Source organism: Afipia sp. DC4300-2b1, assembly GCF_049895725.1.
Lineage (GTDB): Bacteria > Pseudomonadota > Alphaproteobacteria > Rhizobiales > Xanthobacteraceae > Afipia > Afipia broomeae.
Genome location: NZ_JAFCSX010000001.1, coordinates 1,121,974 through 1,177,177 on the forward strand (window position 1 = coordinate 1,121,974; position 55,204 = coordinate 1,177,177).

Genomic DNA, 55,204 nt, shown 5'->3' on the forward strand with positions numbered 1-55,204 from the left:
GCGCACGGCCATCTGTGTATCCCTTGCGTTGGGTGGATGCTGGGAGGGATATAGTCACAATGTGGCAAGACTTCTAGCGCGATGCAGCATCGCCGGATGTAATCGGTTTATTTAGGTATTATAATAGGTTATCAGCGATGCGCCTCCCAGCGCCCGCTGCACCTGGCACCATTCAGAGTGCCGCTCCAGCGGCCCGACCCGGAATAGCCTGCCAGCCGCCCGCTGGCCCGGCCGGAGGAGGCGCCACTGGAAATCGCCACATTGACCCCGCCACCACCGCTGATGCGCCCGTTGATGGTGGCGCCGCCGGTCGAAACGATCCGGCCGCCGCTGATTTGGAGCGGAAAGCTGTAGGCGGCATCGCAGTTGCCGGCCTGGGTGACAATGATGACCGTCCAGGGACCGTCGAATGAGGCGGCTTGGGCGGCCGATCCGGCCAGAAAGGCCGCGGCAGCGAGGGCGAAAGGAACCGACCGCTTCAAAACGCTGAAAGTCATGGACTGGCCTTCCAGGTGAGGGGCGCTGAGGTGTTAGGAAATAGTCGCTGAAAGGGCTCCCTTCGTTCAAGAGGCGCCGTTAATCGTTGCCAATCCGGCAATCCTCTGCCATAAGCCCAACCTTCGTCGCCCGGCTGATCAAGGGCTGCCGTGGCGACGCCAGTGCCGACTTTGTCCACACGGGACTAAGTTGAGCATTTTCAACGCTCTAACGAGCATTTCAGCCGCCAAATCGCCTTTCGGGGCGGTTTTTTGTTGCGGCAACAGGAGAGCAAAATGCCCAAGCTGAAGACCAAGTCGGGCGCCAAAAAGCGCTTCAAAGTAACCGGGACCGGAAAAGTGGTGTCCGCCCATGCAGGCAAGCGCCACGGCATGATCAAGCGGACCAAGAAGCAGATTCGCCAGCTCCGTGGCACGCGGATTCTGTTCAAGACCGACGGCGACAACGTCAAGAAGTACTTCTTGCCGAACGCCTAAAGCGGTTCACCGGGCCGCCTTCGCGCGGCCGCCTGTTTTCACTTTTCCAGATGAAGGACATGCATCATGTCTCGCGTTAAACGCGGCGTCACAGCTCACGCCAAGCACAAGAAAGTCTACAAGGCCGCCAAGGGTTTTTCCGGCCGCCGCAAGAACACCATCCGCGCCGCCAAGGCCGCCGTCGACAAGGCGGGCCAGTATGCCTTCCGCGCCCGCAAGCTGAAGAAGCGCACGTTCCGCGCGCTCTGGATCCAGCGCCTCAACGCGGCCGTGCGCCCGTTCGGCATGACCTACAGCGTGTTTATCAACGGCCTCGCCAAGTCGGGCGTCGTTGTGGACCGCAAGGTGCTGTCGGATCTCGCGATCCACGAGCCGGCGGCGTTCCAGGCGATTGCTGAAAAGGCCAAAGCCGCTCTCGCGGCGTAAGCTTTGCCCCTCTTGCACGAGGCCGACACGACCGGAGCGTAACAACGCTCCGCTGCGTTCGGCTGGGTGACATAATCCCCCGCCGGACGGCTCAACCGAAACCGTTCCGCTGGGGCTTGCAATGTCCGACCTCGCCAAACTCGAAACCGAAATTCTCGGCGCCATCGCCGCCGCTTCCGATGAAGCTGCGCTGGAGGCCGTGCGCGTCGGCGCTCTCGGCAAGAAGGGTTCGATCTCCGCCCTGCTTGCGACCCTCGGCAAGATGTCGCCGGACGAGCGCAAGACCGAAGGCGCGAAAATCAATCTCGCCAAGGACAAGGTGACCGAAGCGCTGAGCGCGCGCCGCGACATTCTCAAGAATGCCGCGCTCGATGCGCGGCTTGCTTCGGAGACCATCGACGTCACGCTGCCAACGCGAGAGACGCCCGCCGAGCAGGGCCGCATCCATCCGCTTTCCCAAGTGATGGACGAGCTCACCGCGATCTTCGCCGACATGGGTTTCTCGATTGCCGAAGGTCCGGACATCGAGACCGACGACTACAACTTCACCAAACTGAATTTCCCCGAGGGCCATCCTGCGCGGGAAATGCACGACACGTTCTTCTTCAATCGCAAGGAAGACGGTTCGCGGCCGCTCCTGCGCACCCATACGTCGCCTGTGCAGGTCCGCACCATGCTGACCCAGAAGCCGCCGATCCGCGTTATCTGCCCGGGCCGCACCTATCGCATCGACAGTGACGCGACCCACACGCCGCAATTCCATCAGGTCGAAGGCCTTGTCATCGACAAAGGCTCGCATCTCGGCCACCTGAAATGGATTCTCGCGGAATTCTGCAAGGCGTTCTTCGAGGTCGATAACGTCAACATGAAATTCCGTCCGTCGTTCTTTCCATTCACCGAACCGTCGCTGGAGGTCGATATCCAGTGCCGCCGCGACAAGGGCGAGATCCGGTTCGGCGAAGGCGAGGACTGGCTGGAGATTCTCGGCTGCGGCATGGTGCATCCGAATGTGCTGCGTGCCTGCGGCATCGATCCCGACGTCTATCAGGGCTTTGCCTGGGGCATGGGCATCGACCGCATCGCGATGCTGAAATACGGCATCAACGACCTGCGCCAGATGTTCGAAAGCGACACCCGCTGGATCAATCACTACGGCTTCAAGCCGCTTGATGTGCCGACGCTGGCGGGAGGGTTGTCGTCATGAAATTCACCCTCTCCTGGCTGAAAGAACATCTCGACACCGACGAGCCGCTCGAGAAGATCGCCGACAAGCTCACCATGATCGGCCTTGAAGTCGAGCACATTGAGGACAAGGCGAAGGCGCTGGCGCCGTTCGTCATCGCCAAGGTGATCTCCGCCGAGCAGCATCCGAACGCCGATCGCCTGCGCGTCTGCATGGTGGACTATGGCCAGATCGCGAAAGGCGAAAAGCCGCTGCAGGTGGTCTGCGGCGCGCCGAATGCGCGCGCGGGCTTGATCAGCGTGTTCTCGCCGCCCGGCACCTACATCCCCGGCAAGAACATCACGCTCTCTGTCGGCAACATTCGCGGCGTCGAAAGCCACGGCATGCTGTGCTCGGCCGCCGAACTTGAACTCTCCGAGGATCACGACGGCATCATCGAACTTCCGGCGGACGCGCCGGTCGGCAAGCCTTACGCCGAATGGGCCGGCCTCGGCGATCCGGTGATCGAAATCAACCTGACGCCCAACCGTCAGGACTGCACCGGCGTGCACGGCATCGCGCGCGATCTCGCCGCCGCCGACATGGGCAAGTTCAAGGACAACGCCCCGAAGCAGATCAAGGGTGAATTCCCCTGCCCCGTACAGGTGAAAATCGAGGACGAGAAGCTGTGTCCGGGTTTCGCGTTGCGTCTGGTGCGCGGCGTCAAGAACGGCCCGTCGCCAGAATGGCTGCAAAAGCGCCTGACCTCCATCGGCCTGCGTCCGATCAATGCGCTGGTCGATATCACCAATTTCATGACCTTCGATCGCGCGCGGCCACTGCATGTGTTCGACGCCAGGAAGGTGACGGGCAACCTCACCGTGCGCCACGCCAAAAACGGCGAAACCATTCTGGCGCTCGACGGCAAGACCTACACCCTCGACGACACGATGTGCGTGATCGCCGATGAGCACGGTGTCGAGTCGCTGGCCGGCATCATGGGCGGTGAAGCCTCCGGCTGCGACGAGACCACCACCGACGTGCTGATCGAATCGGCGCTGTGGAACGAAATCAACATCGCGCAGACCGGCCGCAAGCTCGGCATCAACTCGGACGCGCGTTATCGCTTCGAGCGCGGCGTCGATCCGGCCTTCATGGTGCCGGGCCTCGAGATGGCGACCAAGCTGGTGATGGACCTGTGCGGCGGGTCACCGTCCGAGATCGTTGTCGCCGGACAATCTCATGGCGATGACCGGATTATCGAATTTCCGCTCAGCGAGGTGAAGCGTCTGGCCGGCATCGAGGTGCCGTTCCCGGAAATGAAACTGATTCTGGGCCATCTCGGATTCATGGTCGCTGGCACCGGTCCCGTGGTGAAGGTCGCGGTGCCGTCGTGGCGCAGCGACGTGCACGGCAAGGCCGACATCGTGGAAGAGATCGTGCGCATCGTCGGCGTGGACAGCGTGCCGCTGACGCCGTTCGAGCGCGGTGACGCGCCGCGCAAGCCGGTGCTGACCCAGCTTCAGCTCCGCACCCGCCGCGCCAAACGCGCGCTGGCCGCGCGCGGTATGCTTGAGGCCGTGACATGGTCGTTCGTCTCCAGGACGCAGGCCGAATTGTTCGGCGGCGGTCAGCCCGAACTCACGCTGGCCAACCCGATTGCATCGGATCTCTCCGACATGCGCCCTTCGCTGATCGCAGGACTTGTCGCAGCCGCGCAGGCGAACGCCGACCGCGGCTTTCCCGATGTGGCGCTGTTCGAGGTCGGCCAGATCTTCAAGGGCGACAAGCCCGAAGATCAGTTCATGGCGGCAAGCGGTGTGCGCCGCGCGCTGGCCTCGTCAAAGGGCATCGGCCGTCATTGGTCGGGCAGCTTCACCGTCGATGCGCTGGATGCCAAGGCCGATGCGCTCGCGGTCCTCGCGGCCGCAGGCGCACCGATGCAGGGACTTCAGATCGTCTCCGCAAAGGAATCGAAGAATTTTCCGGCATGGCTGCATCCCGGCCGCTCAGGCGCGATCCAGATCGGGCCGCAGAATGTGCTCGGCTACTTCGGCGAGTTGCATCCGCGCGCGCTGGAAGCCCTGAAGGCCGACGGCCCGCTGGTAGCATTCGAAGTTATCCTCGAGCGCATTCCCGATGCGAAGGCGAAGCCGACCCGCGCCAAGCCGCTGCTGGAACTGTCGCCGTTCCAGCCGGTGTCACGCGACTTCGCGTTCATCGTCGACCGCAGCGTCAAGGCTGGCGATATCGTGCGCACCGCGCAGGCTGTCGACAAAAAGCTGATCACAGGCGTCACCGTGTTCGACGTCTATGAAGGCAAGGGCATCGATGACGACAAGAAGTCCATCGCCATCGCAGTCACACTGCAGCCGCGCGAAAAGACCCTGACCGATCAGGAGATCGACGCGGTGGCGTCGAAGATCGTCGCGGACGTGACCAAGAAGACCGGCGGCATGCTGCGGGGGTAAATCTCCTCACCTCTCCCGTGGGGAGACGTCGGCTTCGCGGTAGCGAAGTCGGGTGAGGGCGTAGAATCTCTCGATAGATTTGAGCCCCCTCACCCCGGCCCTCTCCCCCACGGGGAGAGGGAGCCGGCTCTCGCTTGATGCGACATCGAAGCGACGATTCCGATCAAACGAATACAGCGGTCAATTGCGCGGCCAGTTCAGGCTGCGCCCGCCTGGCGCGGGTGGCTCCGCCGTTGCGCGCGATTGCGCGCGTTTCGGTTTTTTGCCGGATTTCTCCGCGACCGGCGCATCTTTCAGCACACCGATCTTGCGCAGGGCCGCGTCCGCGGCGCGCTCGCCGGAGTCCCATGCGCCGCCAACCGTGCCCCACTGGGTTTCGTGCGCGGCGTCGCCGGCGAAAAACAGACTGCCCAGCGGCTCCATCAAAACCTTCCGTGCCGGCTGGCCGCCGGGCGAGGCCGCCGACATCGCTCCATAAATGTACGGCATGTCGTTCCAGCGTGTCGCCGTGGTGCGCTTCGCAATGTTCTTGACGTCCGCGCCAAATAATTTTGTCAGCCATTCCTGCGCGAATGCCACCATCGCCGCCTCGCCGCGCGCCGACAGTTCAGCGCCGAATGAGCCGGCGACATCGACCTGACACAGCGACGAGCCGCCAAGGTTGGCGAGCAGGAATCCGGTCGAGCGGTCGGTGCTTTGCTCGATCACGATATCGTCGCGCGACAGCCCAAGCGGATTGCCCGGCAACTCCAGCGCAATGTGATCGTAGCTGCCGAGCGTGAGCTTCGACGCCGCATCCTGCTGGCGCTTCGGCAGGTCGGGCGCGAACTTGATCTTTCCCGACAGCAGCGCGTTGGTCGACGCCGTCATGATGACGGCTTTGGCGGTGATGGTGCCCGCAGATGTCTCGACCTGCGCATCACGCCCGCTCCACGCAATACGCGTCACCGGCGTCGAGAGCACAACGGGAAGGCCTTCGCCGAGTTTGGCGATCAGCGCGCCCAGTCCCTGACGGCAGGCCGACGGTCCGTCGCGCTGCGCCATGGCGACAAGATCAAGCGCCGACAGATCTTTCAGATCCTTACCGGTGGCGGCGGCGCCGAGCAGGAAATCCGTGGTGCCCGCCCATACACCGAGATCCCTCGGCAGCCCCGCGGCGGCGGGCATATCGGCCTTGCCGCGCACGGCATCGCCCATGGCGCGATTGGCACGGACCAGCGTGGCGAGAAAATCTTCGCTCTCACCGGCGCGCGCGTTGCGCCGGCCGATCCGGATGCGCTGGCCGCGCGGCGCGGGAAGCATATCCATGCCGACACCACGCGCCAGTTTTGCGGCCGGACTGGTCTCGGCGTTGTAGAGCCAGCGCGCGCCCCGGTCGAACGGCACATCGAAGGCCGTTGCATCGGTGACGCAGCGCCCGCCGATGTTGGGCGCGGCTTCGATCACGACCACCTTGCGGCCTGTTGCGGAAATCCGGCGCGCGGCGGCAATGCCTGCGGCACCGGCACCGATCACGACAATGTCAGCATCGCGCGGCAGGGGAGCTGCGATCGCGCTGGCTCCGAAGGGTGAGAGCGCTGCGAACGCCGCAGAACCGGCCAGAATATCGCGCCGGGTAATTGTCATGTCATGGTTTCCGGAATTCGACCAAAAGCGAGAACATCCCAGCGTGGTGGTTCACAAGCCCGCATTACGTTTGCTGCAGCTTCTTATGCGGACTTGCGAGCCGAAACCACACTGGAATCATATATTTGCTGGTGTCCTTCGAATCTGAGGCTCGCTCCGGCCGTGCCGCGCAATTCAGCGAACGTCGGATTCGAGACACCAGAACTTGCCGCATTGGAGGCCTTGCGGCAACGGTCATGGTGAATGTTTGATGAGTGGCAGGCTTGACGCATGAACTAAATTGAAATTGCTTTCGACAACAATAAGCCAACAAGAAAGCGGCCTGAATGCGCCGCTCGGGGGGAAGAACACCATGGGCTTCGTACTCGATACCGTCGGCAAGATCATTGCCGGTTACCTCCAGAAAGAGGTTCCGGGTTATGAGCCTTTCACGCCCAGCGATCCGGAACGGCTCCGCGGGCTGATCGAGGCTGGCGACGTGCTGCTGGTCGAGGGAAACAATCGCGTCTCCGGCATCATCAAGTATCTCACCCAGTCGACATGGTCCCACGCCGCGCTGTATGTCGGTCCGATCGATGGCGCGAACGAGCCCGATGGCGAACCGCATGTGCTGATCGAGGCAAATATCGGCGAAGGCGTCACTACCGCGCCCCTCTCGAAATACTATCCCTATCATACCCGCCTCTGCCGCCCCGTCGGTCTGTCCTATGAGGATCGCACCACGGTCTGCCGCTACGCGATCAATCGCGTCGGCTTCGGCTACGACACCAAGAATATTCTGGATCTGATGCGCTACCTGATCCCGCTGCCGATCCCGCAGCGCTGGCGGCGGCGCATGATCTCGCTGGGTTCGGGCGATCCGACCAAGATCATCTGCTCGGCGCTGATCGCGCAGGCCTTCGGCGCGGTGCGCTATCCGATCCTGCCGAAGATCACGCAGGCCGCGAGCCGCCGGGCGCGCAAAGAAATTCTGCACATTCGCGATTCCTCGCTCTACATGCCACGCGACTTCGACATCTCGCCCTATTTCGAGATCGTCAAGCCGACCATTGTCCGCGGATTCGACTACACGGCGCTGCACTGGGCCGACACGACCAAGCCGTCCCCGGAGGTGGCGGACGAAAACGATCCCTTTCCAGAGGGAGTCTTCGAGACGTCGGAAGCACCGCTCGCGCCTGTTGCGCCGTTTGAGCAGGATTCGCCGAAAGGCAAACCGGCGCGCGAACTCGCAGCCTGAGCCGGAATCCGATCTCGAGCGCTCTGGCTAGTCGTCATTCCGGGGCGCGAGCATTCGCGAGCGAGCCCGGAATCCCGAAATTATTTCCGATGAACTCTTCTGGATTCCGGATCAGCCGCGATGCGGCTGTCCGGAATGACAGCGTAACTAAAAAATTTCCGCGTCAGAACGCCGCCTGCCGATCCCGCCACTTGCCGAACCCATTTGCCGTATCTAACTGGGTCTGGTTTTCTTGGGGTTCTTTCGGAGGGTTGCCCATGCTCGACGCCGCGCTCAAGGCGCTGTCCCAGATCCTTTCGCCGCCGATGCGTTCCATCCTGTGGAAGTCGGTCGGTCTGGCGCTGGTGCTGATTGTCGCCGCCGCGGCGGCGCTGCAACGGCTGCTGAGCTGGCTCGCAGGATCGGGCGGACTATGGGCCGAGACCATGGTCGGCTCCGACTATCATACCCTCATCAGTATTCTCACATGGATTGTCTCGATCGCCGCCGGCCTCGGCGTCGTCGTCGGCGCTGTGTTCCTGATGCCCGCGATCACCTCGCTGGTCGCCAGCGTGTTCGTCGACGACGTCGCCGACATTGTCGAGCGCGAACACTATCCGGCGGAAAAGCCGGGCAAGGCGCTGCCGATCGGCCTCGCCATCACGGAAGGCTCGAAGACCGCGCTGCTGACCGTGCTGGTTTATATCGTTGCGCTGCCGTTCGTGCTGCTCGCGGGTGCCGGCTTCATCGTGTTCTTCATCGCCACAGCGTGGCTGCTCGGCCGCGAGTATTTCGAACTCGCCGCGATGCGCTTCCGCACACCGGAGGAAGCCAAGCTGCTGCGCAAGCAGAACGGCGCGACCGTCTTCACGGCCGGACTGTTCATTGCCGCCTTCGTCTCGATCCCGATCGTGAATCTGGCGACGCCGCTGTTCGGCATGGCCTTCATGGTCCACATGCACAAGCGGCTGTCCGGCCCGCGGCCCGAGCTGCTCGAACCGGTGCGGCCAACGCGCGTGCCGACGGCCTGAGCTAGACCGGCACCGTCTTCTCCGGCCACCGGCACAGATCGTTGATGATGCACGCCTCGCAGCGCGGCTTGCGTGCGACGCAGGTGTAGCGGCCGTGCAGGATCAGCCAGTGATGGGCGTGGCGCGCGAACAGCGGCGGCACGATCTCGAGCAATCCCAACTCAACTTCGAGCGGCGTCTTGCCGGGCGCTAGTCCCGTGCGGTTGCCGACGCGAAACAGATGGGTGTCGACGGCGATGGTCGGTTCGCCGAACGCGATGTTGAGCACGACGTTGGCGGTCTTGCGTCCGACCCCCGGCAGCGCTTCCAGCGCGGCGCGATCGCGCGGCACCTGACTGCCGTGCAGCGCGATCAACTGTTCCGAGAGGGCAATGACGTTCTTCGCCTTGGTGCGATAGAGGCCGATGGTCTTGATGTAGTCGCGCAGCCTCTCCTCGCCGAGCGCCACCATTTTCTCCGGTGTGTCGGCCACCGGGAACAGATGCCGCGTCGCCTTGTTGACGCCAACGTCGGTCGCCTGCGCCGACAGCGCCACCGCCACCAGCAGCGTGTAGGGATTGAGGTGTTCGAGCTCACCCTTCGGTTCGGGGTTGGCGTTGCGGAAGCGGGTAAAGGCCTCGACCACCTCGGCCTCGGTCCAGGGCTTAAACTTTGTTGACTTAAACTTTGTCGGCTTAAGCTCGCCTGGCTTGAGCTTCGGCTTGGTGGCCTTTGACACCCGCTTTGCCGGTCCGGCCGGACTTGCCTTGGATTTTGAACGGGACGTGATCGCCTTTTTTGCCATGTTCCCGGTATAGTGAGGCGCCATGGATGAGCGCAACGATTTTGATCCTGAGCAGATCGCGGACGCACCGCTGTTCAGCGCGCGGCTGACACCCCATCGTTCGCTGAGCCGCCACGGCTTTCTGGTGCTGATGGGATTTGTCATCGCCGTCAGTTTCGCGGCCGGCATCATGTTCCTGATGATGGGTGCGTGGCCGGTGTTCGCCTTCTTCGGGCTCGACGCGCTGATCATCTATTGGGCGTTCAAGCTGAACTTCCGCCGCGCCGACGCCATCGAAGACATTGTCGTCACGCCCTATGAAATCCGCGTCCGGCGTATCAGCCATCGCGGGCATGTTGTCGAATGGACGCTCAATCCGCTGTGGGTCCAGCTCGAGCAGAAATCGCACGCCGAATTCGGCATCGAGAAGCTCTACCTGGTCTCGCGCGGACGGCGACTCTCGATCGGAAGCTTTCTCGGCCCGGATGAAAAAGCCAGCTTCGCCAAAGCTTTAACAACAGCGCTCCAGGCCGCCAAGCGCGGGCCCACGCTCAATCCGGTCACCTGATCGCTCGCCCGAACCGCAGGCAGGAATCGGGTGGTTTGCACCACCACGAACAGCATAGATCCGCATCATGATGGACACCCCATAACGGATGCCGCCATGATGAACACCGCGATGAAATCCATGCTCACCGATCTGAAACTCGCAAAGCCCTCCAAGCAGGGCGCGGCACTGCGCGACTACGATTCGGTGCGCCGCGCCATCGGATTCATCTCCGAGCAGTGGCGCACCCAGCCGACCATCGAGGCGATGGCCGACGCCGCGCATCTGACACCCGATGAACTGCATCATCTGTTCCGGCGTTGGGCAGGACTGACGCCGAAGGACTTCATGCAGGCGCTGACGCTCGACCACGCCAAGCGGCTGCTGCGCGATTCCGCCAGCGTGCTCGATGCCGCTTATGACTCCGGCCTGTCCGGTCCGGGACGGCTGCATGATCTGTTCGTGACCCATGAAGCGATGTCGCCGGGCGAGTGGAAAAAGGGCGGCGAAGGCATGACGCTGCGCTACGGCTTCCATCCCTCGCCGTTCGGCATGGCGGTAATTATCGCCAGCGAGCGCGGGCTTGCAGGTCTGGCGTTCGCCGACGAAGGCGAGGAAATGCCGGCGCTGGCCGATATGCAGCGGCGCTGGCCGCTGGCGACCTACATCGAATCGTTCGCCGAGACAGCGCCTTTGGCGAAACGGATTTTCGATTCCTCGCAATGGCGCGAAGACCAGCCGCTGCGCGTGGTGCTGATCGGTACCGACTTCGAGGTCCGGGTCTGGGAAACGCTGCTGAAGATTCCGATGGGCCGCGCCACCACCTATTCGGATGTCGCGTGCAAGATTTCCTCACCGAAGGCGTCGCGCGCGGTCGGCGCAGCCGTCGGCCGGAATCCGATTTCGTTCGTGGTGCCGTGCCACCGGGTGATCGGCAAGAGCGGCGCGCTCACCGGTTATCACTGGGGCATCACGCGCAAGCGCGCGATGCTCGGCTGGGAAAGCGGACAGGCGGCGGGGCACTAAATTCCATATTCAGTTAGGCGCTTTTTTGCGGCAGCCACTACATACGGCTCAAATTCAGCTTCGTACTTTAAGACCAGCGCCTCGGCCGAGAGCTCCCGCGCCATGTCGAATTCAACGAGCTTAAGAAATCCAGTAGATGGCGTTGGTTTCATAGCGAGGTCGGCTAAAGTTTGCCGTACCCCCACCCTGCCCAGCTTCTGACGCGTCCGACTAAGTCGCTTCGTCTTTCCACTTTCCTCGGACAGCGCCTCCTCGAGGGCACGCATCACAATCGCAAACTCCGCTTCTAGCGGATCATCAATGTTGCGCCCTTCAATCCTACAAAGCTGAATATAAGCAGCCTTGCGTACATCCTCTCGACCCAGCCGCTTCGCGTTAGCAATCCAGTTCCTCAACTTATCTCGATCCCACTCATTGGAAAGATCAGGAACCGAATTCATATTCTTACCCCGCTAAATCCACCACGGACGCCACAGTGGCGTCGGCGTTAAGCCGATAGACGACCGGCGCGCCGGTGCCGAGCTCGCGCTTGAGAATCTGATCCGGCGTCAGCTTTTCCAGCACCATGATCAGCGCGCGCAGCGAGTTGCCGTGCGCTGCGACCAGCGTGCGCTGGCCGCGCAGCACACAGGGCAGAATTTCCTGCACATAGTAAGGCAGCGTACGCGCCAGCGTATCCTTCAGGCTTTCGCCGCCGGGAGGCGGCACATCGTAGGACCGCCGCCAGATCAGCACCTGCTCCTCGCCCCACTTGGCGCGGGCGTCGTCCTTGTTGAGACCCGACAGGTCGCCGTAGTCGCGCTCGTTCAGCGCAAGATTGCGCGTGATCGGAATCCCGGTCTGGCCCATTTCCTTCAGCGCAAGATCGAGCGTGGTCTGCGCGCGCGTCAGCACCGAGGTGAAGGCGACATCGAAGGTCAGTCCCTGCTCTTTCAGCTTGCGGCCGGCACCGATGGCTTCCTTGACGCCAAGTTCGGTGAGACCTGGATCTTTCCAGCCGGTGAAAAGATTCTTCAGGTTCCATTCGCTCTGGCCATGACGCACAAGCACGAGAAGACGTTCGCTCATTCTTTCGATTCCGATTTCGCTGATGAATTCAAGATGTGCCGATGCCGAGCACATCGGCCATGGTGTAGAAGCCCGGCTTCTTGCCCATCGCCCACATCGCCGCCTTCAGCGCGCCGCGCGCGAAGATCATGCGATCCTCCGACTTGTGCGCCAGTTCGATGCGTTCATAAGGCCCGGCGAAAATCACCGTGTGATCACCCGTGGCGGTACCGCCGCGCAGGGTCGCAAATCCGATGTCGCCCGGAATGCGCGCGCCGGTATGACCGTCGCGCGCGCGCACCGACCGCTGATCGAGATTGACGCCGCGGCCATCGGCGGCCGCCTGACCCAGCAGATAGGCGGTGCCCGACGGGGCATCGATCTTCTGCCTGTGGTGCATTTCAAGAATCTCGATGTCGAAATCCTCGTCGAGCGACTTCGCCACCTGCTTGACCAGCGCCGCCAGCAGGTTAACCCCGAGGCTCATATTGCCGGACTGAACGACGATGGCCTGCGAGGTAACGCTCTTGATGACTGCGTTGTCCGACGCCGACAGGCCGGTGGTGCCGATGACATGAACAATGCCGCGCTGGGCCGCGATGGCGACATTGGCGATGGTCGCAGCCGGCACGGTGAAATCGAGGATTCCGTCGGCGTTCTTCGACAGGGTCCAGAGGTCGCCGGACAATTCGATCCCGTTGGGGGCAAGCCCCGCCAGTACGCCGGAATCCTGACCCAGCAGCTCGGAGCCCGGCGCCTCCAGCGCCCCGGCCAGCGTAGCTCCCGGGGTTTCGGCAATGGCGCGGATAAGGGCCCGCCCCATCCGGCCACCGGCTCCAGCAACGATCAGGCGCATATCGGCCATTTCCAGCCCTCAAAACCCGTTTCAAAACTTGCTTTCGGCGGTATAGCGGCGCCAAGCCACGGCGGCAACCGCACTCCGGCCCGCGCGACAAGGTGGTTTGTAGCCAGCACCGCGCGACGGCCTGCAGAAGTCATGCAAAGGTCACGCGCGCGGCCTAATTCAGAGACCACCCGAAGGACGATCACCATGCGCTTCCTGCCCGCCCTCTCCGCGCTGACGCTCATGATCGGCGCCTCGTTGATGCCCGCGGCCGCCGCCGAGCGGATCGGCGGCGACAACGCGTTCTCGTTCGTGGCGCTCGGCGATATGCCCTACAACCTGCCGGAGGACTATACGAAGTTTGACCGGCTGATCGCCGCCGTCAACGCGCTCAAGCCGGCCTTCACCCTGCATGTGGGTGACATCAAATCCGGCGGGATTCCATGCAGCGACGAGGTCCTGAAGAAATCCTACGACCAGATCCAGACCTTCGAGGGCGCGTTGGTTTACACCATCGGCGACAACGAATGGCTCGACTGCCATCGCAAGGCTGCTGGCGGCTACAATCCGCGCGAGCGTCTCATGAGGCTGCGCGAGATGTTTTTCGCAACGCCCGGAAAATCGCTCGGCAAGACGCCGCTCGATGTGGAAAGCCAGGCGTTGCTGATGCCGGAATTCTCAACCTATGTGGAGAACACCCGGTTCGCCAAAAACGGCGTGATGTTTCTCACCGCGCATGTGCCCGGCTCGAACAACGGCTTCGAGGCGCAGGACCCCGGCGCGGCGCCGGAGTTCTTCGCCCGCGACAAGGCCAATGTCGCCTGGATCAATGCGAGCTTCGCCAAGGCAAGCGCCGATAACGCCAAGGCCGTTGTGATCTTCGTGCAGGCGGAGTTCGACGAGTCGCGCTTTCCCAATGGCGCGATGCCGCGCCAGTCCGGCTTTATCAACACGCTCGACGCCATCGAGGCCGGTGCGAAAAGCTTCGGCAAGCCGGTGCTGCTGATTCACGGCGACGAACATTATTTTTCAATCGCGCCGCTGCGCAACAGCAAGGGCAAGCCAATCCCCGGCGTCAACAAGCTGATGGTTTACGGTGACACCCTGGTCCACGCCGTGCGCGTGGTGGTCGATCCCGACAGCAGCAACGTGTTCGGATTCATTCCGCTGATCGTCCCTGAAAACGGGATGGGGAAGTAGCAGCAGTCAACGGTCATCTCGACTCTCGCCGTCCTCCTGAGGTGCCGTAGCGAAGCGGAGGCCTCGAAGGGAGACGGCGCATTACCTTGTCATCCTTCGAGGCTCGCAAGTGCTCGCACCTCAGGATGACGGTTCGGTTTTTATCTCGTGGAGCTTACGGCTGATCGCCGTCATAGCCTTCGATAATGATGATCTCGCCCTTGGAATGCGGCGCGCGCGCCTTGATCAGCGCCTGATATTCCGGCGAATGGTAGCAAGCCTGCGCGGTCGCGTAGTCCTTGAATTCGAGCACGACATTACGCGACCGCGCCGGGCCTTCGTGGGCCTCGTGGGTGCCGCCGCGCACCAGAAACTTCGCGCCATATTTCTTGAACACCGCGCCATTGTGCGCGACATAATCGCGCCGATAGGCATCGAGGTCATGTACATCGATCCGCGCAATCCAGTAACCCTTGGCCATTGCTGTCTCCTTTTTATTAGCCGCCCGCCTGCGCGATTTCGGAAACGATCGCTTCCGCCGCCGCCTTCGGATCGGCGGCTTCCACCACCGGCCGGCCCACCACAAGATAATCCGCACCGGCAGCGATCGCGCGGCCAGGGGTCATGATACGTTTCTGATCGCCCGCCGCGCTGCCTGCGGGGCGAATGCCCGGCGTCACCAGCGCCATCTGCGGACCGACAATGCCGCGCACGGTGGCAGCCTCTTCGCCTGAACACACAAGGCCATCGACGCCGAGAGTCTGTGCCTGCAGCGCGCGCGCTTCCACCAGATCCGATACACCGAGCCGATAGCCTGCCGCGTGCAGATCGTCCTCGTCGTAGGAGGTCAGCACCGTGACCGCGAGAATCTTAAGCGACGATCCGCGCGCCTCGACCGCCGCCTGCATGGTCTGCGGATAGGCATGCACCGTGGCGAAGGTCGCCCCTAACTTGGCAATGCTCTCGATGCCCCTGGCTACCGTGTTGCCGATGTCGTGCAGTTTCAGATCGACGAAAACCTTCTTGCCACGCTCCGCGAGTTTCGGCACCAGCGCCAGCCCGCCGGCGTAACCAAGCTGGTAGCCGACCTTGTAGAAGGTCACGCTATCACCAAGTCGCGCGATCAGCGCTTCCGCCGCCTCGACGCTGGAGAGATCGAGCGCAACAATCAGCCGGTCGCGGGTGTCAACATGTGCTGGCTTCATGCGGTCTCACATCATCTGCTGGGCGGTATCGATCAACTGGCGCAGGGTTCCGCGCAGCAATTCGGCGTCGGCCGGATCCTTCAGGCGGTCCATGTCGTCGAAGGCCTGATCGGCAAACGACAGTCCCATCTGCTTCGGGACCACCGTCGCGCCGCAGCCCAGCGCCAGAATCTGGCGCAGCGCCATCAGCACACGAAGCCCGCCGAATTTTCCGTCGGACGCCGCGCCGATCGCAAAGGCGCGCTCGCGAAACACCTGACCGAACGTCTCGCCCCGGTCGCGCACCCGCGTCACCCAGTCGATGGCATTCTTCAAAAGCGGCGGCACCGACGAATTATATTCCGGGCTGACGATAAGGACGCCGTGATGTGCGCCAATCATGCGTTTGAGATCGACGGCGTTGGCCGGTACGCCGGATTTCGCTTCAAGGTCGCCGTCATAGATCGGCAGCGGATAATCGGCGAGCGAGATCAGCGTGACATCGACATCGAGCAGCGCCAGTTCCTTGACGGCGACGGCGGCAAGCCGTGCGTTGAACGAGCCGGTGCGCAGCGAGCCTGGAATGACGAGGATTTTCAGTGCGGCCATGATGTCCCTGTCGCCTTCGGACAGGGCGAAGGCGCGACAGGTTTATAGCTTGGCGAATTTCGGGACGCAAAACGCGGCGGTCGGGCAGTATCAGCCCTTGCGGTAGACCCAGACCCGCGCGGGAGGCAGGTTCATCCAGACCCGCTCCGAAGCCTGGGTGTGAATTCCCGGCAGCGATTTCGGGATCGGCGGCGCCACCGAGTAGGTGAACTGAATGAAGGGCGCGCCCGGCTCCATCTTCTGGAAGGCATCGCGCATCAGCTTGAGGCGGACCAGCATCGGCTTGGTGACCAGCGGCAGGCCCGAAGCCATCGCGGCCGCAGGCTCTTTCCAGTCCGCCAGCGTCTGGTCGAGGTTGTAGGCATCGCCCTGGATGACCGTCGCCTGCGGATAGCGTTCACGCAGCAGCGCGCAGAAACCCGGATCGAACTCCACCAGCACGAGGCGTTTCTCGGCCACGCCATGCGCGATCAGCGCGTCGGTGATCGCGCCGGTGCCGGGGCCGAGCTCAATGACGGGACCGGTGGAATGCGGATCGACGTAACGCGCCATCGTGCGCGCCAGCGCCTTGCTGGAAGGCATCACCGCACCCATGTGCAGCGGCTTTTCAATCCATGAGCGGAGAAAACGGACTTCGTCATCGAGACGAAGCGGCTTTTTCAACGCGCGCGCAGTGGATTGGGGAGCCATGATACTTCCAACGGAGCCCCAGGGCGGGGCGAGGCGTCAAATTTCCTTCACAATGGGGTATCGACGCAAGCAAAAAGAAGCGGGCGCGTCGCGCGGGGCCCTATGGCGAATTGGCGCGGGTTCCGAAGAAGTCCTTGACCATCTTGAAGAAACCAGCCGCTTCCGGCTGCGTGTCGCCTGACGACAGCTTTTCGAACTCCGCCAGCAGTTCTTTCTGCTTTTTGGTCAGATTTTGCGGCGTTTCGACCACGACCTGAACATACAGGTCGCCCATCTGCCGGGAACGCAGCACAGGCATGCCTTTGCCGGCGACGCGGAAGCGGCGGCCGGACTGGGTGCCTGACGGCACCTTCACCTTGGTCTTGCCCTTGTCGATGGTCGGCACGTCGAACTCGCCGCCCATCGCGGCGGTCACCATCGACACCGGAACGCGGCAATGCAGATCGGCGCCGTCGCGCTGGAAGAACTTGTGCGCCGCCAGCGACAGGAAGATGTAGAGATCGCCCGCAGGACCGCCCTGCACGCCCGCCTCGCCTTCGCCAGCGAGACGGATACGGGTGCCGTCCTCAACTCCCTGCGGAATGTTGACCGACAGCGTGCGCTCCTTCTGAACGCGGCCCTGTCCCGAACAGGACGCGCACGGCGTCTCGATCATCTGACCGCGGCCCTGACAGCCCGGACAGGTGCGCTCCAGCGTGAAGAAGCCTTGCGCCTGGCGAACGCGGCCGGCGCCGCCGCACATCGAACAGGTCTTCGGCTTGGTGCCGGCCTTGGCGCCGGTGCCGGAGCATGTCTCGCAGGTCACCGCAACGGGAATGTTGATCTGCGCGGTCTTGCCGGAGAATGCCTCCTCCAGCGTGATTTCCATGTTGTAGCGCAGGTCCGCCCCGCGCTCGCGGCCGCCACGGCCGCCGCGCTGTCCGGCCATGCCGAACAGGTCTTCGAAAATATCTGAGAAAGAAGACGCAAAGCCCGCGCCGAAGCCGTGCGCATGGCCGTTGCCATTGCCCTGCTCGAACGCGGCATGGCCATAGCGATCGTAGGCGGCACGCTTGTTGCCGTCCTTGAGGATCTCGTAGGCCTCGGAGATTTCCTTGAACTTGTGCTCGCAGGACGGGTCGCCCGGATTCTTGTCCGGGTGCCATTTCATCGCGAGCTTGCGGAAGGCCGACTTCAGGCCGGCTTCGTCGACAGAACGTTCGACTTCCAGTGTCTCATAATAGCAGGCCTTAGACATGGCTGATCTGTGTCATGCGAGTCTGGATGTGTGAGTGGTTCGGTTCACCACGAAAGGCCTCCCCTTGAAGGGGAGGCCGGTCGTGTACAGTTACGCGGACTTCTTGTTGGTCTTATCGTCATCGACTTCGGTAAACTCGGCGTCAACGACATCGTCCTTCGCAGCATCCTTGGCGGCGTCCGCCTCGGCCTGCTGCGTGTACATTGCCTCGCCGAGCTTCATCGAAGCCTGAGCGAGGGTATTGGTCTTCGTCTTGATGGCTTCTGCATCGTCGCCCTTCAGGGCTTCCTTCAGATCCGCCAGCGCGTCTTCGATGGCCTTGCGCTCGGGCTCGCCGACCTTCGCACCATGCTCGGCCAGCGCCTTCTCGGTGGAATGCACCAGTGCGTCGGCATGGTTCTTGGCGTCGACAGCCTCGCGGCGCTTCTTGTCCTCGGCCGCATTGGCCTCGGCGTCCTTGACCATCTTTTCGATGTCGCTTTCCGACAGTCCACCGGACGCCTGAATGCGAATCTGCTGTTCCTTGTTGGTTGCCTTGTCCTTCGCCGACACATTGACGATGCCGTTGGCGTCGATGTCGAACGTGACCTCGATCTGCGGCATGCCGCGCGGCGCCGGAGGAATGCCCATCAGGTCGAACTGACCGAGCATCTTGTTGTCGGCCGCCATCTCGCGTTCACCCTGGAACACGCGAATGGTGACCGCGCCCTGGTTGTCCTCGGCGGTCGAGAACACCTGGCTCTTCTTGGTCGGGATCGTAGTGTTGCGCTCGATGATGCGGGTGAACACACCACCCAGCGTTTCGATGCCGAGCGAGAGCGGCGTGACGTCGAGCAGCAGCACGTCCTTGACGTCGCCCTGAAGCACGCCCGCCTGAATCGCGGCGCCGATGGCAACGACTTCATCAGGGTTGACGCCCTTGTGCGGCTCCTTGCCGAACAACTGCTTCACGACTTCCTGCACCTTCGGCATGCGGGTCATGCCGCCGACCAGAACGACTTCGTTGATCTCGGCTGCCGAAAGACCGGCATCCTTCAGCGCCTTGCGGCACGGCTCGATGGTCTTCTGGATCAGATCGTCCACCAGCGCTTCGAACTTCGCGCGGGTGAGCTTCATGGTCAGATGCTTCGGACCGGAAGCGTCCGCCGTGATGAACGGCAGATTGATTTCGGTCTGTGTCGTCGACGACAGCTCGATCTTGGCCTTTTCAGCGGCTTCCTTCAGGCGCTGCAACGCGAGCTTGTCGTTGCGCAGGTTGATGCCCTGCTCCTTCTGGAATTCGTCCGCCAGATAGCCGACGAGGCGCATGTCGAAGTCTTCACCGCCGAGGAACGTGTCGCCGTTGGTGGACTTCACTTCGAACACGCCATCGCCGATCTCGAGGATCGACACGTCGAAGGTGCCGCCGCCGAGGTCGTACACCGCAATGGTGCCGTTCTTCGTCTTGTCGAGACCGTAGGCGAGCGCTGCCGCCGTCGGCTCGTTGATGATGCGCAGCACTTCAAGGCCGGCGATCTTGCCGGCGTCCTTGGTGGCCTGACGCTGGGCGTCGTTGAAATAGGCCGGAACGGTGATGACCGCCTGATCGACCTTCTGGCCGAGATGAGCTTCCGCGGTCTCTTTCATCTTCTGAAGAATGAAAGCGGAGACCTGCGAGGGCGAGTAGGTCTGGCCGTCGGCCTCGACCCAGGCATCGCCGTTGGAAGCCTTAACGATCTTGTAGGGGACAAGCTTCTTGTCCTTTTCGACCGTCGGATCGTCGTAGCGGCGGCCGATGAGGCGCTTGACTGCGAAGATGGTGTTTTCCGGATTGGTAACAGCCTGGCGCTTGGCGGGCTGGCCGACGAGGCGTTCGCCGTCGTCAGTGAAGGCAACGATGGACGGTGTCGTCCGCATGCCCTCGGCATTCTCGATAACTTTCGGCGATTTGCCGTCCATCACGGCAACGCACGAATTCGTGGTGCCGAGATCGATCCCAATGACCTTTCCCATGGTCCTCTAGTCCTTCTTTTTGCGGCAGGTTGGCTGGGCCCTGACGGCGCACCAATCCAAACCCCCAATATCAAATGTTCGCGACGTCGCGACGCTCCGCCTCATATAGGAGGGGGGCATGGGGCCGCAAGGACCGGCCCTTGTAAACAGCCGGGAAAATGAATTTTTACGCCCGCCACAGACCCGCCCTCCGGGCACGGGAAGCAACGGCGAATGCGTCAATTTGCAACGATTCGGGCCTTGATCTGTTGGCCCGGCGCGGAAACAGTCAGGGCCTCGAAAACGAGACCATCCCGCCGTGCCCAACCATCGAACGGCCTCAATACGACATCAGTCAGGCTTCATGAAAACAATCGTCCGCCTTCTCGCCGTTGTCTTTATCGCTGTCGCATCTCCGGCCCTGGCCGCCGATCCGGTGTTCCCATCGGGGGCACGCGTCGGGCTGGTGCCCGCCGAAGGGCTCACCGTGGCCAAGGATTTTCTGGGGTTCGAATCCGCGGATCAGAAGGTCAAGGTCGGCGTCGCCGAGATACCTCCGGCAGCGTTCGCCGCAGTCGAAGCCGCTGTGAAGGAGGGCAAGCCCACAACCACAGGATCGAAGCCGGAGGCTTTCGAAACCGCGGCCGGCAAGGCGTTCATCACGTCCGATACCGGCAAGGATGGCGCGACCACGATCAAGATGTACTCGGTCATCATCTCCGGCGAGAAATTCACCGGCTACATCATCGCGCAGGCCCGCGAGGACGCCGCCAAGCCTCTCTCAGATGACGCCATGCGCAAGATGTTCGCCTCTGCGACGCTGCGCAACGAAGTGCCGACCGAGGAACAGCTCAGCCTGATGCCGTTCAAGATCGGCGAGCTCAGCGATTTTAAAACCGTTCGAACCCTGGCGCCGCGCTCGTCGATCCTGCTGACCGACGGCACCGAGGACACCACGCTCGATGGTGCGCCCTACATGGTGATCGGTCTGACAGCGTCCGGTCCGTCCTCGCCGGAAGATCGCGGGCGCTTTGCACAACAGACCGCAGCCGCGATTCCCGGCATTCGCAATGCGCGAATCATCTCGAACGAGCCGATGCGGATCGAAGGCACACCCGGATTCGAAACACGGATCGAAGCCGTGGCCGGCAAGAACGACACGCCGGTGACCGTGGTGCAGTGGCTGAGATTCGGCGGCGGATCATCGCTGCGGATTATCGCAAGCGCGACCCGCGAGGAATGGCCGAAAGCGTTCCCGCGATTCCGCGCAGTCCGGGACGGCATCGACCCGCGTTAGCAGACGCTAGTTCTTCGCGCCGCCCTTGGAGACAGCGACCAGCGCCGGACGCAGCACGCGTTCGCCGATGGTGTACCCGCCCTGCACGACCTGCACGACGGTGCCCGCCGGCACCGAGGAATCCGGTACCTCATACATCGCCTGATGGAAGTTCGGATTGAACTTCTCACCGAGCGGTTCAAGCTTCTGCACGCCGTTTTTCTCGAGCGCCTTGTGCAGCGACTTCTCGGTCAGCTCAACGCCCTCGATCAGCGCCTTGAGGCCGGGATCGGCGGCTTCGCGGGCTTCCATCGGCACGGCATCCAGCGCGCGCTGCAGATTGTCGGCGATGTCGAGCACGTCGCGCGCGAAAGCCGTGATGCCATAGGTCCGCGCGTCGGCGACTTCACGCTGGGTCCGCTTGCGCAGATTTTCCATCTCCGCGAGCGTGCGCAGCATCCGGTCCTTGGCCTCGGCCACCTCCTTGGTGAGCGCTTCGACCGAACCCTCCTCGGGATCGTCGGGCATCACGTACGGCTTTGAGACCACGGGCTCCTTGTCGTTCGCCGGTTCCGGCGCCGACGCGTCCTGCGGTTCCTTTTGCCCATTGGAATTGGCCATTGCTTACCCTTTTCAGCAAATCGTCGTCGTCATGTGGGATTGTTAGCCCGCATATCGTGCTTTAGAGGCGGAAAATCAAGCGCAAACGCACTATTTGCCGATCAGCTGGCTGACGATCCGGGCGGCGTAATCGACTGTCGGGATGACCCGCGCATAGTTCAGCCGGGTCGGGCCGATGACGCCGAGCACGCCGACGATATGACCCGCGCCATCGCGATAGGGCGCGATGATGGTCGAGGAACCGGACAGTGAGAACAGCTTGTTCTCGGAGCCGATGAAAATGCGCACACCGTCGGCGCGTTCCGCGCGGCCAAGCAGATCGATCACGCCTTTCTTGGCTTCAAGATCGTCGAACAGCAGCCGCACCCGCTCGAGATCCTCCATCGCGTGAAGATCTTCCAGCAGATTGGCGTGACCGCGAACGATCAGTTGCCGCTCATCGCTGGCGCCGCCGGACCAGCTCGCAATACCCGCCGCGATCACCTTCTGCGTGAGTTGATCGAGCTCGCTGCGTCCCGCCGTCAGCGCGGCTTCGAGTTCGCTGCGCGCCTCCGCCAGTGTGCGCCCGCGAATCCTGGCGTTGAGAAAATTCGAGGCTTCGGTCAGCGCCGACGACGGCACGCCCGGCTGCAGCGTCAGCACGCGATTTTCGACCTGGCCGTCTTCGGCCACCAGCACGACCAGCGCCTGCGTCGGTTCCAGCCGCACGAATTCGATATGCTTGAGCCGCACATTCGACTTCTGCGTAAGGACCACGGCGGCTGCGCGGGTCAGACCCGACAGCCGTGTCAGCGCTTCGCTCAGCGCGGCTTCGACTGACGTTGCTCCGCCGACGGATTTAAGCTGGCTTTCGATCGACTGCCGCTCCGGCTCGGTCAGATCGCCGACCTGCATCAGCGCATCGACGAAAAAGCGCAGGCCGAGTTCGGTCGGCAGCCGGCCCGCGGAGGTGTGCGGCGCGTAGATCAGCCCCAACTGCTCGAGATCCGACATCACGTTGCGCACCGAGGCCGGGGAAAGCGGCATCGTGATAAGGCGCGAGATGTTGCGTGAACCCACCGGCTCGCCAGTGGCCAGATAGCTCTCGACGATCTGGCGGAAGATATCCCGCGACCGCTCGTTGAGCTGCGCCAGTCCGGCGTTCGGCGTGATCAGATGGCCTATCGGGTCATGGTGGGCCAAAATCGGGCTCCAAACGGGTTGTTCCTGCTACAATTGTCCATGCCGCAGGACGATGACAAGCCGCATTCTGCGAACATCCTTATCTTCCCTTGCCGCTGCGGTCCCAACCCCCTAAAAGCAGCGCCAAATCAGGATTTTCCGGAATATCAGGAGGTTTTTCATGCGGCCGAGCCGTCGCGCGCCCGACGAACTGCGCCCCGTCACGCTGGAACGCGGCGTGGTCAAATACGCCGAAGGTTCCTGCATGGTAAAATTCGGCGACACCCATGTGCTGGTCACCGCCACGCTGGAAGATCGCCTGCCGCCCTGGCTCAAGGGACAGGGCCGCGGATGGGTCACCGCCGAATACGGCATGCTGCCGCGTGCCACCCATGAGCGCATGCGCCGTGAATCGGCTGCCGGAAAGCAAAGCGGCCGCACCGTCGAGATCCAGCGCCTGATCGGCCGATCGCTGCGCACCACCGTCGACCTTGTTGCGCTGGGCGAACGCCAGATCACCGTGGACTGCGATGTCATTCAGGCTGACGGCGGCACACGCACTGCTTCGATCACCGGCGCATGGGTCGCGCTGGCGGATTGCCTGCAATGGATGAAGGCGCGCAACATGCTCAAGAACGACAACGTGCTGCGCGACAACGTCGCCGCGATTTCCTGCGGCATCTACAACGGCACGCCGGTGCTCGACCTTGATTACGCCGAAGACTCCGAGGCCGACACTGACGCGAACTTCGTGATGACCGGCGACGGCCGCATTATCGAAGTCCAGGGCACCGCCGAAAAGACGCCGTTCTCGCAGGAGGAGTTCCTCAACCTGATGGCGCTGGCCAAGAAGGGCATCGCCCGGCTGGTCGACCTGCAAAAAATGGCAGTGGCGTAATTTTCCCGCTTCCGCTCGCACCCGTCACGGATAACCATTGCGCATGAGTGATCATCGCCGAATCACCGGCCGCCTTGTGATCGCGACCCACAATCCCGGCAAGCTTGCCGAGATGCGCGAACTGCTTGCGCCCTACGGCGTGGAGGCGGTGTCGGCGGCAGAACTCGGTCTCGCCGAGCCGGATGAGACCGGCACGACGTTTCAGGCCAATGCCCGCATCAAGGCCATGGCCGCGGCGCAGGCGACGAAACTTCCCGCCTTCGCCGACGATTCGGGTCTCGCAGTCGATGCACTCGATGGCCAGCCCGGAATCTATTCGGCGCGCTGGGCCGGAGAGGACAAGAATTTTCTCGCCGCGATGTCGCAGATCGAACGCCTGTTGCAGGAGCGCGGCGCGAAGGAGCCCGCACAGCGCAAGGCGCATTTCGTCTCCGCGCTGTGTGTCGCCTGGCCGGACGGACACCTCGAAGAGGTGGAAGCGCGCGTCGACGGCACGCTGGTCTGGCCGCCGCGCGGCACCGCCGGCTTCGGTTACGATCCGGCGTTTCTGCCGGACGGCCACACCCGCACCTTCGGCGAGATGACCAGCATCGAGAAGCACGGTCTGCCGCCGCACGGAATGGGACTTTCCCACCGCGCAAAGGCCTTTGTGAAACTCGCGGAGATGTGCCTCAAATGAGCGCTGACGCGAAAGAGGCCTTCGGTGTCTACGTCCACTGGCCGTTCTGCCTGTCGAAGTGTCCCTACTGCGACTTCAACAGCCATGTGCGCCACGCGCCGATCGACGAGTTTCGTTTCGCCCGCGCGTTCGAGCGCGAGATCGAGACCACCGCCGCGCGCACGCCAGGCCGTGAGGTTACCTCGATCTTTCTCGGCGGCGGCACGCCGTCGCTGATGCAGCCGCAGACGGTCGGCGCGATCCTCAACGCCATCGCGCGGCACTGGCGCCTCGCCGGCGATGTCGAGGTGACGCTGGAGGCCAATCCGACCAGCGTCGAGGCCACGCGCTTTCGCGGCTACCGCGACGCCGGCGTCAATCGCGTCTCGCTCGGCGTTCAGGCGCTGGAAGATGCCTCACTCAAAGCGCTGGGACGCCTGCACACCGCACGCGAGGCGCTCGACGCGGTGGCCATCGCGCGCTCGGTATTCGACCGCTACTCGTTCGATCTGATTTACGCGCGGCCCGATCAAACTCCGCAGATGTGGGAAGACGAACTGAAGCTCGCGGTGGCGGAAGCCGCCGAGCATCTGTCGCTGTATCAGCTCACCATCGAGCCGGAGACGCCGTTCTTCGGTCTGCATGCAGCCGGCAAGCTCAAGATTCCCGACGAGGCCGTGGCGCGCGCGCTCTATGACGTGACGCAGGATGTTTGCGCCAAACTTGGTCTGCCGTCCTACGAGATTTCAAATCACGCGCGGCCGGGCGCAGAGTGCAAGCACAACCTCGTCTACTGGCGCGGCCAGGAATATGCCGGCATCGGCCCGGGCGCGCATGGCCGCCTCGATATCGACGGCATCCGTCACGCCATCGCGACAGAGAAGCGTCCGGAAACGTGGCTGATGCGTGTCGAAGCGCAGGGCCACGGCGTGACCAGCGACGAACTTCTCAACAGCGAGGAGCGCGCCGACGAATATCTCCTGATGGGACTGCGCCTCGCGGAAGGCATCGATCCGGTGCGCTATCGCGCGCTATCAGGCCGCGCGCTCGATCCGAGGCGAATCGAAATCCTGCGCGACGAAGGCGCGATCACCGTCGATCCCGACGGACGCGTGCGGGTGACGATGCAGGGATTTCCGGTGCTGGACGCCGTGGTCGCGGATCTCGCCGCGTAATCGCTTGGAAAAAACACCCCACCCGACTGACCTTCGGTCAGCCACCCTCCCCATCGAGGGGAGGGATGAACCTCGCCGCATGTGAAGAAACTTTCTTCTCCCTCCCCCTTGTGGGGAGGGTCGGCGCGAAGCGCCGGGGTGGGGGAAAAATTTACGCCCCAAAACTCTTCGGCGATCCGGCAACGATCTGTCCACCACTCGGGCCGACACGCATCACGGCAAGGCCTCGCTCATTGGTGCCGTCGCTGCGGAACCGAAACAACCCGTCGATGCCCGCAAAGCCCGAAGGATTGGTCAGGACCTCCGGCGAAAACCGCTGGCCGCCCTGTGTGCGGGCGAGCGCAGCAACCAGCGCTACGCCGTCATAGGCGAGGGTTGCGGTGCGGACCGGATCGCCGCTGTATTTCGCACGGTAGCGCTGGGAAAAGCTGCGGAAGCCGGCCGGGTCGGGCGCCGCATAAAGCCCGCCGCGCAGATTGGCATTTGCGAACACCCGGGGATTGTCCCACAGACCGGTGCCGAGCAATTGCAGGCGCTGGAGATTCACACCGGCCGCGACAAGTGCATCGGCGGCCATGGGCAAGGCGTCACCGTCGTCGGCAAGCAGCAAGGTGTCCGCATTCTTGAGCGCCTCGGAAATCGTTGTCGCGGTCGCGCCGATTTGCGAGCGGTCCGCGCCGTACTTTTCAAACGCGGCAATGCGGCCACTGCGGCGCGGGACTGCCTGCTTGAAGGCGGCTTCGACCACATTGCCGTAAGCATTCTCCGGCAGGAACGCTGCGAACGATCGCTTGCCGGTCCCGGCCGCATACTCAACGATGCGATTGACATCCGACTCAGGCAGAAAGCTCAGAAGATAGACGCCGCGTCCGGCAACACTCGAGTCGGTCGAGAACGCGATCATCGAGATGCCGCGATTGCGCGCCGCCTGTGCAGCGGCCGGAACCGACTGGGCGAACAAAGGCCCCAGAATAATTTCGGCGCCCTCGTCGACGGCCTGCTGGGCACCTTGCTGTGCGCCCTGCGGAGTGCCGTTGTCGTCCTTGATCAGAAGCTGGATGTTCGGGTTCTGAAATTCTGCGAGCGCCAGCTCCGCGGCATTGCGCATCGACTGCGCGGCGACGGCGGCATTGCCGGACGCCGACAACGGAAGCAACAGCCCGACCTTGACCTGGCCGCTGCCCACCGCCGCCGGCTGCTGGGGTGGACCGGCCGGCTGCTCGCCGCCGGAGAACGGAGATTGCATGCCGCTTCCGGCGCATCCGGCGATGAGCGGCGCCCCCAGAATCAGACCGACGGCACTGCGGCGGGTCGCGCCGGTGCGGGGAGGCTTTGGAGTGAACGGCGCAACCATCATTAACTTCCGGGTATCGATCCTCAGACACGTCTGGAAGAGGATTCAGGCATATTGTCGGCTATAGGCCAGCCGGATCAAAGGCTTTTTGCATACTCCCGCACAACCGGACATGAACAGCTATTGCAGGTGCGAACAAGACGAGACGGCGCTTCGGCGCTAGATTGTCCCAATGCGCACCAAACCATCCCCCGCTTCATCCCCTGATTCCGACAGCTCCGCCCGCAGTTTCGCGGTGGCAGGGCAACTTGTGCATGCGCCCAAGGCCGCACCCGGCCTGTATCTGGTAGCGACGCCCATCGGCAATCTCGGCGACATCACCCTGCGCGCGCTGGAGACACTCGCCGGCGTGGACATCATCGCGTGCGAGGACACACGAATCACGCGGCGGCTGATGGAGCGTTTCTCCATTAATGCGACACTCAAGCAGTATCACGAGCACAATGCCGAGCAGGCAAGGCCGAAGATCCTGGACGCGCTGGCGCGCGGATCGTCCATCGCACTGGTGTCCGATGCCGGAACGCCGTTGATTTCCGATCCGGGATTCAAGCTTGTGCGCGAGGTCAGCGCAGCGGGCTTTCCGGTGATCGCGCTGCCCGGCCCGTCGTCGGTGCTGACGGCGCTGTCGGTCGCCGCGCTGCCGACCGATCGATTTTTCTTCGAGGGCTTCCTGCCGTCGAAACAGAATGCACGCCGCACCCGCCTCGCCGAGCTTGCGCGCATCGACGCAACATTGGTGATGTTCGAGAGCGGCGCACGGGTGCAGGATTCTCTGCAAGATCTTGCTGGCGTCATGGGCGAGCGCGAAGCCGCGATCTGCCGCGAAATGACCAAGCTGCATGAGGAGGTGCGCCGCGCGCGCCTTTCCGAACTCGCGGCGATTGCCGACACGCTCGAGACGCGGGGAGAATTCGTGCTGGTGGTGGGTCCGCCCGCCGCCGATGCAGGAGCGATGAGCGACGACGCGCTCGACGACCTGCTGCGGACATCGCTGGCGCGCGGCAGCGTCAAAGACGCCGTGGCTCATGCGGTTGAAGTGTCCGGGCGGCCGCGCCGGGAAATCTATGCCCGTGCCCTCGAACTCTCGAGGGATGGCGATGACGCGGGATAGCGATCCGCCGCCGCGAACGCTCAAGACGCGTGGCACCATCGCGCCAACGAATTCAGCGCCCGAGGACCGCACAGCAAAGCCTCCCTCGCCCGCGCGGGTCGCGGCGTTTCAGACCGGAATTTCCGCCGAAAGCAAAGCCTGCGTTTACCTGATCGCCAAGGGCTATCGCATTCTGGCGCGGCGCTTCCGAACGCCGTATGGCGAGATCGATATCGTGGCACGACGACGCAGCCTGCTGGCCTTTGTCGAGGTCAAGGCCCGCGCTTCGCTGGACGATGCGGCCTATTCCGTCACTCCGCAGCAGCAGCAGCGCATTGTCGCAGCCGCGCAAGCCTGGCTGATGGCGCATCCCGAGCACGCCAATTTCGATATGCGTTTCGATGTCGTCCTGATCGCGCCCAAACACCTGCCAAAGCACCTGATGGCGGCGTTCGACGCCAGCGGGTGAGGGTTGCGCGGAATTGCTCTGGAAAGAGCGCGCCAAATCGCACAGATTGCCGCCGCAACGAACAATGGCCGGGTTTAAATCATGAAGCTGAAAGTCGCCGTCCAGATGGACCCCATCGCGCGGATCAACATTCGCGGCGACTCCACATTCGCGCTGCTGCTCGAAGCACAGAAGCGCGGCCATTCGCTGTCCTACTACACGCCGGAAAAACTATCCCTGAAGGGTGAGCAACTGGTCGCCAGCGTTCAGCCCCTGACCGTGCGCGATCAGGAGGGTGACCACTTCACGCTGGGCGATGCGAAGCGCGTCGATCTCGAATCCTTTGACGTGATCCTGCTGCGGCAGGACCCGCCGTTCGATCTCGCCTACATCACCACCACGCATTTCCTCGAGCGCATTCATCCGAAAACGCTGGTGGTGAACAATCCGGCCAGCGTGCGCAACGCGCCGGAAAAAATCTTCGTGATGGAATTCGCGGACCTGATGCCGCCGACGCTGATTTCGCGCGACAAGGACGAGATCAACGCTTTCCGCGCCGAGCAGGGCGACGTGGTGATGAAGCCGCTGTATGGCCATGGCGGCGCTGCGGTGTTTCGCATCACGCCGAACGACATGAACTTCGGTTCGCTCTACGACATGTTCTCGGTGACGTTCCGCGAGCCGTGGGTGATCCAGCGCTTCCTTCCCGAAGTGAAGCATGGCGACAAGCGCATCATCCTTGTCGACGGCGAATTCGCCGGCGCCGTGAACCGCGTGCCGGCCGCAGACGATCTGCGCTCCAACATGGTGCGCGGAGGCGCAGCGGCCGCGACCGATCTGTCGCCGCGCGAGCGCGAAATCTGCGAACGGCTGAAGCCCGCGCTGCGCGAGCGCGGCCTGCTGTTCGTCGGCATCGATGTGATCGACGGCCACCTGACGGAAATCAACGTCACCTCGCCAACCGGCATCCGGGCCATCGCCCGGCTCGGCGGCCCAGATGTCGCGGCCAGGATCTGGGACGTCATCGCCGCCAAACGCGCGTAACAACCCGATGACAGCTTAATCAATTGCTGACCACCTTCTGCCAATCTGGCGGCGGGGGGAGTGTGCCAATGCCGGATACGCGGTATGCGTGCACCGAAACGGGCTGACCAATGGCAATTGAAGTCTTCAACGGCACCTCGATTCCGCGTGAGCTGACCACCGCCGCGATGGAATTCCTGTGGGTCAAGTGGAAAACTCTCAACGATACCAATGACTTAAGCTTGCAGCGACTGACCGAGGAATGTTCCTATCAGTTGCGCTCCAATTCCATTCACCTGCTCACGATCAACGACGACTTTGTCTACATGTACGTGGGCGAGTCGGTTCAGGCCAACGCCAGCGAAAGCCTGGCAGGCAGCCTGCTGTCGCAGCAGATCAACCCCCTCAAGCGGGAATTCGCCGACGTCTATCGTCAGGTGGCCAAGCGCCTCACACCGGCCTTCGTTCGCTTTACCGCGACCTGGTCGCAAACCGGCCAGCTCTGGCAGCGCCTGATCCTGCCGATCAAGGTCGCCGACGGAGCGGTGATTCTTGTGGTCTATTCCGAGCTGATTAACCATCAGACCGAGATCTACGATCACCTGTTCCGCACCGCGCCGGACGCCATGATCATCGCCTGCCCCATCACCAATGACGCCGGTCACGCCATCGACGGCTGGGTCCTGATGATGAACGACCGCGCGCGCCATCTCTTGAGATTCGACGGCACCATCGGCAACCTGCGCCTCACCCAGTTGCCGCAATTCGCCGGTGTCGACATCTGGGGCCGGCTTTACGCTCCGAAATCCGCGGCCGCCGCAACACCGGTGACCACTGCGGACTTCAATGTCGACATCATGCGTTTTCCGCATGTGTTCGGTCTTCGGATTACGCCGAAGATCGACGACAGGGACGCTACGCTGGTTCCGAACAGCAGCGCCCACGGCGCCAGTCAGCTCGCCTGATTTTCAACATCCCGATTTGAAGCCGGCATGACTTCCGCGTGACGCCGCGCGTGCGTGCTTGTGCATGGCCGTCCTTGCCAGCGCCCGAAAACGGGGCTCATAATCGCAGTTGCGACGACACGTGGCCAACAACAAAATTCAACGGAGGAATGCATGACGCTCGATGTTTCGCGACGATCTCTCCTCGCTCTCGGCGCCGGAGTCGGCGCTAGTCTTGGCGCAAGTCTTGGCGCGACAATGATGAGCGGCGCTGCCATGGCGCGCGCGCCAAAGCTCGGCACGCAGGCTCCCTACTTTCATCGCTTCAAACTCGACGAGGCCGAAGTTACGGTGGTGTCCGACGGGCCGCTGCCGCTCGGCGATCCATCCGGCACATTCCTCGGCGTCCCGAAGGAAGACGTGCAGAAGATGCTGAGCGATAATTTCCTCAGCCCCAGCAACGTCATTCTCGAACAGAACGCGCCGATCGTGAATTTCGGCGAACGCATTGTCCTGTTCGACACCGGCATGGGCACGTCGAAACTTTTTGGACCGACCACCGGGCGCTTGCAGAAGAGCATCACCGAAGCCGGCCTCAAGCCGGAAGATATCGATGCGATCGTTTGCTCCCATGCGCATGTCGACCATATCGGCGGCATCGTCGATGAAGGCGGCAAGCCGCTGTTTCCGAACGCGCAGGTCTACATCAGCCAAGCCGATCTCGAGTTCTGGACCGACGAGAAAAAACTGGACGGACCGCTCAAGGACTTCATCGCTCACGCGCGCAAGAACCTGATGCCGGTGCGCGACCGCATCGTGTTCTTCAAGGACGAGCAGGAATTCCTGCCCGGCGTCACGGCAATCGCCGCGCCCGGCCACACCTTCGGCCACCATATGTTCATGATCCAGTCGGGTGGAAAGTCGTTCGCATTCCTCGGTGATCTCACCCACCATCAGGTGCTGCTGCTGGAGCGGCCGAAGATGGAATTCGCCTATGACTCCGATCCGAAGATGGCGGCGGCAACGCGGGTGAGGCTGCTGGACACAATCGCGGCCAACAAGACGGCCGTGATGTCCTATCACTTCCCCTGGCCGGGCTACGGCCATGTGGTGAAAGCAGGCGATGGCTTCCGCTACATCCCCGAACCGATGATCATGAATCTCTGAGGGTTTTGGCTGCAGCGGGTCTCCGGCTCGCTGCCGCCGGCCATTCCGGCCACGACCGGCAGCATGTTCCCTAAATGTTCTTGCGCTCCAGAAAGTTCCTGCTAGGGTTGTGGCGGGGGCGAGGGAGCAATGGTTCAGCGCGTTTCCACGGTGGCGTTTGAAGGCATCGAAGCCCGCGCGGTGGACGTGCAGGTCCAGGTCGCGCCCGGACTGCCCGCCTTCACCATCGTCGGCCTGCCGGACAAGGCGGTGTCGGAAGCCCGCGAACGGGTGCGCTCCGCCCTGATCGCCTCGGGCCTCGCCCTCCCCGCCCGGCGAATCACCGTCAATCTCGCGCCCGCCGACCTGCCCAAAGAAGGCAGTCATTACGACCTTCCCATTGCACTCGGGCTGATGGCCGCCATCGGCGCGATCCCGCCCGATGCGCTGAATGGATTTACGGTGCTCGGCGAACTCGGGCTCGACGGCTCGATCGCGCCTGTCGCGGGCGTGCTTCCCGCAGCGATCGGAGCCAACGCGCGCGACGAGGGACTGATCTGCCCCGCGGCCTGCGGCGCGGAAGCAGCGTGGGCCAGTCCCGAGATTCAGATCGTCGCGGCGGCATCGCTGATTCAGATCGCCAATCACTTCAAGGGCACACAGGTTCTGTCGCGGCCGCAGCCGAAGATCACCGAGCGCCAGACCACGCTGCTCGACCTGCGCGACATCAAGGGCCAGGAAAGCGCCAAGCGTGCGCTGGAGATCGCCGCCGCCGGTGGACATCACCTCCTGATGATCGGCTCGCCTGGTGCAGGCAAGTCCATGCTGGCGGCGCGGCTGCCCTCGATCCTGCCGCCGCTGTCGCCGTCCGAACTGCTCGAGATTTCGATGATCGCATCTGTCGCGGGCGAAATCGAAGGCGGCGCATTGACGGCGCGGCGGCCGTTCCGCGCGCCGCATCACTCCGCAAGCATGGCTGCGCTGACCGGTGGAGGCATGCGCGCCCGGCCGGGCGAAATTTCGCTGGCGCATCACGGCGTGCTGTTCCTCGACGAGCTCCCCGAGTTCGATGCACGCGTGCTGGACTCGCTGCGCCAGCCGCTGGAGAACGGCGAGGTCGCGGTGTCCCGGGCAAATCATCGCGTGACCTATCCGGCGCGGTTCATGCTGGTGGCGGCGATGAATCCGTGCCGCTGCGGATACGCCTATGAACCCGGCTATTCCTGCAAGCGCGGCCGCATCGACCGCTGCACGGCAGATTATCAGGGCCGCATTTCCGGTCCGCTGATGGACCGCATCGATCTGCGGATCGAAGTGCCGGCCGTGACCGCATCCGACCTGATCCTGCCCGCACCGGCGGAAGGCTCCGCGGAGGTTGCCGCGCGCGTCGCGGCGGCCCGCGCCGTTCAGATCGCCCGCTATGGGGCCCTGGGCCTGCCGCACATCCGTACCAACGCGGAAGCGCCGGCTGCCGTGCTGGAAGAGATCGCGCAGCCCGACGCGCAGGGGCAAAAGCTGCTGCGCGACGCCGCCGAAACCATGCGCCTGTCGGCGCGCGGCTATCACCGCGTGCTGCGGGTGGCGCGTACGCTGGCCGACCTCGACGGCGCGGACACCATCGGGCGGCTTCATCTCGCCGAGGCCCTGTCCTACCGCGCGCTGGCTGAAGATTTACGCCGCGCGGCGTAGCTCATATCGGCGCCCGCAAACCCTTCAGTAACGATCTCTCTTTACACTTCAAAAACCATAAGCCGCCCTGTCGTGGCGGCTTTGGCGGTAAACAGTGTTGTGAGTGGCGTCCCATGTTGCGTGTCAAGATCCTGGCCTCGACCATTCCGCTCTTGCTGGCCGGCGTGGTCGCCGGCGGCGAACTGATCCCGAGCGCAAGTCCCTGCATCGCGCTTGGCCGCGCCTCGATGCAGATCGCAACCGCGCCATGGCAAAATCCGCTTCACGTCAGCTTCACCGATGATCCGGAAGTCGCCACCGTGCGGGTTCAGATCGTCGACAACCCGGATCTCGCCGATTTCACCGTGATCGACGGGGCGCGGACCGCCGAAGCCGACAGTTGCATGGTGACGCGCGAGACGACATTCGTCAGCATCGCCGACCACGCCACCCATGCGGACCCGGTGATCTATCTGTCGCGGGAGCCCGGCGCGGATTATCGCGTCTTCGTACAGTCGCGTGCCTTCAGCACGCGGGAGGCCGCGGCACTTGTTGTCGGCGCCGGAGGGCGCGTGCGCATGGCCGAGCGGTCGATGTGAGGCGTTAACGTCTCGTTAGCCACGTTTGGATCGCCGCCGGCGATCCGCGCGCGCTTCAAACTCTTCGAAACATCCCCAACACATTCTTGCGCGGACTTTCCTCACGTACGATCTCAACCGCGGAGCGGACACCAATGCTGCGAGCCTTGCGCATCCGATCCCGGCTTCGCCGTTTTAGCCGACGGCATCCCTGGATCACCCTCACGATCCGCTCCGTGATGATTTTCTCCGCGGCCTTCGGCGGAGCTTACGGGTTCATCACGGGAAGCCGCAGCGAGACCTACGATCCGCACAGCTTCGCCCTTGGCGCGAGCTTCCTGTTCGCGCTGGCCTGTCTGGCGCTTGCGACAGTCAGCATGCGGATGCGCTGGCTGCGCAAGAAGATGCGCAAGATCGAGCTGCATAACGAAGCACTGGCTGACCGCAACTGGGAATTGAAGGGCGCCGAGGAACATGCCCGCAGCCTGTTCGAATCCCAGAGCGACCTGATCGTTCTGCGCGACAGCGACGGCCTGATCACGTCGGTCAATGACGCCTACTGCGCACTCGCGCGCAAATCGCGCGAAGCCCTGATCGGGACTCGCTTTGCATTGCCCGTGCTGGAACAGGGCGCTATCGCAATCGAGCCGAGTGGCACACGCGTTCACGACCAGAAGATCGACAGCGCGATGGGTCCGCGCTGGATCGCATGGCGCGAGGGCCTTGTGCGCAGCGATGCCTATCAGGCCGCCGACCTGCAGTGCGTCGGCCGCGACGTGACGGACCGCGCCGAGACCGAACGCGCCATGGCCGAAGCGCGTGATCTCGCCAACTCCGCCAACCGGGCGAAATCGAAATTCCTCGCCATGGCGTCGCACGAGATCCGCACGCCGCTGAACGGCATCATCGGCATGAGCAACCTGCTGCTCGACACAGCATTGACCCCGGAACAGGCGACCTACGCAAAGGCCGTGAAAACATCCGGCGATGCGTTGATGGCGCTGATCGACGAACTGCTCGACTTCTCCAAGATCGAAGCGGGCAAGATCGACCTCGAATATCGGCCGTTTACGCTGGCAGCGATGATCGAGGAAATCACCGAGCTGCTCGCGCCACGCGCGCAGGCCCGCAAGCTCGAGATCGCATCCTATGTCGATGAACGGCTGCCGGCGGAAGTCATTGGCGACGCCGCGCGATTGCGGCAGGTGCTGCTCAATCTCGCCGGCAACGCCATCAAGTTCACTTCGGTTGGCGGTGTCGCCCTGATCGCCGAGCCCGGCATCTGGCCGGGTGAAGTCTCCTTTCTCGTGCGCGACACCGGCATCGGCATCGCGCCGGAAGCGCAGCAAAGAATCTTCCGCGAGTTCGAGCAGGCCTCCGAAGGCACGGCGCGCAATTATGGCGGCACAGGTCTGGGACTCAGCATCAGCGAGCGCATCGTCCGGCGCATGGGCGGGCGGATTACGCTGGAAAGCGCCGAAGGCGCCGGTGCAGCATTCGCGTTCTCGATCCCGCTTGCTGTGGCGGAACCCGGCGACAGCGCCGCTTCGCCCTTCCTTGCGCCCGATCTGACCGGCAAGTCCGTCATGCTGGTCGCGCCGCAGACCATCGAAGCCTCTCTGATCGCGCGGCGGCTGGGACGCTGGGGCGCGCAGACCTGCACGGTCGCGGACGCCGACATCGCGCGTGCATTGCTGCCCGAGCGGTCGTGGTACGCGGTCCTGGCCGATTGCACCGGCAGCGACACCCGGTTGCAGGATTTCGCAGCAGCAGCCTCACGTCACGCAACACATCGGATCGCGATGTTTACGCCCTCGGCACGGCGGGACATACCGACCGGCATCATGGCGTTGTTCACCGGCTATCTGGTGAAACCGCTGCGCGCGACGTCATTGGCCGCGCGGCTCTCGGCATCCGGTGCAGCGCTGGTGCCGGAACTGCCCGGTGACAACGAGCCTGCGATTGAGCCATCGAGCATCGTCTCTCCGCAGACAGTCGCGCCGCGTGCACTCTCGATCCTCGTCGCGGAAGACAACGAGATCAACGCACTCCTGATCCGGTCCTTGCTGACGCGCATGGGCCACCGCGCGGTCATCACCACCGATGGCGAGCAGGCTCTCGAATCGTGGATCGCCGCCGACGGCGCGGGCACGCCCTATGACGTGGTGCTGATGGATATCCAGATGCCGAAACTGGACGGCATTGCTGCGACAAAACGGATTCGGGCGCTTGAGGCGGAACGCAGCCCGCGGCGCACGAAGATTCTCGCACTGACGGCGAACACCCTGGTTGATGATCGCTATGCCTGCTTCGAGGCGGGCATGGACGGTTTTCTGGTCAAGCCGCTCGATCGCGAGAAGCTGATGGATGCGTTAGCGGCCATTCCTGCATCGCGCACGATTGTTGCCTGATTTGCATCGCGCCGCGCGCGGCGCGATGTCATAAATCCGTATCACGACCATGATTATTGGTGCCTCAGGGCTGCGCTTGGCGAATCAATGCGCGCAGCCGCGAGGAAGCCATGAGCGGCAATAAACCGGCGCTGACGGAGCCGGATGCAAATTCCAGAACATTTGAGCGGCAGGCCGTTCGAAGCCCGCTTGAAGCGTTTCGCCAAAATCCGCTGGTTCAAATGCTCCGGCCTGCTCATGCGAAGTCGGCCGCGACGACGGCTGCCACATGGCTGATGCCAAACCTTATGCATTCAAGCCTGCGCGGCGAGGCCGTGCCGGAGATGATGCAACCTGCGCGTCTCGGCAAGATCGGCGCGCTGGAAGTCCGTCTTGCGCAGACCAAGAGCGACGTGAAGCGCGCTCAGAAGCTGCGCTACAAGGTTTTCTACAAGAACGGCTCCGCCATCGCCGACGCCGCCACCATGCTGGCGCAGCGCGACAAGGATGCGTTCGACAAGATCTGCGATCACCTGCTGGTGGTGGATCACGCCGCCAAGCCGACCATGAGCGGCAAGCAGCCCGTCGTCGGCACCTATCGCCTGCTGCGCCAGGACGTCGCCGAAAAGCATGGCGGCTTTTACACCAACGATGAGTTCGACATTTCCGGCCTGATGCAGCGCCAGGCGGGCTTGAAGTTTCTCGAGCTCGGCCGCTCTTGCGTGCTGCCGCCCTATCGCACCAAGCGAACCGTTGAGCTCTTGTGGCACGGCGTGTGGAGTTACGTGCGCCGGCACAATCTCGATGTGATGATTGGCTGCGCCAGCTTCGAGGGCACCGATCCGGACCGGCTCGCGTTGCCGCTGTCGTTCCTGCACCACTTCGCGGCGGCGCCGGAAGGCTGGCGCGCCAGCGCGCATCCCTCGCGCCGGGTGGAAATGAATCGCATCGCGAAAGAGAACATCGATACCAAGGCGGCGCTGCGCATGTTGCCGCCGCTGATCAAAGGCTATCTTCGGGTCGGCGCCTTCGTTGGCGACGGCGCGGTGATCGACCACCAGTTTGGCACCACGGATGTACTGGTTGTCATGCCGGTGTCGGCCATCTCCGGCCGTTATCTCGATCACTTCGGCGCCGACGCGACGCGTCACGCGGCATGATCCACCTGACTGTCATTGCAGCGAAGCAATCCACTCTTGGGAGAAGCTGGATAGCTTCGTCGCTCCGCTCCTCGCAATGACGAAGAAAACTCTGCCTACAGCCGCCGCAACTGAACGTCCTCGATGATGTGGTCGCTGCCCTTCTTCAGGATCAGCGTCGCACGCGGCCGGGTCGGCAGGATGTTCTCTTCCAGATTGACAAGGTTGATGGTGGTCCAGAGCTCAAGCGCCCTGTCGGTCGCTTCCTTGTCCGACAGCTTCGCATAGCGATTGAAGTAGGACCGTGGATCGCGGAACGCCGTGTCGCGCAATGTGAGAAAGCGCTCGACATACCATTCGCGCAGGATCGGCTCCTCCGCATCGATATAGACCGAGAAGTCGAAGAAATCCGACACATAGGGCACAGCCTTGCCGTCGCGCGGCAGGCGTCCGGTTTGCAGCACGTTGACGCCTTCCACGATCAGAATGTCGGGCCGGTCGATTTCGACTCCCTCGTTGGGAATGATGTCGTAGGTGAGATGCGAGTAGACCGGCGCGCGGACAGGCCGGCGACCGGCCTTGATGTCGGACAGGAAACTGAGCAGCGCAGGAAGATCGTAGCTTTCGGGAAAGCCCTTCTTCTGCATCAGGCCTTCGCGTTCCAGAATCTCGTTCGGAAACAGAAACCCGTCGGTGGTGACGAGATCGACCTTGGGCCGCGGTGACCAGCGCGCGAGCAACGCCTGCAGCACGCGTGCCGTGGTGGATTTGCCCACCGCCACCGACCCGGCGACGCCGATGATGTAGGGCATCTTGCGGTCCTCGATGCCGAGGAAGTGACGCTGCGCAACGAACAGGCGCTGCGCGGCCGCGACATAGAACGACAGCAGCCGCGACAACGGCAGATAGATTTCCTCGACTTCCTTGATGTCGAGGCGATCATGCATCGAATGCATCCGCGCGATTTCCTCGGCGGTCAGCGTCATGGGCATGTCGTCGCGTAGGGCGGCCCACTGCGCGCGCGAGAAAACGCGGTAGGGATTGTACTGAACCTGGTCGGCTCTCGCATCCATGAGCCATTCCCTCCTGTCCGGAATCCGCGTGTCCCCGCGGGGGCCGGAATTGAACTAATCGCGCTTGCGCGCAGCTTTCTCTTCGAGGCCCGACATCTGCGTCCGTTGCGCCAGCGCATCTTCGACATCCGAGAAACTGATGCCCCGCGATTTCAGCAGCACCAGAAGATGGAAGACGAGATCGGCGCTCTCGGCGATTAGATGATCGCGATTGTTTTCGATGGCGGCGATCACGGTTTCCACCGCCTCCTCGCCCAGCTTCTTGGCGCAATGATCGGGGCCCTTGTCCAGCAGCTTGCGGGTATAGGACGTATCTCCCCCCGACGCCGCGCGGGCATCGATGGTGGCTGCCAGATCGTGGATCGTAAAACGGCTCATAAAGCGCCTTTTATCACTTCCGTACCCCGGTAGGGAGCGCAAAGAGTTGATCGGATTCAGGTATTTGGCATACGGCCAGTTGCCTTCCCGAAACGAAGCTCATGGATCAAGCCGCATCGGCAATCCCGCGCGGACCATATGGTCCTTGGCCTGACGAATGGTGAACTCGCCGAAATGGAAAATCGAAGCGGCCAGCACCGCGGTCGCGTGTCCCTCGCGGATGCCCGCGACCAGATGATCGAGATTGCCAACGCCGCCGGAGGCGATCACCGGAACCTTGACGCTGTCGGCGATGGCGCGGGTCAGATTGATATCGAAACCCTGGCGGGTGCCGTCGCGGTCCATCGAGGTCAGCAGGATTTCTCCCGCGCCCAGCGAGACCACTTCCTGCGCGTATTCGATGGCGTCGATCCCGGTCGACTTGCGGCCGCCATGGGTGAAAATCTCCCAGCGATCCGAGCCGGTGCGTTTGGCGTCGATGGCGACAACAATGCACTGGTCGCCAAATTTCTCCGCGGCTTCCTTGACGAATTCGCGCCGGGCGACCGCGGCCGAATTGATCGACACCTTGTCGGCGCCATAGGTCAGAAGCGTGCGGATGTCGTCCACGGTACGCACGCCGCCGCCGACGGTCAGCGGCATGAAGCAGGCTTCCGCCGTCCGCCGCACCACATCGAGAATGGTGCCGCGGTTCTCGTGAGTCGCGGTGATGTCGAGGAAGCAAAGCTCATCAGCGCCTGCCGCGTCATAGGCAATCGCGGCCTCGACCGGATCGCCCGCGTCGCGCAGATCGACGAAATTGACGCCCTTGACGACACGGCCGTCCTTCACATCGAGGCAGGGAATCACGCGAACCTTGAACATCGTTACCCTGCCCTTAAGCCGCCGCCCGCGCGTTGCGGATCAGCGTCAATGCTTCAGCCGGATCGAGACGGCCGTCGTACAGCGCACGGCCCGAGATCGCGCCTTCCAGCTTTCTGGCGCGAGGCTCGAGCAGCGCCTTCACGTCCGCAATGGACGCAAAGCCGCCCGACGCAATCACCGGAATTGAAATCGCCTCGGCCAGCGCAACCGTCGCGTCGAGATTGAGCCCCTTGAGCAGGCCGTCGCGCGCAATATCAGTGAAGATGATCGCCGCGACACCGGCATCCTCGAACCGCTGCGCGATGTCGAGCGCAGTGACGGTGGACGTTTCCGCCCAGCCCTCAACCGCGACCTTGCCGTCGCGCGCATCGAGACCCACAGCCACCTGGCCCGGGAATTTCTTCGCGGCTTCTTTCACCAGCGCAGGATCGCGCACCGCGGCGGTGCCGATAATGACCCGGCGAATACCCTTGGCGAGCCACGCCTCGATAGTCGCAAGATCGCGGATTCCGCCGCCGAGCTGCACCGGGAATTTCACAACCTTCAGCATCGCCTCAACGGCCTGCGCATTCATCGGCTTGCCGGCGAACGCGCCGTCGAGATCGACAACGTGAAGATATTCGAAACCCTGCGTCTCGAAGGTTTTCGCCTGCGCAGCGGGATCGAGGTTGAACACGGTCGCGCGCGCCATGTCGCCCTGCTCGAGGCGCACGCACTCACCGTTCTTGAGATCGATCGCGGGAAAAAGAATCACGGCTTCCACTTCAGAAAATTGGAGATCAGGGCGAGACCGAAGCGCTGGCTCTTCTCGGGGTGAAACTGCGTGCCGATGGCGGTGTCCCTGGCGACGATCGCCGTCACCGGCCCGCCGTAGTCAGCGCGCGCGACGACATCGGCTTCATTCGCCGCGTTCAGGTGATAGGAATGCACGAAGTAGGCGTGGCGGCCCTTGTCGCCGAGCGGAAGCCGCTCAAGCACCGGATGTTCGCGCACCAGATCGAGCGTGTTCCAGCCCATGTGCGGAATCTTCAGGTCTTCCTCACGCGGCGTGATCTTCACGACATCACCCGAAATCCAGTCGAACCCCGGCGTGGTGACGTATTCCTTGCCCTGGGTCGCCATCAACTGCATGCCGACGCAGATGCCGAAGAACGGCCGCGCCTTGTCGCGCACCGCTTCCGTCATCGCCTCGACCATGCCGTCGAGCGCATCGAGACCCTTGCGGCAATCCGCGAACGCGCCGACCCCCGGCAAGACAATCCGATCCGCGCGAAACACGGTTTCGGGATCGCGCGTCACGACAATCTTCTGCGGCTGTTCCATGGCGCGCGCCGCGCGCTCGAAAGCCTTCGCCGCCGAGTGCAGATTGCCGGAGCCGTAATCGATGATGGCAACGCTCAACGCGGCGCTCCGGATTCAGGAAACAGACCAATGATGCCTTGCGGCTGTGAAATCGACGCGCGCGGCAGCGGGGGCGGTGACGACGGGCTGCTGCGCGCAGTTCTTGCATTCCAGCGTTCAAAGAACCGCCGCTCGGCGGCTTCTTCCGAATCCGCGCTGACCACATCGAGCTGACGCCATTTGCCGCGTGACAGCTTCCAGCGGCGCAGCGATCCGGCCTCAAGCCCGACCAGCAATGCGATGACAGCCATCACCAGCAAACGCGCGCCCGACCCGACGCCGGCAGCCGACATTGCGATTTCAGCCACGATCATCAGCGCGATGTAGCATAGCAGCGCCAGCCACAGCCGGTGCCAGATCAGCCAGAAGATCGCGGCGACGAAAGCCCAGACATAAAACCCGTCGCGCACGAACACGAGCTTTTCCGGCGCCGTGCGGACATCGACGCCGTAGCTCGCCGGAGCGTGAACCGTATAAACCGCCATGATCGTTCTCCGGAACCTCGTTCGGCACGATCCGGCAAAGATCGTGCGTCACTTGCAGGTCCAAAAGTGAGTCCAGCGCATGACCGGCATGCGCTTCAGGTCAAATCAGCCGCCGAGCGTGCCCTTGGTCGAGGGAATTTCGCCCGCGGCGCGCGGATCGATCGCAACCGCCGCCCGCAAAGCGCGCGCCAGGCCCTTGAAGCACGACTCGGCGATATGATGGTTGTTCTCGCCGTACAGCGTCTCGACATGCAGGGTTATGCCGGCGTTGATCGCAAAGGCATTGAACCACTCGCGCACCAGCTCGGTGTCGAACTCACCGATCTTGTCGCGCGGGAACTCGGCCTTGAACACCAGCACCGGCCGCCCCGAAATATCGATCACGACGCGCGACAGCGTTTCGTCCATCGGCATGTGGATGCTGGCGTAACGGGTGATGCCCTTCATGTCGCCGAGCGCCTGCTTCACAGCCTGCCCGAGCGCAATGCCGACATCTTCCGTGGTGTGGTGGTAATCGATGTGGAGATCGCCGTCGGCCTGAACGGTGATATCGATGCGCGAATGCCGCGCCAGCAGATCCAGCATGTGGTCGAAGAATCCGATACCGGTCGCGACATTGGAAATGCCGGTCCCGTCCAGATTGACCGACACCATGATGTCGGTTTCCTTGGTTTTGCGCTTGATGGTGGCCGTGCGCATGAAAAGTGCTCTCCAGAAGCCGGAAGTCGCGCCCTTTTAACAGGCACATGACGCCTTCGCTACTGCGGGATGACGCGATTTTTGCCTGAGTTTTCAGATATGGTGACCGGAATTCGCCGCCCCGGCAGGTCGATTGCAACCGGCGGCGCCAGTGCCTAGATCAGGCCTTCAACGAGGTTTCTATGCAAGCATCACAGCCTGAAGTCTGGCACGGCACGACGATTCTCACAGTCCGCAAGGGCGGCAAGGTGGTCATTGGCGGCGATGGGCAGGTCTCCATCGGCCAGACCGTCATCAAATCCAACGCCAAGAAGGTCCGAAAGCTCGGCAAGGGCGATGTCATCGGCGGCTTCGCCGGGGCCACCGCCGACGCCTTCACGCTGTTTGAGCGGCTCGAGGCCAAGCTGGAGCAGTATCCCGGCCAGCTCACCCGCGCGGCGGTCGAACTGGCGAAGGACTGGCGCACCGACCGCTATCTGCGCCGCCTCGAGGCCATGATGATCGTCGCGGACAAGGACGTCTCGCTGGTCCTGACCGGCACCGGCGACGTGCTGGAGCCGGAACACGGCGTGATGGCGATCGGCTCCGGCGGCAACTACGCGCTGGCTGCGGCACGCGCGCTGGCCGATTCCGACAAGGACGCCGAGACCATCGTGCGCCGCTCGCTGGATATCGCGGCCGACATCTGCGTCTATACCAACCGCAACGTCACCCTCGAAACGCTGAGCGCATGAGCACCGCGGCAGACCAGGCGGCTTCGCCCGCAAGGTCGGGACTGTCGCCGCGCCAGGGATTCATTATCGCGGCAGGGCTGCTTCTGCTGCAGGCGGCAATCCTCTACGGCATGGGCCGCGTGCCGATCTGCACCTGTGGTTATGTCAAGTTGTGGCACGGCGTGGTGCAGAGTTCGGAGAATTCGCAACACATCGCCGACTGGTACACGTTCTCGCATATCATTCACGGCTTCCTGTTCTATGGCCTGACATGGCTGCTGCTGCCGCGCGTGTCCTGGATCGCGCGCCTTCTGGTCGCGATGCTGATCGAGGGTGGCTGGGAGCTTCTGGAAAATTCGCCGATCATCATCGAGCGCTATCGCGCCGGCACCATCTCGCTGGATTATTACGGCGACAGCATCGTCAATTCGGTGTCCGACACGCTGGCCATGATTGCGGGCTTCATTGCCGCGCGGAAACTGCCGGTGATCGCAACGGTGCTGATCGCCATTGTGTTCGAGATCGCGGTCGGCCTGCACATCCGCGACAACCTGACGCTGAACATCATCATGCTGATCCATCCGTTCGATGCGATACGGCAATGGCAGAGCGGGCCGCCGATTATCTAGACCCGCCGCTGCTTGCGATACCTCTTCTTCAACAATAGCTAAGAGCCATGACAGACTTCTCCCCCCGCGAAATCGTTTCCGAACTCGACCGCTTCATTGTCGGACAGGGCGACGCCAAGCGCGCGGTTTCTATCGCGCTGCGTAACCGTTGGCGGCGGCAGCAGCTCACCGGAACGCTGCGCGAGGAAGTATTGCCCAAGAACATCCTGATGATCGGGCCGACCGGTGTCGGGAAGACCGAGATCGCGCGGCGGCTCGCCCGGCTGGCCAATGCGCCGTTCATCAAGGTTGAGGCCACGAAGTTCACCGAGGTCGGTTATGTCGGCCGCGATGTTGAGCAGATCGTGCGCGACCTCGTCGAGGTCGCAATCATGCAGACCCGCGAACGCAAGCGTAAGGATGTGCAGGCGCGTGCGCAGCAGGCCGCTGAGGAACGTGTGCTCGATGCACTGGTCGGCGCCAACGCCAGTGCCGCTACGCGCGATTCCTTCCGCAGGAAATTGCGCGCAGGCGAACTGAACGACAAGGAAATCGAAATCGAAACCCAGTCCTCCGGCGGCTCGCCGATGTTCGAGATTCCGGGCATGCCGGGCGCGCAAGTCGGCGCGATCTCGATCGGCGATATCTTCGGCAAGATGGGCGGCCGTACCAAAACGCGCCGGCTCAGCGTCGCGGATTCACACGAAATTCTTGTCAACGAGGAAAGCGACAAGCTGCTCGACAACGAACAGGTGGTGCAGGAATCCATTCAGGCCGTCGAGAACAACGGCATCGTGTTCCTCGACGAGATAGACAAGATCTGCGTCCGCGATGGCGTACGCGCAGGCGACGTCTCCCGCGAAGGCGTGCAGCGCGACCTGTTGCCGCTGATCGAAGGCACCACCGTTTCCACCAAGCACGGCGCGGTGAAAACCGACCATATCCTGTTCATTGCGTCGGGCGCGTTCCACATCGCCAAACCGTCGGACCTGCTTCCGGAGTTGCAGGGCCGCCTGCCGATCCGCGTCGAGTTGCAGGCGCTGACGCGCGACGACATGCGCCGTATTCTCACCGAGCCCGAAGCGTCGCTGCTCAAACAGTATGTCGCGCTGATGCAGACCGAAGGCGTGACCCTCGACATCACAGACGATGCGATCGACGCGCTTGCCGATATCGCCGTCGCGGTGAACTCAACCATCGAGAACATCGGTGCGCGGCGTTTGCAGACAGTGATGGAGCGCGTGCTCGACGAGACATCGTTCCACGCTCCTGACATGACCGGTCAGACCATCACGATCAACGCCGATTATGTGAAAAAGCATATCGGCGATCTGGCCAAGAACACCGATCTCAGCCGGTTCATCCTGTAATCGGCCTACCGCGCCCGGCGGACGCGCACATAAAGCGCGCCCTCGCCGCCGTGGCCGATGTGAGCTTCCTCAAAGCCGATCACGAAGCTGCGGAATTCCGGCAGCCCAAGCCAGTGCGGGACCTGACGGCGGAGCACGCCGCGCTCCGACTCCGGTCCCACTGTGCGGCCCTTGCCGGTGATGATGAGAACGAAGGCCATGCCATTCTCGTGCGCGTGATGCAGGAAGCTCAACAGCACGCGGTGCGCTTTGGTCTGCGTCATGCCGTGCAGGTCGAGCCGCGCGTCGATCTCCTTCCGGCCGCGTGAAAGCTGCGAGCGCTCACGCCGCCCTAGCGGCGCAAGCGGCGGCGGCGCCGGCGGAGCGGCCGGAATCTTTCGATGCATCGCTGGCGATTTCGGTGCCGGTGCCAGCTTCGGAGCGACCGGGGATTCGTCCAGCGCTTCTGCGGAAGCCTTCAGCGAACGCGGCCTCTTGCGCAGCGGCTTCGCCTGCTTCGCCACGCTTTCCCACAGTTCGACCTCTTCGCGGCTGAGCGCGCGCTTTCGCCGGGACACAGGCGGTGGGTCGAGATTACGCGGACGTTTCATTGGCGATGACGAGTGCGCCGGTGATGCTTTGAGCGGCGCGGCGTATCGGATTTCACGGTTGCCGGTGTTGCTTCAGGCGCAGCCTTGGGACGCGCTTCGGGCAACGGCACCGCCTGAGCGACGGGCGCGGCTGTTGCGGCAGGGGGAGTTGGAGCGGCTGGCTGCTCTTTGGGTGCAGCAGTCTTGTTCGTATCGACTGGCGGATCCTTGGGCACAGCCTTCGGCTCAGTCTTTGCTTCGGTCTTTGATTCAGTTTTGGGCTGCTCTTTCGCAGCTTCCTTGACTGTTTCCTTAGGCGCGTCTTTAGCGGCTTCCTTTGGTGTCTCCTTCACCGGCTGCTTCTCGGGCTCGGTCTGGGGAAAAAGTTTGGCAATGGTCGCCGACGGCCGGTCTTCCGGCAGCGGCATGGTCCTGCCGCGCGCAACCGGATCGAGACTGTTCGGCAGCAGCATGACGAAGCGCGCAGGATTCTTCAGGCGGCCGGCGACGCGGCCTGCATCGGCGCCGGCACCGAAGTATATGTCCGCGCGCGCCGGACCGATGATCGCCGAGCCGGTGTCCTGCGCGATCATCAACCGGCGGAACGGCGTGTTCGATGTGTCTGACTCAATCGGCAGGTTGCCTTCGATAAAGAATGGCGTGCCATAAACGTGCAGCGACTTGTCGACCGCGATCGAACGCCCCGCCGTCAGCGGCACGCCCTGAGCGCCGACGGCTTCGTCATCCGCCCCGAGCTTCACCTCGCGAAAGAACACATAGGAACGATTCTGCCGGCGCAGTTCTTTCGCGGCGTCCGGGCTCTGCTCCATGTATTCCCTGATCTTCTGCATCGACATCTGATCTTTGGGAATGATGTTGCGTTCGATCAGGATGCGGCCGACGGGCATATAGGGAAAGCCGTTATGTGCATCATAGTTGATGCGCACGACCGAGCCATCCTCGAGCTTGACTCGTGCCGAGCCTTGAATCTGAATGAACAGCAAATCGGTCTGGCTCTTCAGCCACACAACTTCGAGCCCGCGTCCTGCGATCGCACCATCTTCAATCTCGGCGCGGTCGTAATAAGGCACCAGCTTGCGCCGCCCGATCTTGCGGAACACCTGACCCTTGTTCGGCATGCTGGAATTGGCCTGCGAGTATCCGCGCACGAACAGGTTCGACGGCCGCCGATAGACCGGCACGTTGTACACATCGGTCTGGACCCGCGAGCCGTCCACGATCGGCTCGTAATAGCCGGTGACAAAGCCGGCATCCTCACCGATCCGCGAAATCAGCAACGGCGTGAAATTCTTCTCGAAGAATTCGCGTGCCTTGGCGCTGTCGGAAATATCCTCGGCTCTGGCCGCGATGCACGGATCGCGCAGCGACGTGCCGAGCGCCTTGCTTTCCGCGAGCGGAGCCTTCTGCGCGGCAATCGGCTTGCAGCTTGCGCGAAACGTCTTGAAGGCGGGGAGCGGATCGTCGTCGGTCCAACCGGCGACCTCGCTCCATTTCAGCGGCGCGTACTGAGCGCCGGGAAATTCCAGCGGCCAGACAACCGGTCCGCGCCTTTGATGTTCATGATGTTCGTGGGAGGTATGGCGGCTCGCTCTCGCCTGGGCGTCCGCGATAACAAAGGCGGCGGCACAAAGTCCGGCCGCTCCCGCTTTCAGCCACGCGCCAAAACGCCCGGCTCGTGCACCGGGCGCAGCAACGTCGTTACTGTCCGCTTTCCGTCCCAACCAGCTTCCAGTTCGGATCGCGCGACGCGATGTCACGGGCGAATGTCCAGACATCTGTGACATCGGTGAGCTTTTCCGCATTGCCATCGACGACGGTGCCGGCCTTGTCGCGCGTGACCGAAATCATCTGGGACACAAACCGGACGGTGATCTGGGCGGACCGATCGCGCGTTTCCGCGTTGACGATCTCGGCCTTGTCGATCGACGCGAACCGGGTCTCGACCTTTTCGCCGCGCTGCTCGCGTTCCTTGATCGCCGCCTCGAATCCTTCATAGACCTCGGACGACAGCAGATCCTTCAGCGTGCGCCGATCGCCATTGGCGAACGCGAGCACGATCATCTCATACGCGCTCTTGGCGCCGCTGATGAAATGCTGCGCATCGAATGACGGGTCTGAAACCGCGATCTGATCGAGACCGCGCGCAAGCGCTGATCCGGATTCGGCAATTCCCTTCCACCGGTCAACCACGACCGCAGGTTCGGCCGATGGCGCCAGCGGGGCCTGATCGATGGTTTTGCCGGGCAGCGGCACGACATTATCGGACATGCGCGCATTGCCCCGCGCCGGCAGGTCGAACGGCGGACGTTCGTCACCGGTGCGCTGTCCCAATACGTTGCGCAGCCGCAGGAAGATGAAGACGGCCAGAGCCAGAAAAATGATAGTGTAAATATCCACGTCGCATTCACTTTCTGATCGGTGCTTCACGCCACCCGAAAAACAACCCGGATGGGGCACCAACGAATTTACCTGTCACATGTAGGCATGAAACCCAATCCAGCCAACACCGCCATATGCCGCGCTTTGAAGCGCCCAAAAGACAGGGTTTGGGGCATTCACGGCGCCTGTTTCGCTTAATTCTACCCGATCCAGCGGTCAGAGCCAGCCGAAACGCAACAGAATGAGGCCTATCGTCCTTGTCGAATGAGGCAAGGCTATGATAGCCACTCGCCCCAACAAAGGCCTGTCCCATTCCCGAAGCGGACGTTTCCCCCGCCAGAGCCTTTTTCGCAGGCAGTTCCCGGACCGGATCGTTCCCTGGGCGATTCCGCTTCCACCTTCTCGGAGAGATCTACTCATGACCAATGGCAACGGTGCACCTCTCGAGAACGCGGCCCCGCCCCAGTTCAACGTCCTGGCGCAGTACATCAAGGACTTCTCGTTCGAGAATCCGAACTCTCCGGCTTCGCTGGCGGCCCAGGAGAAGCAGCCCACCATCAACATTCAGATCAATGTCACCGCGAACGCGGTTGCCGAGCATGACTTTGAAGTCTCGCTCTCCATCGAGGGCAAGGCCGAGACCGACAATCTTGTGCTGTTCGCCTTTGAACTGATCTATGCCGGCGTGTTCCGCATTCAGAACGTCCCGCAGGATAGCATGCACCCGTTCATCATGATCGAGTGCCCGCGGCTGCTGTTCCCGTTCGCCCGCGAAATCATCGCGACGTCGGTGCGCTCGGGTGGCTTCCCGCCGCTGATGCTCGACCCGGTGGATTTCGTCGGCCTCTACCGCCAGAACATGGCGCGTCAGGCCGAACAGCAGCAGCAGGTCAAGCCGAGCTAAGGCTTGAACCGGGCTTAAGGCTCAGCGGCGCACCTTCGCGCCGCTTCAGGTTTCCTTGGAAAATTCGTTCCAGACCGGCGTGCCGCCCAGGGTCGCGACGAAGGCTGTGTGCGCGGCGACATCCGCTTCGGTGATGCGCGGCGCAAGCGGAACTTCGCGCTGCCGGCGCGGTGCATCCGTCTGTCCCGTGCTGAACGACTGGCGCGTTTCCGACAGAATAAGCTGCGACTGCCGCGCGCCGATCAGATCGATATAGACTTCTGCAAGCAGTTCCGCGTCGAGCAGCGCGCCGTGCTTGGTGCGGCGGGAATTGTCGATGGCGTAGCGCGAACACAGATCGTCGAGCCGGTTCGACACACCGGGATGTTTGCGGCGCGCCAGCGTCAGGGTGTCGACCAGACGGTCGCGCGGGATCGCCGCCCGCGAAACCTTGGTCAGTTCCGCGTTGATAAAACCAATATCGAACGACGCATTGTGAATGACCAGCGGCGCGTCCCCGATGAAGGTCAGGAAATCATCAGCCACCGCCGCGAACAACGGCTTGTCGGCGAGAAACTCGCTCGACAGCCCGTGCACCGCGAAGGCTTCCTGCGGCATGTCGCGCTCGGGATTGAGGTAGACGTGGAACGTCTGCCCCGTCGGCATGCGGTTGATCATCTCGACACAGCCGATCTCGACCAGCCGATCACCGCGCAGCGGATCGAGGCCTGTGGTTTCGGTATCGAGAACGATTTCGCGCATGAATGTGAGAATGCCGGTTGGTTTAGCGAATCAGCTTCGCCGTCTCGGCATTTTAACGACATCGCGGAGAATTTCACCGATCTGCTGCCGCACCGGGTCCAGGCCGTGGGATGTGTCCACCACAAAATCCGCCCGTTTGCGCTTTTCGGCATCGGGAAGCTGGCGCGACAGAATGGCATCGAGCTTCTCGGGGGTCATGTTGTCCCGCGCCAGGATACGTTCGCGCTGGATCTCCGGCGCGGTGGTGACAACCACCACCGCATCGACGCGGCTCTCACCGCCGGTCTCATACAATAACGGCACATCGAGCACCGCCACCGGCGCACCGGACTTTTCCGCATCGCTGAGGAACCTGAGCTGATGACTGCGCAGCATCGGATGCACAATGGTCTCAAGCTTTTTCATGGCATCGGCGTTGTTCACAACCATGGCCGACAGTTTTTGCCGGTCGACCTTGCCGTTCACCGTGCTGCCCGGAAACGCCGCTTCCACCGCTGGCGCAGCCTCACCCTCATAGACCTTATGGACCGTGGCGTCGGCGTCATAGACCGGCACCCCGGCCTCCTCGAACAGCTTCGCGGTGGTCGATTTCCCCATCCCGATCGAACCGGTCAAACCCAGCAGCAGCATCGTCACTTCTTTCATCAAACAGCCAGCAGATTGCGGCTGCGCAGAAAACCAAGCAGCGGCAGCAGCGGCAATCCCAGAATTGTAAAATGATCACCCTCAATGCGCTCGAACAGGTGCACGCCAGTGCGTTCCAGCTGATAGGCGCCGACACTTGCGGTGACCGCATCGCCGGCCTCATCGATATAAGCGGCGATCTCGCGCTCAGTCAGGGCCCGCATCGTCATGCGCGCCACGCTGACATGGGAAAACAGCGGCGCACCGTCCTTTGTCACGCTGACCGCGCTGTGCAATTCGTGGGTCTGCCCGGACAGCGTTGCGATCTGCGCCGAAGCCGCGGCGCGATTTGAGGGCTTGCTGAAAAGCCGTTCGCCCAGCGCCAGCGTCTGATCCGCCCCGACCACATACCGGCCCGGATGCCTGAGAGAAATAAACTTTGCCTTCTCGCCGGCAAGCAGCGCCGCGATCTCACCCGGATTTTTCAGACCTGATTCGTCCTGGATGGCACGTTCGTCAATGTCAGCCGGGATGGTCTCAACGGCGATACCTGCATTCGCAAGCAGGCTCTTTCGCACAGCACTCTGCGACGCCAGAATCAACGGTTGCCGTTCACGCCAGACAGTCACGTTTGCGATGCCTTCTGGCGCTGGCGATCGGCAAGGAGCTTCATGATGGCCGCGGCGGTTTCCTCGATGGATCGCCGTGTCACATCGAGAAGCGCCCAGTCGAACTTCGCGCTGAGTTTCCGGGCAAACGCAACTTCCTCGGTCACGGCCTGACGATCGATATAGGTATCGTCGCCAGTCTTGCCGATGCCGAGCAGGCGATTTTGCCGAACCTGTATCAGTCGCTCCGGCGTCGCATGAAGGCTGACCACAAGCGGATTCTTCAGCGTTTCAAGCTGATGCGGGATTGGAATTCCCGGCACCAGCGGAACGTTGGCGGTGCGAACGCCGCGGTTGGCAAGATAGATCGAGGTCGGAGTCTTCGATGTGCGTGAGACGCCGACAAGAACCACATCGGCCTCCTCTAGCCCTTCGACGTGCTGCCCGTCGTCATGCATCATCGTGTAGTTCAGCGCGTCGATCCGCTTGAAATACTCGGCGTTGAGGGTGTGCTGTGCGCCGACGCGGCGCGAGGTTTCGGTGCCGAGATAAGCCTGAAACAACTGCATCACCGGACCGATGATCGACAGGCTCGGAATATTGATTTCCTGGCATTTGGCTTCAAGCCGCTCGACCAGATCCTTTTCCAGCAACGTGAACAGTACGATTCCCGGCGCTTCCTCGATTTCCGCAAGGACGCGATCGAGCTGCTTCTGACTGCGGACCAGGGGATAGACATGCTCCACCGGCGAGACGTTGGAGTACTGGGCAGCCACTGCACGCGCGACGGTGATCAGCGTTTCACCGGTCGAATCTGAAATCATGTGGAGGTGAAAATAACTGCCGGTGGTAGGCGCCATGGCGTGTCGAACCCGTTTCCGCTCAATCCGGCGGCTGTGAATCGCTGTGAATCCCTGTGGGCATATTGGCCTCGCTCAGGCACCCGTCGGCACCAGCCGGGATAACTCGCCTATTCATTCACAGCGCTGATTTCGGGATGAAATCTAACCTTTACTTCGATGGTAGCGGGGTTGTGTGGATTTGTCTTGGGATAATGGCGGGCCAACAGCAGGCAAATGCTTGAAACCATCGGCGTATTTTCCACGGCCCTCAGAGAGACCAGTAGCGTGTACAAACCGGCGGCTTGTGGACGAACACTGGATAAACACTGGAGAGAAATGCGCGAGCGCTAATCACGGCTACACTTAATCAGACTTAAGAATCTAAAAGGATTCTTTAAGGAAGTGGTGCTTGCGGACAGACCCCTTCTCGCGTCATCTACCAATGCTGCTCAACACACCGGGCAGAAATTGGTTCCTGCCCATCGAAACTGGAAAGACCGGTTTCGTGGCAACAATAAGCTCAGCAGAGAAGAAGAAGCGATGTACGAATGGATCAAGGCGCTGCATGTGATTGCCGTGATTTCCTGGATGGCAGGCATGCTCTATCTGCCGCGTCTGTTTGTTTATCACTGTGAAGCTGAAATTGGGTCGAAGCAGTCCGAGACATTCAAGATGATGGAGCGGCGATTGCTGCGGGCGATCATGGATCCGGCGATGATCGTGACCTGGCTGGCAGGTTTATGGCTGGTCTGGCAGGGTGGCTGGTATGTTTCAGGCTGGTTTCACGCCAAATTCCTGCTGGTGCTGATTCTGTCGGGCGTTCATGGATTTTTCGCAGCCCGGGTGCGGGATTTCGCCAATGATCGGAATACCCGAAGTCAGAAATTCTACCGTATTATCAATGAAGTACCGACTGTCCTCATGATGGGAATTGTCATTCTGGTGATCGTCAAACCGTTTTAGGACAACGCGTTGCCAAGTGAAGCGGCAACGACCTGCTTGCGAAGACCCGGACGATTTTCTATATTCTTGTCATCCCACCGAACGCAGGCGGATGTGGTTGAGTCCCGGTCTCATTGTTGGACCGGCCGCCACATCAGGTTCGAAGCCTCCCGGCACCTTCCTCGCTCAAGACCTGCGGACTTCTGATCGCGTTTGTAGTCCGTATGTCGTCAGCAGGCTGAACCTTTCGCTCCCCTCCCCTCTCTTTTTCTCCACATGCTCCACAGGACAACCCCAATGCGGGAAATCAAACTACAGGACCTCAAAACCAAAACTCCGGCGGAGCTTGTCTCGTTCGCCGAAGAGCTTGGGGTCGAAAATGCCAGCACCATGCGCAAGCAGGAGCTGATGTTCGCCATTCTCAAGCAGCTTGCGATCCAGGAAACCGACATCATCGGTGAAGGCGTCGTCGAAGTTCTCTCCGACGGTTTTGGATTCTTGCGCTCATGGGACGCCAATTACCTGCCCGGCCCCGATGACATTTATGTCTCGCCATCGCAGATCCGCCGTTTCGGATTGCGCACCGGCGACACCATTGAAGGCCATATCCGCAGCCCGAAGGAAGGCGAACGCTACTTCGCGCTGCTCAAGGTCAACACGCTGAACTTCGAGGACCCCGAGAAGTCTAAGCACAAGGTCAACTTCGATAACCTGACGCCGCTGTTTCCGGACGAGCGTTTCCGTCTCGAACTCGATGATCCGACACGCAAGGATCTTTCGGCCCGCGTCATCGACATCGTCGCTCCGATCGGCAAGGGCCAGCGCGCGCTGATCGTCGCGCCTCCCCGCACCGGCAAGACGGTGCTGATGCAGAACATCGCACATTCGATCACCGCCAATCATCCGGAATGCTATCTGATCGTTCTTCTGATCGACGAACGTCCGGAAGAAGTCACCGACATGCAGCGTTCGGTGAAGGGTGAAGTTGTGTCCTCGACCTTCGACGAGCCGGCGGTGCGTCACGTTCAGGTCGCCGAGATGGTGATCGAGAAGGCCAAGCGTCTGGTCGAACACGGCCGCGACGTGGTCATTCTGCTCGACTCGATCACGCGTCTAGGACGTGCGTATAACACCGTCGTACCAAGCTCCGGCAAGGTGCTGACCGGCGGCGTCGATGCCAATGCGTTGCAGCGCCCGAAGCGTTTCTTCGGTGCTGCGCGCAACATCGAGGAAGGCGGATCGCTCACCATCATCGCGACGGCACTGGTCGATACCGGCAGCCGCATGGACGAAGTGATTTTCGAAGAGTTCAAGGGCACCGGCAACTCCGAACTCATTCTCGACCGCAAGGTTTCGGACAAGCGCACCTTCCCGGCGATCGACATCTCGCGCTCCGGTACGCGCAAGGAAGAGCTCATCACCGATCCGCAGTTGCTCAAGAAGATGTACGTCCTGCGCCGCATCCTTAATCCGATGGGCACCATGGACGCGATCGACTTCCTGCTCGACAAGCTCCGCAACACCAAGAACAACTCAGAGTTTTTCGACTCGATGAACACCTAGAAGCTTCTGACCGCCAGCAGCGGTCAGCTTGTTTGCGATGCCCTGCCCGTCAGTGCGAAGCACGTCTTCGTATCGATGTGCCGGGCATTTGCATTTTCGGCCTACCACGTCAGGATGATTGCGCTGCTCGCATCGGCACAAGCTGCGGCAGCAAGGGAGGTTGTGTCTTGTCGTTAAATCCCAGTCTTCCGCTCGGCGCTGCCCTGCCCGACTGGACGCGCCGTGCGTCGCCGCAACCGGTCACGATCGATGGCCGCACCTGCCGTATCGAACCGCTCGATGTTGCGCGTCACGGTGACGACCTGCTCGCGGCATTCAGAGACACCGATGAAGCATCGTGGGTGTATCTGTTCATCGGTCCCTTTGCGGATGACGCCGGCATTCTGACCTGGCTGACCGAAGCTGCGAACAGCAAGGATTACATTTACAGCGCCATCATCGACCGCGCGTCGGGACGCGCCGGTGGCGTCTGCGCGTTCATGCGGCCAGATCCCGCCAATGGCGTCGTCGAGATCGGCAGTATCCATTATGCCGACACACTCAAACGAACGCCCGCCACCACCGAGGCGATGTATCTTTTGATGCGCTATGTGTTCGATGAGCTCGGCTACCGGCGTTACGAATGGAAGTGCAATTCGCTCAACGCGCCGTCGCGCCGCGCTGCGTTGCGGCTCGGATTTCGCTTTGAGGGAATTTTCCGCAATCATCTGGTGGTCAAAGGCCGCAACCGGGACACGGCTTGGTTTTCGATTCTCGACAGCGAGTGGCCGGCACTGAAAGGCGCTTACGAGAGGTGGCTGGTGCCGGAGAATTTCGACCGGGACGGGAGGCAGCGCGTGTCGCTCTCG

Annotated in this window: 59 protein-coding genes (2 of these 59 running past the window's edge); 29 read left to right on the forward strand and 30 right to left on the reverse strand. The window is 62.4% G+C overall.

The features are described from left to right. Positions 1-12, reverse strand: the start of a protein-coding gene (locus ACP7AL_RS05550; protein ID WP_425989653.1) for a hypothetical protein. Its footprint begins 411 nt before the window's first position; only the first 12 of its 423 coding nucleotides appear in the window; the start codon lies at positions 10-12; the stop codon falls past the left edge of the window. Positions 13-131: 119 nt separating this feature from the next. Next, entirely contained in the window at positions 132-497 is a 366-nt protein-coding gene (locus tag ACP7AL_RS05555) for a hypothetical protein (RefSeq protein WP_425989654.1), read from the reverse strand. Between the two features lie 276 nt (positions 498-773). Between ACP7AL_RS05555 and rpmI the strand changes: the two genes are divergently transcribed. From rpmI to pheT, 4 genes are all read left to right on the forward strand, one after another. After that, positions 774-974: a 50S ribosomal protein L35 gene (rpmI, locus tag ACP7AL_RS05560; protein WP_002713838.1), complete on the forward strand. Its 201-nt coding sequence runs from the start codon at positions 774-776 to the stop codon at positions 972-974. Between the two features lie 66 nt (positions 975-1,040). After that, positions 1,041-1,400 (forward strand): 50S ribosomal protein L20, encoded by a 360-nt coding sequence (rplT, locus tag ACP7AL_RS05565; protein WP_006023357.1) that lies wholly within the window; start codon positions 1,041-1,043, stop codon positions 1,398-1,400. A gap of 121 nt (positions 1,401-1,521) precedes the next feature. Next, entirely contained in the window at positions 1,522-2,604 is a 1,083-nt protein-coding gene (pheS, locus tag ACP7AL_RS05570) for a phenylalanine--tRNA ligase subunit alpha (protein WP_425989657.1), read from the forward strand. After that, positions 2,601-5,033 (forward strand): phenylalanine--tRNA ligase subunit beta, encoded by a 2,433-nt coding sequence (gene pheT, locus ACP7AL_RS05575; protein ID WP_425989659.1) that lies wholly within the window; start codon positions 2,601-2,603, stop codon positions 5,031-5,033. The genes pheS and pheT overlap by 4 nt, the downstream gene beginning before the upstream one ends. 180 nt (positions 5,034-5,213) lie before the next feature. Here the strand turns inward: pheT and ACP7AL_RS05580 are convergent, their stop codons facing one another. Continuing rightward, positions 5,214-6,659 (reverse strand): flavin monoamine oxidase family protein, encoded by a 1,446-nt coding sequence (locus ACP7AL_RS05580; RefSeq protein ID WP_425989663.1) that lies wholly within the window; start codon positions 6,657-6,659, stop codon positions 5,214-5,216. 352 nt (positions 6,660-7,011) lie between these two features. Between ACP7AL_RS05580 and ACP7AL_RS05585 the strand changes: the two genes are divergently transcribed. Both ACP7AL_RS05585 and ACP7AL_RS05590 read left to right on the forward strand, forming a co-directional pair. Further along, a complete protein-coding gene (locus ACP7AL_RS05585; RefSeq protein WP_425989665.1) occupies positions 7,012-7,896 on the forward strand; it encodes a YiiX/YebB-like N1pC/P60 family cysteine hydrolase in 885 nt (294 codons plus the stop codon). Between the two features lie 257 nt (positions 7,897-8,153). Continuing rightward, positions 8,154-8,906: a sulfate transporter family protein gene (locus ACP7AL_RS05590; protein WP_425989667.1), complete on the forward strand. Its 753-nt coding sequence runs from the start codon at positions 8,154-8,156 to the stop codon at positions 8,904-8,906. A gap of 1 nt (position 8,907) precedes the next feature. On the opposite strand, the gene nth is transcribed toward ACP7AL_RS05590, so the two are convergent. After that, positions 8,908-9,690: an endonuclease III gene (gene nth / locus ACP7AL_RS05595; RefSeq protein WP_425990027.1), complete on the reverse strand. Its 783-nt coding sequence runs from the start codon at positions 9,688-9,690 to the stop codon at positions 8,908-8,910. Positions 9,691-9,712: 22 nt separating this feature from the next. Here nth and ACP7AL_RS05600 point away from each other — a divergent pair, with 22 nt between their 5' ends. Together ACP7AL_RS05600 and ACP7AL_RS05605 are read left to right on the forward strand one after the other, a co-directional pair. Continuing rightward, positions 9,713-10,237: a DUF2244 domain-containing protein gene (locus ACP7AL_RS05600; protein ID WP_024921072.1), complete on the forward strand. Its 525-nt coding sequence runs from the start codon at positions 9,713-9,715 to the stop codon at positions 10,235-10,237. A 96-nt stretch (positions 10,238-10,333) separates the two neighbouring features. Further along, on the forward strand, positions 10,334-11,242 hold the full coding sequence (locus ACP7AL_RS05605; RefSeq protein ID WP_425989669.1) for a methylated-DNA--[protein]-cysteine S-methyltransferase: 909 nt from the start codon (positions 10,334-10,336) through the stop codon (positions 11,240-11,242). Here ACP7AL_RS05605 and ACP7AL_RS05610 read toward each other — a convergent pair. Genes ACP7AL_RS05610 through dapB form a run of 3 tightly spaced genes read right to left on the reverse strand, consistent with a single transcriptional unit; the run spans position 11,239 to position 13,154 of the window. Then, positions 11,239-11,682, reverse strand: a complete 444-nt coding sequence (locus ACP7AL_RS05610; protein WP_425989671.1) for a hypothetical protein — start codon at positions 11,680-11,682, stop codon at positions 11,239-11,241. The genes ACP7AL_RS05605 and ACP7AL_RS05610 overlap by 4 nt on opposite strands. A gap of 4 nt (positions 11,683-11,686) precedes the next feature. Continuing rightward, positions 11,687-12,310: a 2,3-bisphosphoglycerate-dependent phosphoglycerate mutase gene (locus ACP7AL_RS05615; protein ID WP_425989673.1), complete on the reverse strand. Its 624-nt coding sequence runs from the start codon at positions 12,308-12,310 to the stop codon at positions 11,687-11,689. Positions 12,311-12,338: 28 nt separating this feature from the next. Next, a complete protein-coding gene (gene dapB, locus ACP7AL_RS05620; RefSeq protein WP_425989675.1) occupies positions 12,339-13,154 on the reverse strand; it encodes a 4-hydroxy-tetrahydrodipicolinate reductase in 816 nt (271 codons plus the stop codon). Positions 13,155-13,340: 186 nt separating this feature from the next. Between dapB and ACP7AL_RS05625 the strand changes: the two genes are divergently transcribed. After that, complete coding sequence (locus tag ACP7AL_RS05625; protein WP_425989677.1) at positions 13,341-14,333, forward strand: hypothetical protein; 993 nt, start codon at positions 13,341-13,343, stop codon at positions 14,331-14,333. Between the two features lie 154 nt (positions 14,334-14,487). On the opposite strand, the gene ACP7AL_RS05630 is transcribed toward ACP7AL_RS05625, so the two are convergent. The 6 genes from ACP7AL_RS05630 to dnaK all read right to left on the reverse strand — a co-directional run bounded on the left by ACP7AL_RS05630 (position 14,488) and on the right by dnaK (position 20,024). Beyond that, positions 14,488-14,793, reverse strand: coding sequence for a DUF1330 domain-containing protein (locus ACP7AL_RS05630; protein WP_425989679.1), 306 nt, complete (start codon positions 14,791-14,793; stop codon positions 14,488-14,490). A gap of 16 nt (positions 14,794-14,809) precedes the next feature. Next, positions 14,810-15,517 (reverse strand): orotidine-5'-phosphate decarboxylase, encoded by a 708-nt coding sequence (gene pyrF / locus ACP7AL_RS05635; RefSeq protein ID WP_425989681.1) that lies wholly within the window; start codon positions 15,515-15,517, stop codon positions 14,810-14,812. 6 nt (positions 15,518-15,523) lie between these two features. Beyond that, a complete protein-coding gene (locus ACP7AL_RS05640) occupies positions 15,524-16,105 on the reverse strand; it encodes an NADPH-dependent FMN reductase (protein ID WP_425989683.1) in 582 nt (193 codons plus the stop codon). Positions 16,106-16,195: 90 nt separating this feature from the next. Continuing rightward, positions 16,196-16,795 carry a class I SAM-dependent methyltransferase gene (locus tag ACP7AL_RS05645; RefSeq protein WP_006023341.1) on the reverse strand — a complete coding sequence of 200 codons (600 nt, stop codon included), beginning with the start codon at positions 16,793-16,795 and terminating at the stop codon, positions 16,196-16,198. A 100-nt stretch (positions 16,796-16,895) separates the two neighbouring features. Beyond that, on the reverse strand, positions 16,896-18,032 hold the full coding sequence (gene dnaJ, locus ACP7AL_RS05650; RefSeq protein WP_425989685.1) for a molecular chaperone DnaJ: 1,137 nt from the start codon (positions 18,030-18,032) through the stop codon (positions 16,896-16,898). 90 nt (positions 18,033-18,122) lie between these two features. Further along, positions 18,123-20,024: a molecular chaperone DnaK gene (gene dnaK / locus ACP7AL_RS05655; protein ID WP_006023339.1), complete on the reverse strand. Its 1,902-nt coding sequence runs from the start codon at positions 20,022-20,024 to the stop codon at positions 18,123-18,125. Positions 20,025-20,367: 343 nt separating this feature from the next. On the opposite strand from dnaK, the gene ACP7AL_RS05660 reads away from it, so the two are divergent. Next, positions 20,368-21,300: a hypothetical protein gene (locus ACP7AL_RS05660; protein WP_425989688.1), complete on the forward strand. Its 933-nt coding sequence runs from the start codon at positions 20,368-20,370 to the stop codon at positions 21,298-21,300. A 6-nt stretch (positions 21,301-21,306) separates the two neighbouring features. Here the strand turns inward: ACP7AL_RS05660 and grpE are convergent, their stop codons facing one another. Together grpE and hrcA are read right to left on the reverse strand one after the other, a co-directional pair. Next, positions 21,307-21,900 (reverse strand): nucleotide exchange factor GrpE, encoded by a 594-nt coding sequence (gene grpE, locus ACP7AL_RS05665; protein ID WP_006023337.1) that lies wholly within the window; start codon positions 21,898-21,900, stop codon positions 21,307-21,309. A gap of 90 nt (positions 21,901-21,990) precedes the next feature. Beyond that, complete coding sequence (gene hrcA, locus ACP7AL_RS05670) at positions 21,991-23,082, reverse strand: heat-inducible transcriptional repressor HrcA (protein ID WP_006023336.1); 1,092 nt, start codon at positions 23,080-23,082, stop codon at positions 21,991-21,993. Between the two features lie 160 nt (positions 23,083-23,242). On the opposite strand from hrcA, the gene rph reads away from it, so the two are divergent. Genes rph through hemW form a run of 3 tightly spaced genes read left to right on the forward strand, consistent with a single transcriptional unit; the run spans position 23,243 to position 25,792 of the window. Next, positions 23,243-23,959 carry a ribonuclease PH gene (gene rph, locus ACP7AL_RS05675; RefSeq protein ID WP_425989690.1) on the forward strand — a complete coding sequence of 239 codons (717 nt, stop codon included), beginning with the start codon at positions 23,243-23,245 and terminating at the stop codon, positions 23,957-23,959. Positions 23,960-24,002: 43 nt separating this feature from the next. After that, complete coding sequence (gene rdgB / locus ACP7AL_RS05680; RefSeq protein WP_425989692.1) at positions 24,003-24,638, forward strand: RdgB/HAM1 family non-canonical purine NTP pyrophosphatase; 636 nt, start codon at positions 24,003-24,005, stop codon at positions 24,636-24,638. Further along, positions 24,635-25,792, forward strand: a complete 1,158-nt coding sequence (gene hemW, locus ACP7AL_RS05685) for a radical SAM family heme chaperone HemW (RefSeq protein WP_425989694.1) — start codon at positions 24,635-24,637, stop codon at positions 25,790-25,792. The genes rdgB and hemW overlap by 4 nt, the downstream gene beginning before the upstream one ends. 151 nt (positions 25,793-25,943) lie before the next feature. On the opposite strand, the gene ACP7AL_RS05690 is transcribed toward hemW, so the two are convergent. Then, the gene (locus ACP7AL_RS05690) at positions 25,944-27,146 is read right to left on the reverse strand and encodes a penicillin-binding protein activator (protein WP_425989696.1); all 1,203 of its coding nucleotides are present in this window, start codon (positions 27,144-27,146) and stop codon (positions 25,944-25,946) included. Between the two features lie 172 nt (positions 27,147-27,318). On the opposite strand from ACP7AL_RS05690, the gene rsmI reads away from it, so the two are divergent. The 9 genes from rsmI to ACP7AL_RS05735 all read left to right on the forward strand — a co-directional run bounded on the left by rsmI (position 27,319) and on the right by ACP7AL_RS05735 (position 37,593). Further along, positions 27,319-28,257, forward strand: coding sequence for a 16S rRNA (cytidine(1402)-2'-O)-methyltransferase (gene rsmI, locus ACP7AL_RS05695; protein WP_024921061.1), 939 nt, complete (start codon positions 27,319-27,321; stop codon positions 28,255-28,257). Continuing rightward, entirely contained in the window at positions 28,244-28,705 is a 462-nt protein-coding gene (locus tag ACP7AL_RS05700; RefSeq protein WP_425989699.1) for a YraN family protein, read from the forward strand. The genes rsmI and ACP7AL_RS05700 overlap by 14 nt, the downstream gene beginning before the upstream one ends. Positions 28,706-28,786: 81 nt before the next feature. Then, entirely contained in the window at positions 28,787-29,728 is a 942-nt protein-coding gene (gshB, locus tag ACP7AL_RS05705; protein WP_425989701.1) for a glutathione synthase, read from the forward strand. Between the two features lie 110 nt (positions 29,729-29,838). Further along, on the forward strand, positions 29,839-30,672 hold the full coding sequence (locus tag ACP7AL_RS05710) for a hypothetical protein (protein ID WP_425989703.1): 834 nt from the start codon (positions 29,839-29,841) through the stop codon (positions 30,670-30,672). Between the two features lie 153 nt (positions 30,673-30,825). Then, positions 30,826-31,818 (forward strand): MBL fold metallo-hydrolase, encoded by a 993-nt coding sequence (locus ACP7AL_RS05715; protein WP_425989705.1) that lies wholly within the window; start codon positions 30,826-30,828, stop codon positions 31,816-31,818. Positions 31,819-31,947: 129 nt separating this feature from the next. Continuing rightward, positions 31,948-33,486: a YifB family Mg chelatase-like AAA ATPase gene (locus ACP7AL_RS05720; RefSeq protein ID WP_425989707.1), complete on the forward strand. Its 1,539-nt coding sequence runs from the start codon at positions 31,948-31,950 to the stop codon at positions 33,484-33,486. Between the two features lie 113 nt (positions 33,487-33,599). After that, positions 33,600-34,064 carry a hypothetical protein gene (locus tag ACP7AL_RS05725; protein ID WP_006023325.1) on the forward strand — a complete coding sequence of 155 codons (465 nt, stop codon included), beginning with the start codon at positions 33,600-33,602 and terminating at the stop codon, positions 34,062-34,064. Positions 34,065-34,198: 134 nt separating this feature from the next. Continuing rightward, entirely contained in the window at positions 34,199-36,454 is a 2,256-nt protein-coding gene (locus ACP7AL_RS05730; RefSeq protein WP_425989710.1) for an ATP-binding protein, read from the forward strand. A 110-nt stretch (positions 36,455-36,564) separates the two neighbouring features. Next, positions 36,565-37,593: a GNAT family N-acetyltransferase gene (locus ACP7AL_RS05735; protein ID WP_425989712.1), complete on the forward strand. Its 1,029-nt coding sequence runs from the start codon at positions 36,565-36,567 to the stop codon at positions 37,591-37,593. Between the two features lie 95 nt (positions 37,594-37,688). Here ACP7AL_RS05735 and coaA read toward each other — a convergent pair whose 3' ends face one another. The 7 genes from coaA to hisB all read right to left on the reverse strand — a co-directional run bounded on the left by coaA (position 37,689) and on the right by hisB (position 42,472). Next, positions 37,689-38,645, reverse strand: a complete 957-nt coding sequence (gene coaA / locus ACP7AL_RS05740; RefSeq protein WP_425989714.1) for a type I pantothenate kinase — start codon at positions 38,643-38,645, stop codon at positions 37,689-37,691. Positions 38,646-38,699: 54 nt separating this feature from the next. Continuing rightward, positions 38,700-39,023 carry a phosphoribosyl-ATP diphosphatase gene (locus tag ACP7AL_RS05745; RefSeq protein WP_006023321.1) on the reverse strand — a complete coding sequence of 108 codons (324 nt, stop codon included), beginning with the start codon at positions 39,021-39,023 and terminating at the stop codon, positions 38,700-38,702. A 99-nt stretch (positions 39,024-39,122) separates the two neighbouring features. Further along, a complete protein-coding gene (gene hisF, locus ACP7AL_RS05750; RefSeq protein WP_006023320.1) occupies positions 39,123-39,887 on the reverse strand; it encodes an imidazole glycerol phosphate synthase subunit HisF in 765 nt (254 codons plus the stop codon). A gap of 13 nt (positions 39,888-39,900) precedes the next feature. Next, positions 39,901-40,641, reverse strand: coding sequence for a 1-(5-phosphoribosyl)-5-[(5-phosphoribosylamino)methylideneamino]imidazole-4-carboxamide isomerase (hisA, locus tag ACP7AL_RS05755; protein WP_425989717.1), 741 nt, complete (start codon positions 40,639-40,641; stop codon positions 39,901-39,903). Next, positions 40,638-41,288 carry an imidazole glycerol phosphate synthase subunit HisH gene (gene hisH, locus ACP7AL_RS05760; RefSeq protein ID WP_425989719.1) on the reverse strand — a complete coding sequence of 217 codons (651 nt, stop codon included), beginning with the start codon at positions 41,286-41,288 and terminating at the stop codon, positions 40,638-40,640. The genes hisA and hisH overlap by 4 nt, the downstream gene beginning before the upstream one ends. Continuing rightward, complete coding sequence (locus ACP7AL_RS05765; RefSeq protein WP_425989721.1) at positions 41,285-41,773, reverse strand: DUF2628 domain-containing protein; 489 nt, start codon at positions 41,771-41,773, stop codon at positions 41,285-41,287. Before ACP7AL_RS05765 ends, hisH begins: the two co-directional genes overlap by 4 nt. A gap of 105 nt (positions 41,774-41,878) precedes the next feature. Next, the gene (gene hisB, locus ACP7AL_RS05770; protein WP_006023316.1) at positions 41,879-42,472 is read right to left on the reverse strand and encodes an imidazoleglycerol-phosphate dehydratase HisB; all 594 of its coding nucleotides are present in this window, start codon (positions 42,470-42,472) and stop codon (positions 41,879-41,881) included. A gap of 182 nt (positions 42,473-42,654) precedes the next feature. Between hisB and hslV the strand changes: the two genes are divergently transcribed. The 3 genes from hslV to hslU are packed head-to-tail and all read left to right on the forward strand — an operon-like array spanning position 42,655 to position 45,163. After that, on the forward strand, positions 42,655-43,206 hold the full coding sequence (hslV, locus tag ACP7AL_RS05775) for an ATP-dependent protease subunit HslV (protein WP_425989723.1): 552 nt from the start codon (positions 42,655-42,657) through the stop codon (positions 43,204-43,206). Continuing rightward, complete coding sequence (locus ACP7AL_RS05780; RefSeq protein ID WP_425989725.1) at positions 43,203-43,814, forward strand: DUF2585 domain-containing protein; 612 nt, start codon at positions 43,203-43,205, stop codon at positions 43,812-43,814. The genes hslV and ACP7AL_RS05780 overlap by 4 nt, the downstream gene beginning before the upstream one ends. 47 nt (positions 43,815-43,861) lie before the next feature. Next, positions 43,862-45,163, forward strand: a complete 1,302-nt coding sequence (gene hslU / locus ACP7AL_RS05785) for an ATP-dependent protease ATPase subunit HslU (protein WP_006023313.1) — start codon at positions 43,862-43,864, stop codon at positions 45,161-45,163. 5 nt (positions 45,164-45,168) lie between these two features. Here the strand turns inward: hslU and ACP7AL_RS05790 are convergent, their stop codons facing one another. The 3 genes from ACP7AL_RS05790 to ACP7AL_RS05800 are packed head-to-tail and all read right to left on the reverse strand — an operon-like array spanning position 45,169 to position 48,150. Continuing rightward, on the reverse strand, positions 45,169-45,753 hold the full coding sequence (locus ACP7AL_RS05790; RefSeq protein WP_425989727.1) for a Smr/MutS family protein: 585 nt from the start codon (positions 45,751-45,753) through the stop codon (positions 45,169-45,171). Beyond that, a complete protein-coding gene (locus ACP7AL_RS05795; protein ID WP_425989729.1) occupies positions 45,750-47,474 on the reverse strand; it encodes an MltA domain-containing protein in 1,725 nt (574 codons plus the stop codon). Before ACP7AL_RS05795 ends, ACP7AL_RS05790 begins: the two co-directional genes overlap by 4 nt. Next, complete coding sequence (locus ACP7AL_RS05800; RefSeq protein ID WP_024576784.1) at positions 47,452-48,150, reverse strand: Tim44/TimA family putative adaptor protein; 699 nt, start codon at positions 48,148-48,150, stop codon at positions 47,452-47,454. Before ACP7AL_RS05800 ends, ACP7AL_RS05795 begins: the two co-directional genes overlap by 23 nt. 400 nt (positions 48,151-48,550) lie before the next feature. On the opposite strand from ACP7AL_RS05800, the gene secB reads away from it, so the two are divergent. After that, positions 48,551-49,036 carry a protein-export chaperone SecB gene (gene secB / locus ACP7AL_RS05805; RefSeq protein WP_024921047.1) on the forward strand — a complete coding sequence of 162 codons (486 nt, stop codon included), beginning with the start codon at positions 48,551-48,553 and terminating at the stop codon, positions 49,034-49,036. Positions 49,037-49,081: 45 nt separating this feature from the next. On the opposite strand, the gene dnaQ is transcribed toward secB, so the two are convergent. Genes dnaQ through ACP7AL_RS05825 form a run of 4 tightly spaced genes read right to left on the reverse strand, consistent with a single transcriptional unit; the run spans position 49,082 to position 51,869 of the window. Beyond that, entirely contained in the window at positions 49,082-49,777 is a 696-nt protein-coding gene (dnaQ, locus tag ACP7AL_RS05810) for a DNA polymerase III subunit epsilon (protein ID WP_006023308.1), read from the reverse strand. A 30-nt stretch (positions 49,778-49,807) separates the two neighbouring features. Then, positions 49,808-50,407, reverse strand: coding sequence for a dephospho-CoA kinase (gene coaE / locus ACP7AL_RS05815; protein ID WP_425990029.1), 600 nt, complete (start codon positions 50,405-50,407; stop codon positions 49,808-49,810). 14 nt (positions 50,408-50,421) lie between these two features. Beyond that, complete coding sequence (locus ACP7AL_RS05820; protein WP_425989732.1) at positions 50,422-51,030, reverse strand: Maf family protein; 609 nt, start codon at positions 51,028-51,030, stop codon at positions 50,422-50,424. Further along, positions 51,027-51,869, reverse strand: coding sequence for a pyruvate, water dikinase regulatory protein (locus ACP7AL_RS05825; RefSeq protein ID WP_425989734.1), 843 nt, complete (start codon positions 51,867-51,869; stop codon positions 51,027-51,029). The genes ACP7AL_RS05820 and ACP7AL_RS05825 overlap by 4 nt, the downstream gene beginning before the upstream one ends. A 522-nt stretch (positions 51,870-52,391) precedes the next feature. Here ACP7AL_RS05825 and hemJ point away from each other — a divergent pair. From hemJ to ACP7AL_RS05840, 3 genes are all read left to right on the forward strand, one after another. After that, positions 52,392-52,814 (forward strand): protoporphyrinogen oxidase HemJ, encoded by a 423-nt coding sequence (gene hemJ / locus ACP7AL_RS05830; protein ID WP_425990031.1) that lies wholly within the window; start codon positions 52,392-52,394, stop codon positions 52,812-52,814. A 276-nt stretch (positions 52,815-53,090) separates the two neighbouring features. Beyond that, positions 53,091-54,356, forward strand: a complete 1,266-nt coding sequence (gene rho / locus ACP7AL_RS05835) for a transcription termination factor Rho (protein ID WP_006023303.1) — start codon at positions 53,091-53,093, stop codon at positions 54,354-54,356. A gap of 167 nt (positions 54,357-54,523) precedes the next feature. Then, positions 54,524-55,204, forward strand: the 5' portion of a protein-coding gene (locus ACP7AL_RS05840) for a GNAT family N-acetyltransferase (protein ID WP_425989736.1). Its footprint extends 27 nt past the window's final position; 681 of the gene's 708 nt are visible here — the first part of the coding sequence; its start codon is at positions 54,524-54,526; its stop codon lies beyond the right edge, outside the window.

Excerpts from the sequence above, each read along its gene's own strand:
- ACP7AL_RS05660 (WP_425989688.1), top strand. The coding sequence starts at position 20,368 with ATGAAAACAATCGTCCGCCTTCTCGCCGTTGTCTTTATCGCTGTCGCA.
- ACP7AL_RS05630 (WP_425989679.1), bottom strand. The coding sequence starts at position 14,793 with ATGGCCAAGGGTTACTGGATTGCGCGGATCGATGTACATGACCTCGAT.
- ACP7AL_RS05625 (WP_425989677.1), top strand. The coding sequence starts at position 13,341 with ATGCGCTTCCTGCCCGCCCTCTCCGCGCTGACGCTCATGATCGGCGCC.
- hemJ (WP_425990031.1), top strand. The coding sequence starts at position 52,392 with ATGTACGAATGGATCAAGGCGCTGCATGTGATTGCCGTGATTTCCTGG.
- ACP7AL_RS05720 (WP_425989707.1), top strand. The coding sequence starts at position 31,948 with ATGGTTCAGCGCGTTTCCACGGTGGCGTTTGAAGGCATCGAAGCCCGC.
- dapB (WP_425989675.1), bottom strand. The coding sequence starts at position 13,154 with ATGGCCGATATGCGCCTGATCGTTGCTGGAGCCGGTGGCCGGATGGGG.
- ACP7AL_RS05730 (WP_425989710.1), top strand. The coding sequence starts at position 34,199 with ATGCTGCGAGCCTTGCGCATCCGATCCCGGCTTCGCCGTTTTAGCCGA.
- hslV (WP_425989723.1), top strand. The coding sequence starts at position 42,655 with ATGCAAGCATCACAGCCTGAAGTCTGGCACGGCACGACGATTCTCACA.
- ACP7AL_RS05715 (WP_425989705.1), top strand. The coding sequence starts at position 30,826 with ATGACGCTCGATGTTTCGCGACGATCTCTCCTCGCTCTCGGCGCCGGA.
- ACP7AL_RS05645 (WP_006023341.1), bottom strand. The coding sequence starts at position 16,795 with ATGGCTCCCCAATCCACTGCGCGCGCGTTGAAAAAGCCGCTTCGTCTC.
- ACP7AL_RS05780 (WP_425989725.1), top strand. The coding sequence starts at position 43,203 with ATGAGCACCGCGGCAGACCAGGCGGCTTCGCCCGCAAGGTCGGGACTG.
- ACP7AL_RS05700 (WP_425989699.1), top strand. The coding sequence starts at position 28,244 with ATGACGCGGGATAGCGATCCGCCGCCGCGAACGCTCAAGACGCGTGGC.
- ACP7AL_RS05765 (WP_425989721.1), bottom strand. The coding sequence starts at position 41,773 with ATGGCGGTTTATACGGTTCACGCTCCGGCGAGCTACGGCGTCGATGTC.
- grpE (WP_006023337.1), bottom strand. The coding sequence starts at position 21,900 with ATGGCCAATTCCAATGGGCAAAAGGAACCGCAGGACGCGTCGGCGCCG.
- ACP7AL_RS05640 (WP_425989683.1), bottom strand. The coding sequence starts at position 16,105 with ATGGCCGCACTGAAAATCCTCGTCATTCCAGGCTCGCTGCGCACCGGC.
- ACP7AL_RS05615 (WP_425989673.1), bottom strand. The coding sequence starts at position 12,310 with ATGAGCGAACGTCTTCTCGTGCTTGTGCGTCATGGCCAGAGCGAATGG.
- dnaJ (WP_425989685.1), bottom strand. The coding sequence starts at position 18,032 with ATGTCTAAGGCCTGCTATTATGAGACACTGGAAGTCGAACGTTCTGTC.
- nth (WP_425990027.1), bottom strand. The coding sequence starts at position 9,690 with ATGGCAAAAAAGGCGATCACGTCCCGTTCAAAATCCAAGGCAAGTCCG.
- ACP7AL_RS05580 (WP_425989663.1), bottom strand. The coding sequence starts at position 6,659 with ATGACAATTACCCGGCGCGATATTCTGGCCGGTTCTGCGGCGTTCGCA.
- ACP7AL_RS05605 (WP_425989669.1), top strand. The coding sequence starts at position 10,334 with ATGATGAACACCGCGATGAAATCCATGCTCACCGATCTGAAACTCGCA.
- dnaQ (WP_006023308.1), bottom strand. The coding sequence starts at position 49,777 with ATGCGCGAAATCGTTCTCGATACCGAAACCACAGGCCTCGATCCGCTG.
- ACP7AL_RS05600 (WP_024921072.1), top strand. The coding sequence starts at position 9,713 with ATGGATGAGCGCAACGATTTTGATCCTGAGCAGATCGCGGACGCACCG.
- coaE (WP_425990029.1), bottom strand. The coding sequence starts at position 50,407 with ATGCTGCTGCTGGGTTTGACCGGTTCGATCGGGATGGGGAAATCGACC.
- rph (WP_425989690.1), top strand. The coding sequence starts at position 23,243 with ATGCGGCCGAGCCGTCGCGCGCCCGACGAACTGCGCCCCGTCACGCTG.
- ACP7AL_RS05610 (WP_425989671.1), bottom strand. The coding sequence starts at position 11,682 with ATGAATTCGGTTCCTGATCTTTCCAATGAGTGGGATCGAGATAAGTTG.
- hslU (WP_006023313.1), top strand. The coding sequence starts at position 43,862 with ATGACAGACTTCTCCCCCCGCGAAATCGTTTCCGAACTCGACCGCTTC.
- ACP7AL_RS05710 (WP_425989703.1), top strand. The coding sequence starts at position 29,839 with ATGGCAATTGAAGTCTTCAACGGCACCTCGATTCCGCGTGAGCTGACC.
- pheT (WP_425989659.1), top strand. The coding sequence starts at position 2,601 with ATGAAATTCACCCTCTCCTGGCTGAAAGAACATCTCGACACCGACGAG.
- ACP7AL_RS05790 (WP_425989727.1), bottom strand. The coding sequence starts at position 45,753 with ATGAAACGTCCGCGTAATCTCGACCCACCGCCTGTGTCCCGGCGAAAG.
- ACP7AL_RS05585 (WP_425989665.1), top strand. The coding sequence starts at position 7,012 with ATGGGCTTCGTACTCGATACCGTCGGCAAGATCATTGCCGGTTACCTC.
- ACP7AL_RS05725 (WP_006023325.1), top strand. The coding sequence starts at position 33,600 with ATGTTGCGTGTCAAGATCCTGGCCTCGACCATTCCGCTCTTGCTGGCC.
- dnaK (WP_006023339.1), bottom strand. The coding sequence starts at position 20,024 with ATGGGAAAGGTCATTGGGATCGATCTCGGCACCACGAATTCGTGCGTT.
- gshB (WP_425989701.1), top strand. The coding sequence starts at position 28,787 with ATGAAGCTGAAAGTCGCCGTCCAGATGGACCCCATCGCGCGGATCAAC.
- hisF (WP_006023320.1), bottom strand. The coding sequence starts at position 39,887 with ATGTTCAAGGTTCGCGTGATTCCCTGCCTCGATGTGAAGGACGGCCGT.
- ACP7AL_RS05555 (WP_425989654.1), bottom strand. The coding sequence starts at position 497 with ATGACTTTCAGCGTTTTGAAGCGGTCGGTTCCTTTCGCCCTCGCTGCC.
- pheS (WP_425989657.1), top strand. The coding sequence starts at position 1,522 with ATGTCCGACCTCGCCAAACTCGAAACCGAAATTCTCGGCGCCATCGCC.
- rplT (WP_006023357.1), top strand. The coding sequence starts at position 1,041 with ATGTCTCGCGTTAAACGCGGCGTCACAGCTCACGCCAAGCACAAGAAA.
- hisB (WP_006023316.1), bottom strand. The coding sequence starts at position 42,472 with ATGCGCACGGCCACCATCAAGCGCAAAACCAAGGAAACCGACATCATG.
- ACP7AL_RS05745 (WP_006023321.1), bottom strand. The coding sequence starts at position 39,023 with ATGAGCCGTTTTACGATCCACGATCTGGCAGCCACCATCGATGCCCGC.
- rdgB (WP_425989692.1), top strand. The coding sequence starts at position 24,003 with ATGAGTGATCATCGCCGAATCACCGGCCGCCTTGTGATCGCGACCCAC.
- ACP7AL_RS05590 (WP_425989667.1), top strand. The coding sequence starts at position 8,154 with ATGCTCGACGCCGCGCTCAAGGCGCTGTCCCAGATCCTTTCGCCGCCG.
- hemW (WP_425989694.1), top strand. The coding sequence starts at position 24,635 with ATGAGCGCTGACGCGAAAGAGGCCTTCGGTGTCTACGTCCACTGGCCG.
- pyrF (WP_425989681.1), bottom strand. The coding sequence starts at position 15,517 with ATGAAGCCAGCACATGTTGACACCCGCGACCGGCTGATTGTTGCGCTC.
- rho (WP_006023303.1), top strand. The coding sequence starts at position 53,091 with ATGCGGGAAATCAAACTACAGGACCTCAAAACCAAAACTCCGGCGGAG.
- rsmI (WP_024921061.1), top strand. The coding sequence starts at position 27,319 with ATGCGCACCAAACCATCCCCCGCTTCATCCCCTGATTCCGACAGCTCC.
- ACP7AL_RS05690 (WP_425989696.1), bottom strand. The coding sequence starts at position 27,146 with ATGGTTGCGCCGTTCACTCCAAAGCCTCCCCGCACCGGCGCGACCCGC.
- ACP7AL_RS05735 (WP_425989712.1), top strand. The coding sequence starts at position 36,565 with ATGAGCGGCAATAAACCGGCGCTGACGGAGCCGGATGCAAATTCCAGA.
- ACP7AL_RS05825 (WP_425989734.1), bottom strand. The coding sequence starts at position 51,869 with ATGGCGCCTACCACCGGCAGTTATTTTCACCTCCACATGATTTCAGAT.
- coaA (WP_425989714.1), bottom strand. The coding sequence starts at position 38,645 with ATGGATGCGAGAGCCGACCAGGTTCAGTACAATCCCTACCGCGTTTTC.
- rpmI (WP_002713838.1), top strand. The coding sequence starts at position 774 with ATGCCCAAGCTGAAGACCAAGTCGGGCGCCAAAAAGCGCTTCAAAGTA.
- secB (WP_024921047.1), top strand. The coding sequence starts at position 48,551 with ATGACCAATGGCAACGGTGCACCTCTCGAGAACGCGGCCCCGCCCCAG.